Source organism: Corynebacterium sp. NML 150383, from assembly GCF_002285085.1.
In the GTDB taxonomy this organism is placed as follows: Bacteria; Actinomycetota; Actinomycetes; order Mycobacteriales; family Mycobacteriaceae; genus Corynebacterium; species Corynebacterium gottingense.
This window is the reverse complement of sequence record NZ_NSGK01000005.1, coordinates 111833-169503: the sequence shown is the minus strand read 5'-3', so window position 1 is coordinate 169503 and position 57671 is coordinate 111833. Positions and strand designations below refer to the sequence as shown.

47 protein-coding genes (2 of these 47 running past the window's edge) are annotated in these 57671 nt (G+C 66.1%); 17 read left to right on the top strand and 30 right to left on the bottom strand.

Annotated elements, in window-relative coordinates:
* The 7 genes from CKJ85_RS06995 to CKJ85_RS06965 form a co-directional block, all read right to left on the bottom strand.
* On the bottom strand, positions 1–880 hold the 5' portion of the coding sequence (locus tag CKJ85_RS06995; RefSeq protein ID WP_095553866.1) for an N-acetylmuramoyl-L-alanine amidase. Its footprint begins 302 nt before the window's first position; only the first 880 of its 1182 coding nucleotides appear in the window; it begins with the start codon at positions 878–880; its stop codon lies beyond the left edge, outside the window.
* A gap of 102 nt (positions 881–982) precedes the next feature.
* The gene (trxA, locus tag CKJ85_RS06990; RefSeq protein ID WP_095535540.1) at positions 983–1306 is read right to left on the bottom strand and encodes a thioredoxin; all 324 of its coding nucleotides are present in this window, start codon (positions 1304–1306) and stop codon (positions 983–985) included.
* A gap of 145 nt (positions 1307–1451) precedes the next feature.
* The gene (gene trxB, locus CKJ85_RS06985) at positions 1452–2480 is read right to left on the bottom strand and encodes a thioredoxin-disulfide reductase (RefSeq protein ID WP_095553865.1); all 1029 of its coding nucleotides are present in this window, start codon (positions 2478–2480) and stop codon (positions 1452–1454) included.
* 111 nt (positions 2481–2591) lie between these two features.
* Complete coding sequence (locus CKJ85_RS06980) at positions 2592–3146, bottom strand: RNA polymerase sigma factor (RefSeq protein WP_095535542.1); 555 nt, start codon at positions 3144–3146, stop codon at positions 2592–2594.
* A gap of 124 nt (positions 3147–3270) precedes the next feature.
* Positions 3271–6978, bottom strand: a complete 3708-nt coding sequence (locus tag CKJ85_RS06975; protein ID WP_095553864.1) for a murein biosynthesis integral membrane protein MurJ — start codon at positions 6976–6978, stop codon at positions 3271–3273.
* A gap of 13 nt (positions 6979–6991) precedes the next feature.
* Positions 6992–9637, bottom strand: coding sequence for a hypothetical protein (locus tag CKJ85_RS06970; RefSeq protein WP_095553863.1), 2646 nt, complete (start codon positions 9635–9637; stop codon positions 6992–6994).
* Positions 9634–10599 carry an NUDIX hydrolase gene (locus CKJ85_RS06965; protein ID WP_095553862.1) on the bottom strand — a complete coding sequence of 322 codons (966 nt, stop codon included), beginning with the start codon at positions 10597–10599 and terminating at the stop codon, positions 9634–9636. Before CKJ85_RS06965 ends, CKJ85_RS06970 begins: the two co-directional genes overlap by 4 nt.
* A gap of 155 nt (positions 10600–10754) precedes the next feature.
* Between CKJ85_RS06965 and CKJ85_RS06960 the strand changes: the two genes are divergently transcribed.
* From CKJ85_RS06960 to CKJ85_RS06935, 6 genes are all read left to right on the top strand, one after another.
* On the top strand, positions 10755–12179 hold the full coding sequence (locus CKJ85_RS06960) for a CCA tRNA nucleotidyltransferase (protein ID WP_369825031.1): 1425 nt from the start codon (positions 10755–10757) through the stop codon (positions 12177–12179).
* Between the two features lie 39 nt (positions 12180–12218).
* Entirely contained in the window at positions 12219–12935 is a 717-nt protein-coding gene (locus tag CKJ85_RS06955) for an AzlC family ABC transporter permease (RefSeq protein WP_233126990.1), read from the top strand.
* The gene (locus tag CKJ85_RS06950) at positions 12935–13273 is read left to right on the top strand and encodes a branched-chain amino acid transporter permease (protein WP_095535545.1); all 339 of its coding nucleotides are present in this window, start codon (positions 12935–12937) and stop codon (positions 13271–13273) included. The genes CKJ85_RS06955 and CKJ85_RS06950 overlap by 1 nt, the downstream gene beginning before the upstream one ends.
* A 239-nt stretch (positions 13274–13512) precedes the next feature.
* Positions 13513–13932 carry a hypothetical protein gene (locus CKJ85_RS06945; protein WP_095553861.1) on the top strand — a complete coding sequence of 140 codons (420 nt, stop codon included), beginning with the start codon at positions 13513–13515 and terminating at the stop codon, positions 13930–13932.
* A 319-nt stretch (positions 13933–14251) separates the two neighbouring features.
* Entirely contained in the window at positions 14252–14692 is a 441-nt protein-coding gene (locus tag CKJ85_RS06940; protein WP_095553860.1) for a hypothetical protein, read from the top strand.
* Between the two features lie 336 nt (positions 14693–15028).
* Positions 15029–16399: an AIPR family protein gene (locus CKJ85_RS06935; protein ID WP_095553859.1), complete on the top strand. Its 1371-nt coding sequence runs from the start codon at positions 15029–15031 to the stop codon at positions 16397–16399.
* 5 nt (positions 16400–16404) lie between these two features.
* On the opposite strand, the gene CKJ85_RS06930 is transcribed toward CKJ85_RS06935, so the two are convergent.
* Both CKJ85_RS06930 and CKJ85_RS06925 read right to left on the bottom strand, forming a co-directional pair.
* Positions 16405–16725, bottom strand: coding sequence for a hypothetical protein (locus CKJ85_RS06930; protein WP_095553858.1), 321 nt, complete (start codon positions 16723–16725; stop codon positions 16405–16407).
* Between the two features lie 6 nt (positions 16726–16731).
* Positions 16732–17706, bottom strand: coding sequence for a bile acid:sodium symporter family protein (locus CKJ85_RS06925; protein WP_095553857.1), 975 nt, complete (start codon positions 17704–17706; stop codon positions 16732–16734).
* Between the two features lie 23 nt (positions 17707–17729).
* Here CKJ85_RS06925 and CKJ85_RS06920 point away from each other — a divergent pair, with 23 nt between their 5' ends.
* A complete protein-coding gene (locus CKJ85_RS06920) occupies positions 17730–18830 on the top strand; it encodes an NADH:flavin oxidoreductase/NADH oxidase (RefSeq protein ID WP_095553886.1) in 1101 nt (366 codons plus the stop codon).
* A gap of 79 nt (positions 18831–18909) precedes the next feature.
* On the opposite strand, the gene CKJ85_RS06915 is transcribed toward CKJ85_RS06920, so the two are convergent.
* The 8 genes from CKJ85_RS06915 to CKJ85_RS06880 form a co-directional block, all read right to left on the bottom strand.
* Positions 18910–19284, bottom strand: coding sequence for a Rieske 2Fe-2S domain-containing protein (locus CKJ85_RS06915; RefSeq protein WP_095553856.1), 375 nt, complete (start codon positions 19282–19284; stop codon positions 18910–18912).
* A complete protein-coding gene (gene trpA, locus CKJ85_RS06910) occupies positions 19281–20138 on the bottom strand; it encodes a tryptophan synthase subunit alpha (RefSeq protein ID WP_095553855.1) in 858 nt (285 codons plus the stop codon). Before trpA ends, CKJ85_RS06915 begins: the two co-directional genes overlap by 4 nt.
* 1 nt (position 20139) lies before the next feature.
* The gene (gene trpB, locus CKJ85_RS06905; protein ID WP_095553854.1) at positions 20140–21387 is read right to left on the bottom strand and encodes a tryptophan synthase subunit beta; all 1248 of its coding nucleotides are present in this window, start codon (positions 21385–21387) and stop codon (positions 20140–20142) included.
* On the bottom strand, positions 21380–22819 hold the full coding sequence (gene trpCF / locus CKJ85_RS06900; protein WP_233126989.1) for a bifunctional indole-3-glycerol-phosphate synthase TrpC/phosphoribosylanthranilate isomerase TrpF: 1440 nt from the start codon (positions 22817–22819) through the stop codon (positions 21380–21382). Before trpCF ends, trpB begins: the two co-directional genes overlap by 8 nt.
* Positions 22812–23840 carry an anthranilate phosphoribosyltransferase gene (gene trpD, locus CKJ85_RS06895; RefSeq protein ID WP_095553853.1) on the bottom strand — a complete coding sequence of 343 codons (1029 nt, stop codon included), beginning with the start codon at positions 23838–23840 and terminating at the stop codon, positions 22812–22814. The genes trpCF and trpD overlap by 8 nt, the downstream gene beginning before the upstream one ends.
* Positions 23827–24453: a gamma-glutamyl-gamma-aminobutyrate hydrolase family protein gene (locus tag CKJ85_RS06890; RefSeq protein ID WP_095553852.1), complete on the bottom strand. Its 627-nt coding sequence runs from the start codon at positions 24451–24453 to the stop codon at positions 23827–23829. The genes trpD and CKJ85_RS06890 overlap by 14 nt, the downstream gene beginning before the upstream one ends.
* Entirely contained in the window at positions 24450–26036 is a 1587-nt protein-coding gene (locus tag CKJ85_RS06885; protein WP_095553851.1) for an anthranilate synthase component 1, read from the bottom strand. Before CKJ85_RS06885 ends, CKJ85_RS06890 begins: the two co-directional genes overlap by 4 nt.
* Positions 26037–26349: 313 nt before the next feature.
* Positions 26350–26811: an SdpI family protein gene (locus tag CKJ85_RS06880; protein ID WP_233126988.1), complete on the bottom strand. Its 462-nt coding sequence runs from the start codon at positions 26809–26811 to the stop codon at positions 26350–26352.
* Positions 26812–27044: 233 nt separating this feature from the next.
* Here CKJ85_RS06880 and CKJ85_RS06875 point away from each other — a divergent pair, with 233 nt between their 5' ends.
* Complete coding sequence (locus tag CKJ85_RS06875) at positions 27045–28271, top strand: dicarboxylate/amino acid:cation symporter (protein ID WP_095553850.1); 1227 nt, start codon at positions 27045–27047, stop codon at positions 28269–28271.
* Positions 28272–28292: 21 nt separating this feature from the next.
* Here the strand turns inward: CKJ85_RS06875 and CKJ85_RS06870 are convergent, their stop codons facing one another.
* From CKJ85_RS06870 to CKJ85_RS06830, 9 genes are all read right to left on the bottom strand, one after another.
* On the bottom strand, positions 28293–29051 hold the full coding sequence (locus CKJ85_RS06870; RefSeq protein ID WP_095553849.1) for a hypothetical protein: 759 nt from the start codon (positions 29049–29051) through the stop codon (positions 28293–28295).
* A gap of 64 nt (positions 29052–29115) precedes the next feature.
* Positions 29116–29310 carry a hypothetical protein gene (locus CKJ85_RS06865; protein ID WP_095553848.1) on the bottom strand — a complete coding sequence of 65 codons (195 nt, stop codon included), beginning with the start codon at positions 29308–29310 and terminating at the stop codon, positions 29116–29118.
* 980 nt (positions 29311–30290) lie between these two features.
* Positions 30291–30920, bottom strand: a complete 630-nt coding sequence (locus CKJ85_RS06860; RefSeq protein WP_095548015.1) for a DUF624 domain-containing protein — start codon at positions 30918–30920, stop codon at positions 30291–30293.
* Positions 30921–31266: 346 nt separating this feature from the next.
* The gene (locus tag CKJ85_RS06855; protein WP_095553847.1) at positions 31267–32166 is read right to left on the bottom strand and encodes a carbohydrate ABC transporter permease; all 900 of its coding nucleotides are present in this window, start codon (positions 32164–32166) and stop codon (positions 31267–31269) included.
* A gap of 4 nt (positions 32167–32170) precedes the next feature.
* A complete protein-coding gene (locus CKJ85_RS06850) occupies positions 32171–33016 on the bottom strand; it encodes a carbohydrate ABC transporter permease (RefSeq protein WP_095278628.1) in 846 nt (281 codons plus the stop codon).
* 18 nt (positions 33017–33034) lie between these two features.
* Entirely contained in the window at positions 33035–34390 is a 1356-nt protein-coding gene (locus tag CKJ85_RS06845) for an ABC transporter substrate-binding protein (RefSeq protein ID WP_095553846.1), read from the bottom strand.
* A 100-nt stretch (positions 34391–34490) separates the two neighbouring features.
* Positions 34491–35765, bottom strand: coding sequence for a DUF4032 domain-containing protein (locus CKJ85_RS06840; RefSeq protein WP_095553845.1), 1275 nt, complete (start codon positions 35763–35765; stop codon positions 34491–34493).
* Positions 35766–35774: 9 nt separating this feature from the next.
* On the bottom strand, positions 35775–36893 hold the full coding sequence (locus CKJ85_RS06835; RefSeq protein ID WP_095553883.1) for an ABC transporter ATP-binding protein: 1119 nt from the start codon (positions 36891–36893) through the stop codon (positions 35775–35777).
* Between the two features lie 143 nt (positions 36894–37036).
* Positions 37037–38104 carry an LLM class flavin-dependent oxidoreductase gene (locus CKJ85_RS06830; protein ID WP_095553844.1) on the bottom strand — a complete coding sequence of 356 codons (1068 nt, stop codon included), beginning with the start codon at positions 38102–38104 and terminating at the stop codon, positions 37037–37039.
* Between the two features lie 101 nt (positions 38105–38205).
* Between CKJ85_RS06830 and CKJ85_RS06825 the strand changes: the two genes are divergently transcribed.
* From CKJ85_RS06825 to CKJ85_RS06815, 3 genes are all read left to right on the top strand, one after another.
* The gene (locus CKJ85_RS06825) at positions 38206–39684 is read left to right on the top strand and encodes a DUF5129 domain-containing protein (RefSeq protein WP_233126987.1); all 1479 of its coding nucleotides are present in this window, start codon (positions 38206–38208) and stop codon (positions 39682–39684) included.
* A 133-nt stretch (positions 39685–39817) separates the two neighbouring features.
* On the top strand, positions 39818–41113 hold the full coding sequence (locus tag CKJ85_RS06820) for an inorganic phosphate transporter (protein ID WP_095553843.1): 1296 nt from the start codon (positions 39818–39820) through the stop codon (positions 41111–41113).
* Between the two features lie 24 nt (positions 41114–41137).
* Positions 41138–41392 carry a hypothetical protein gene (locus tag CKJ85_RS06815; protein ID WP_095535566.1) on the top strand — a complete coding sequence of 85 codons (255 nt, stop codon included), beginning with the start codon at positions 41138–41140 and terminating at the stop codon, positions 41390–41392.
* Between the two features lie 421 nt (positions 41393–41813).
* Here CKJ85_RS06815 and CKJ85_RS06810 read toward each other — a convergent pair whose 3' ends face one another.
* Positions 41814–42755, bottom strand: a complete 942-nt coding sequence (locus tag CKJ85_RS06810; protein ID WP_095553842.1) for an acryloyl-CoA reductase — start codon at positions 42753–42755, stop codon at positions 41814–41816.
* Positions 42756–43389: 634 nt separating this feature from the next.
* On the bottom strand, positions 43390–44310 hold the full coding sequence (locus tag CKJ85_RS06805; RefSeq protein WP_095553841.1) for an endonuclease domain-containing protein: 921 nt from the start codon (positions 44308–44310) through the stop codon (positions 43390–43392).
* A gap of 119 nt (positions 44311–44429) precedes the next feature.
* On the opposite strand from CKJ85_RS06805, the gene CKJ85_RS06800 reads away from it, so the two are divergent.
* A complete protein-coding gene (locus tag CKJ85_RS06800) occupies positions 44430–45821 on the top strand; it encodes an aromatic amino acid transport family protein (RefSeq protein WP_143340172.1) in 1392 nt (463 codons plus the stop codon).
* Here the strand turns inward: CKJ85_RS06800 and CKJ85_RS06790 are convergent.
* Positions 45818–46822 (bottom strand): GIY-YIG nuclease family protein, encoded by a 1005-nt coding sequence (locus CKJ85_RS06790; protein ID WP_095278619.1) that lies wholly within the window; start codon positions 46820–46822, stop codon positions 45818–45820. The genes CKJ85_RS06800 and CKJ85_RS06790 overlap by 4 nt on opposite strands.
* A gap of 160 nt (positions 46823–46982) precedes the next feature.
* On the opposite strand from CKJ85_RS06790, the gene CKJ85_RS06785 reads away from it, so the two are divergent.
* The 4 genes from CKJ85_RS06785 (at position 46983) to CKJ85_RS06770 (ending at position 54811) form a co-directional block, all read left to right on the top strand.
* Entirely contained in the window at positions 46983–49379 is a 2397-nt protein-coding gene (locus tag CKJ85_RS06785) for a LamG-like jellyroll fold domain-containing protein (RefSeq protein WP_143340171.1), read from the top strand.
* A gap of 695 nt (positions 49380–50074) precedes the next feature.
* Positions 50075–51589 carry a DUF5129 domain-containing protein gene (locus CKJ85_RS06780; protein ID WP_095553840.1) on the top strand — a complete coding sequence of 505 codons (1515 nt, stop codon included), beginning with the start codon at positions 50075–50077 and terminating at the stop codon, positions 51587–51589.
* Between the two features lie 102 nt (positions 51590–51691).
* Positions 51692–52435, top strand: coding sequence for an Abi family protein (locus tag CKJ85_RS06775; RefSeq protein ID WP_095553839.1), 744 nt, complete (start codon positions 51692–51694; stop codon positions 52433–52435).
* Between the two features lie 366 nt (positions 52436–52801).
* Positions 52802–54811: a hypothetical protein gene (locus tag CKJ85_RS06770; protein WP_095553838.1), complete on the top strand. Its 2010-nt coding sequence runs from the start codon at positions 52802–52804 to the stop codon at positions 54809–54811.
* 55 nt (positions 54812–54866) lie between these two features.
* Here CKJ85_RS06770 and CKJ85_RS06765 read toward each other — a convergent pair whose 3' ends face one another.
* Positions 54867–56651 carry an RNA-binding domain-containing protein gene (locus CKJ85_RS06765; RefSeq protein ID WP_233126986.1) on the bottom strand — a complete coding sequence of 595 codons (1785 nt, stop codon included), beginning with the start codon at positions 56649–56651 and terminating at the stop codon, positions 54867–54869.
* 227 nt (positions 56652–56878) lie between these two features.
* Here CKJ85_RS06765 and CKJ85_RS06760 point away from each other — a divergent pair, with 227 nt between their 5' ends.
* Positions 56879–57671: the 5' portion of a DEAD/DEAH box helicase gene (locus tag CKJ85_RS06760; RefSeq protein ID WP_095553881.1), read on the top strand. It continues 2084 nt past the right edge of the window; only the first 793 of its 2877 coding nucleotides appear in the window; the start codon lies at positions 56879–56881; its stop codon lies beyond the right edge, outside the window.

Sequence of the window (57671 nt, the reverse complement as noted above, 5' to 3'; positions counted from 1 at the left end):
TCATGGAGGAGCTGCCGATCTCGGACCCGAAGTAGAAGGTGGCCACGCCGTTGGCCTTCTCGTTCGGGTAGTGGTCTAGCTGCAGCGAGATCACCAGGTCGGCCTTGAACCCGTTGGCCAGGTCGGCGCGCGCCTTCGCCGACGGGTTGTCGCCGCGGGTGCGGGAGATGATGGTCTCCACGCCCGCGGCGATCATGCGGCCCTCGACGCGCTGCGCCAGGTCCCACACGATCTCTTCTTCGGTGATGGGGCCGTACGGGCCCTGGACGGTCACGCCTGTGTCGGTGCCGCCTAGGGCGGGGTCAATGACCACGCGCTTGCCGGTCAGGTGTGGGCCGGCCTGGCGGACGTGCTCGCGCTCGCGGATGGCGTTGGCGGAGCCGCCGGTGATGCGCCGGCCCAGCAGGCTGAGCGCGTGGAGGGTTTCGGGGCCGCAGAGCCCGTCGTCCTCGAGGCCGGAGTTGAGCTGGTAGGTCATCACCGCTTCGTGGGTGCGGCGGCCGAAGCGGCCGTCGATGCGGTGCGCGTAAAAGCCCAGTTCGTGGAGTTGGGTCTGCAGTTGCGCGACGTCATCGCCGACGAGCTCCTGGCTCGGCTGGTAGCTCAGGACGCGGTTGCCCAGCTTGTACGACGCCTGGCGGAGCTCGCGGAGAGTCAGGTCATCGATGTCGCCGGTGGGCATGATGCCGCGCGACTGCTGGAAGGCTTTGATGGTGTCGGCCAGCGTGGCGTCGAAAAGCATCTCTTCCTGCGAAAACTGGCGGGAGTTCCACTCATCGATGGAGCCCTCGTAGCCGCTGAGCAACCCTAGACGCGCGAGTGTTGAGCGAACCTCAGCAACCCGGGCACTGGAGTCGCCGACGCGAAGAGTTGCACGCACTGGGGGCCTTTCTGACGAAGCGGTTGACACGTATACCTATTACATCCTACGTGGGTGAGGCGGCCGCGCGCGAAGCAGCACGTCGGCACGCCGCGGACCCAGCTAGAGCAGCGGCTCGATGCGGGAAAGGATCTCCTGTTTGGGCCGGTAGTTGGTGAACTCGTCGACCTTTTCACCGTCCTTGTACAGCAAGACGGTGGGGATGCTGAACACCTGGAACATGGCGGTCAGGGTGCGCTCGGTGTCCGCGTCGATCTTGACCACCTTGAGCTTGCCGTCGTACTCGGCGGCGATCTCGTCCAGCACCGGGGCGAGCCGCTGGCAGGGCTGGCACCACTCGGCAGAAAAGTCCACGAGGACGGGCAGCTCCGACTCGATGACCTCGGACTTAAAGGTGTCCTGGGTGACGTCCACTGGTGCGCTCACGGTGCAACTCCTTCACGTGTTCTCGGTTCCGGCTCCCCTAGTCTAGTCGCGCCCGCTAAATCCCCGGCTCGCGCGCCCGCCCAGCGAAGTAACAGAACCATTACATCTTGCTGGGCCACGCTTCACGACGCCCACGCGCCTCGACCTACAGCGTGTTGAGGTAGTGCTGCGCGTCGATCGCGGCACGGCAGCCGGAGCCGGCGGCGGTGATGGCCTGGCGGTAGATGTGGTCGACCACGTCGCCCGCGGCGAAGACGCCCGGGACGCTGGTTTTGGTCGTCGGGTCCTCCACCTGGATGTAGCCGCCCTCGTCAGTAGCGACCTGGCCCTCCAGGCAGGCGGAGCGCGGGTCGTGGCCGATTGCCACGAAGAGCGCGGTGGCGTCCAGGACGGACTCCTCGCCGGTCTGGGTATTGCGGACCTTCAGGCCGCTGACCTTGCCGTCTGCCTCCTGCACCTCGTCGACGACGGTGTTGGTGATGAACTCGATCTTCTCGTTGTCGCGGGCGCGGTCCAGCATGATCTGGGAGGCGCGGAAGTTCTCCGAGCGGTGGATGATGGAAACTTTGGAGCCGAAGGTGGTGAGGAAGGTGGCCTCCTCCATCGCGGAATCGCCGCCGCCGACCACGGCGATGTGGTGGTCCTTAAAGAAGAAGCCGTCGCAGGTCGCGCAGGTGGACACGCCGCGGCCGGTGAGCTCCTCCTCGCCCGGGATGCCCAGGTGGCGCGGTGCGGCGCCGGTAGCGAGGATGATTGCGCGGGCCTTGAACTCCTCGCCGTCGACGTAGACCTTCTTCACGTCGCCGGAGAAGTCGACGCGCTCGACCAGCTCGGGGCGCAGCTCCGCGCCGAACTTCTCGGCCTGGGCGCGCATGCTGGACATGAGCTCGGGACCCATGATGCCGTCCTCAAAGCCGGGGAAGTTTTCGACCTCGGTGGTGTTCATGAGCTCGCCGCCGAACTCGTAGCCCTCAAACACCAGCGGGGACAGCTCTGCGCGGGCCGCGTAGAGGGCGGCGGTGTAGCCGGACGGGCCGGAGCCGACGATGATCACGTCGTGCACCTTCTCATCGCCGCTGCCCTTCGCCGGTGCGGCCTCCGGCTCGCCCTTCTTCTCGGCGGGCGTATCGCCCAGCACGTTCATAGAAAGCAGGTTGAAATCTGGCTTTGTCATGCGTCCTCCGCCTCATCATCGCGATTGTGGTTGTAGCCGTAATCTCGCAACAGTCTACTGCCCCACTCAACGCGCCACGCCCGCGGGAGATTCCCGCAGTTCAGCGCTACGTTAGCCGCGCGCCAGGAGTTGGTCCGCCACTGCGGAGCGGGCGCGGGAGCGGCGGGACTTCACCGTCCCGGGCTTGACGCCCAGTTCCTTGGCGGCGTGTTCGACGGAGAGCCCGTGGACGTCGATAAGCAAGAGGGCCCCTCGCTGCGCGCGAGGCAGCGCGGCGACAGCGTTGCGCACGGTCATGTAGGAATCGAGCGCGCGCAACGGGTCGTGGGCGAGGCTGGCGTTGCGGTCCCGGTCGACGGCCTCCTCGTTGTCAATACTCACCTCGAAGTCCTTGCGCGACGTGCGGCGCAGGTGGTCGATCGCGGCGTTGACCGTCATGCGGTGCAGCCACGTCCCCAGCTTGGATTCGCCGCGGTAGCGGTGCAAGTTGCGGTAGGCCTTCAACAGCGCCTCCTGCACGATGTCCTGCGCGTCCTGGTCATTGTGCGTGTGCGTACGCGCCACGCGGTAGAGCTGCGGGCCGTGCTTGCGCACAATATCCGTAAACGCAGCCGGGTCGCCGGTTGCGTGCGCGCGGACGAGCTCGCGGTCAGTCCGATATGACATGTTTCCCCCAAAATTCCCCCGAATGATGTGTTCCCGCGCACAATTATGCCCGATCCGCCCCCGTTGCGGGGAGGGACCGGGCAATAATATTCAGCGCTTGGGCTCAACGCTTATCGACGCCACGTCACCGCAGCTCCGTGTAGCCAATCACCGAAACCTCTTTGACCTCCACACTGTTCGACTTCTCAAACGCCGGCAGCTGGAGGATGACGCCGCGCAGCTTCACGTCGTCGGTGACGTCGACGCTGTTCTGCCCCGGGTGGAACTTGCCCTCCGCGAGCTTGGGCAGCGACTGCACGTCCAGCGCGCCCTCCTGCTCTGCGGGGAAGTCCGCGGGCACGCCGTAGATCTCGTAGGGGCCGCCGTCGGAGGTGGTGTCAATGAGCATCTGCTCCACGTTGACGGCGCCGGCGGACTCCGGCGGGGCGAGCTTGACGCCTTCACCGCGGGTGACGGTGGCGCTGGTCGCGCGGTCGCCGTCGACCACCGGCGAGAGGTCGGTGCCTTGCGCTGCGTCCTGCGCCGCGCCGATCGCCGTGGCCTCGAGCGGCCCGATGATCACGGGCAGCCCTGCGGACTCTGTGGCCTCCTGCGCTTCCCGCTCCAGGTTTTCCGCGCCCTGCTCCACCGAGTTTTGCGTGACCGGAGAGTTGATGTCGTTGCCGGAGAACAGTCCGACCAGCGAGGTGGTGAGGATCGCGATGAGGACCACGGCGCCGACCGCGATGGCCGTCAGCAGCGTGACCGTGATCGTGCCGTAGCGGCGCGAACCGAAGCCACCGGGGACCTCGTCCGGGTCGTGGGTGGTCTCTGCGATCGGCTCGACAAGCTCGTCCTCGGTGGCAGTCTCTTCGGACGCCTCGTTGGCGGACGCCGCGGCGGTGGCGACGACGGTCGAGCCGCCCCGGTTGGCGGAGGTGGGCTCCTCCCCCGGTGCCGGCAGGTTCGCCTCGCGGCGCAGCGCGTCCTCGAGGTCGTGGAAGTCGCTGTTTTCGATCGCGTCGGCGTCGACAAGCGCCCTGGTGCGCTGCGTGATGCCGTCGAGCGCGTCGGAGTTGACGTTGGTGGTGAGGAGCTGGAGCGCGGACGCGAAGGCCTCGGCGTCGGCGGGGCCGGACGCATCCGGAAGGACGGCGGGGAACGCGAGGCGGACGTGGCCGTCGGTGTCCACGCGCAGGCGCTGGCGGTTGTCCAGGCCGAGCGGGATGCCCTGCTCGTGGGCGGTGGCAAGCGCCCCGGCGAGCGGCGCGAGCGCGTTGGCCACGGCCTCGGTGTGCAGGGTCTGGCCGCTCTCGGCGACCGCCTTTACCGAGGAGCCCTCGATCCAGTCCGCCACGATGAGGGCGCCGGAGCGGTAGGACAGGATCTCAATGTTGTCGGCGATCGCGGGGTGGCCCAGGCGCGCGAGCTTGCGGGTGCGGCGGGCAACGCCGGCGGCCTGCAGGGCGGCCTCGCGCGGGGTGACGGGCGCCATCGGTGCGGCGCCGGTGGTGTCCACGAAGGTGAGCGCCACGGGTGCGCCGGTGGACAGCTCGCGCGCCTGCCAGAAGCGGGCGCCGGTGGTGGCGCCGTGGTCGCGGATGAGGCGGAAGCGGCCGTCGGACACGTTCGCGCCCGGGACGAGGCGCGGGCCGCGGACCACGCCGGCGGACATCGGCGGCGGGACCGGGCTGGCGTTGAAGGTGTCGGCAACGAGGAACTGGGTGGACACGTCGCGCGGGTCCACCTCGCCGACCTCGATGGCGGCGGTGTCGTCCGGCCGGATGAAGCGGCCCAGGCCCGGGATGCGGGTGAGCGCGCGGCCCAGGTTCTGCACCTCAGGCAGCTTCGAGCGCGAGAGCACCAGGCCGGTGACGATGAGGAAGAGGACGCCCAGGATGGCCACCTCGATGAGGAATCCCAGCGAGGGCAGGCCGATCAGCGAGCCCAGCGCGCGCGGGACGTTGATGCCGGCGACGTCGCGGACCAGCCAGCGGATGAGGAACGTCACGGCGATGCCGACCACGCCCGCGCCGGCGGCCCACAACGAGGTGCGCATGACGGTGCCGGCCTCTAGCGTGCCGAGCTTGCGGCGCAGCAGGAACGCGCCGATGAGCGCGCCGGCGATGAAGCCGAAGCCGTTGGCCGCGCCGAGCAGCACCACCACGGACTGGGTGGAGTCGGCGACCATGGGCGCGAGGTAGCTCAGCACGATCTTCGTGGCGGTGATGCCGGCGATGATCATGGTGGGCGTCCACGCCTCCTCGCGCGCGTAGAACACGCGCAGGTGCAGCATGACGAGCGCGTACGGGATGAGTGTGAACGCGGAGAAGCTAATCGTCAGGCCGAGGGTGCGGGCGGTGTCGCCGTCGAAGTTGCCGTAGGCGAATAGGGCGTGCCCGATGTCCGGGCCCAGCGCCGTCATGAAGACGATGATGGGGATCAGCGCGATGAAGGTCAGCTTGGTGCCCAGCGTGAGGTCGCGCACGACGGCCTCGTCGTCGCCGTCGGCGGCGTTGCGCGACAGGCGCGGCATGATCGCGGTGAGCAGCGTGACGCCGATGATGCCGTACGGCACCTGCAGCAGCATCCAGTGCTGCTGGTAGATGATCGGCGCGGCCTCGCTCGCCGTCGAGGCGATGCGCGTGGTCACGATGTAGCCCGCCTGGCTGATGGCCACGTACGTAATGATGGCCAGCGCCATGCCGCCGAACTGCTTGAGGCGATCGTCGATGCCCCACAGCGGCCGCAGGTCAATCCGCAGCTTCCGCAGCGCGGGCATCATGATGAGGCACTGCACCACCACGCCGAGCGTCGTGCCCAGGCCCAGCAGCGCGACGTGCGGATTGCTTATCGACGCCGGCGCCGCCGGATTCAAACTCCCCGGCAGCAACATATAGAGCAGGAGCACCGCGATGGAGACCACGTTGTTTGCCACCGGCGCCCAGGCACCGGGCCGGAAGTGCTCCTTCGTGTTCAGGATCGCCATGAACAGTGAGAAGAGCCCGTAGAAGAAGATCTGCGGCAGCACCAGGAAGGCGAACGAGGTCGCCTGGACCACGTTGACCTTGCCCTCGTCGTCCAGGAAGAGCCGCGTCAGCAGTGGCGCGCACGCGACGGCGAGCACGGTGACCACCGTCATGAGCGTGACGGTGAGGGTGAACAACTGCCGGATGAAGCGGGCGCCGTGGTCCTCGTCTTCCTTTTCGGCGCGCACCAGCACCGGCACCACCAGGGCGGTGAGGACGGAGCCCAGCACGATCTCGGTGATGATGTTGGGCAGGGTGTTGGCCGTGTTGAAGGCGGAGGCGACCGCGGGGCCGAGCGCCGCGCCGATGAGCACGGTGCGGATGAAGCCGGTGACGCGGGAGATGAGGGTGGCCACCGCCATGGAGCCGGTGGCGCGCACGACCGAGGTGTTGCTGGTGCCCTCCTCGCCGTCGCCGGTGTCCGCGGCGCTGGTGCCGCTGTCCTTGTCGGTTTTGGTTGGGGCCTCGAGCGTTGCGGTCGCCGCTGCGGCGCCTGCTCCGGCCCCCACTGCCCCGGCGGGTGCGTCCAGGTCCTCGTCGTCGATGTCGACGACGTGGATCGTGTCCGTGGAGGCTGCGTCCTTGCTCTCCTTGTGGTCCCTGTTGTCCCTAGCGTTGCCTCCGGGCTGCCCGGACTGCGCGGCTTCGGACTCGCTGCTTTCGCCCTTGGGGCTGGTGGTCAGCATCGATTTGTCGGGCTGGTTCGGGTCCTCTTCCGGGCCCTGAACCTTGGCCGGTGGTTGCGGCACCGGGGCGGGCGGCGCCGGGGTGACGATGCGCCGGCGTAAGCCAGCGGTGCGCTCGGCGTCATCCTGTTGTGTCACGGATGTTCTCCAATCACGGGTTTGGTGGTTCGTCCGGGTTGTGCGGCTGCCTGTTTGGCGGCTGGGCTGGTGGCGCGAGTGGCGGCGGGTCGTTCCCGGTCGCCGCCGGCGCGTGCTCGCCCGAGTTGGGGGCCCGCGAGCGTCGCTTCCGCCCGACCGTGAGCGCGAGCAGCACCGTCACGACGGCGCCGAGCGCGGCGACGAACACCCACCCGCGGACGGCGATCGCCGCGGTGCGCACGGTGATGTCCACGGGCTGCGACATCGGCGCGCCCTTCGGCCCCGCGAGGAACAGCTGCAGGTCGGTCCCCCGCTTCGCCTCCGGCAGGTCCGCCGTCATCTGCACGGTCACGGAGCCCCGCGCGGGTATCCGCATCTCGCGCGGCACGTTGAGCGTCGCGCCCTCGGGCCCGCGGTACTGAATCGATGTTTGCACGGGCAGCGGCATGCCGTTTTGGGCGACGATGAGCAAGGGGCTGCTTGGCGACGTCCGCGTGTACACATTCCCCGGCGGAATCAGCGCAACCGAACTCCGCAGCTCGGTCAGCGTGTCCCTGGAGCCGGCGAGTCGGCCGCTCGTCGCGGCGGCGGCGTCGGAGTATTCGTGCACGCTGCGCCGCTCGTCCGTGCTCAGCGCGGTGATGAGGTCGCGGCGCAGCGGGAGCGTGTACCCGTAGCGGGTCAGTGCGATGGAGGAGTCCGGCGCAAGCAGCTCGGTGAGGTCGTTGGTAAACCGCGCCTGCTGCGTGGTGGCCATGATCTCGGAGTCGGTGAACGCACCCGGGTCGGAGTACGGGGTGCCCACGTTCGCGGCGGCCGGAACCTCTGCGGGCGCCTCCAGGTAGGCGTTGAGCGAGACGGGCTGCGCCCCGCCGTTGGTCACCAGGTCCGCCACTGTGCCCAGCAGCACCGACGCGGTGTCCGCGTCCCACGTCGCGGGCGGGTTCACCAGCACCGGCTCCGTCGCCGGTTCGCCCTCCCACGTCCACGCCTGCTGCGCAGCGAGGCGGATGGCCGATGCAGCGTTGACGGCGCGCGAGTGGTCGGAGTCCATGGTGTAGTCGAAGCGGGTGACCTCGGGGGCGTAGGACACGGTGGTCGGTGCGGGACCGACGGTGGCGAGCACCGATGCCAAGTCGTCCTGGTACCCCACCGCGAGAACGTTCGGCGCGGCCCACGCGAACCGCTGCGCCGCGGGGCCGTCCCCTTCCGATGTTTCACGTGAAACATCGCCGGCGGGTGACCCGGACTCGATTGTGTTGCCGGGGAGCAGCACGCGCACGGTCTGCACGGGCTTGGGCGCCGCGGCGGAGCTCGCGGAGCCGGGCGTGTTCGCCTCCAGGGCGTCGACGCCAGGGTGCTCGGCGGCCGCCTGCGCCGCGAGCGCCTCGGTGCGCTCCCACGCGGCCTGCATCCCCTCCTCGGCGACGGTGGACCGGGAGTGGTCCGCCCACCCGAGGGCCGGGATGCTCTCCCCCTCCAGCGCCGTATTGCCGGGCACGACCGTATTGAGCATCCCCGCGTTGCCCAGGATGCGCTCCAGGACGGTCGGGCCGCGCTCGATCGCCTCGCGCATGAGCCACGGGTCCCCAGTGCGCGCGACGGCGTCGAGGTCGGCGTTCGCCCACGGCAGGGCCACGGTGCAGCTTTGCGCAGAGACCTGCCGGAGTTTTTCCAGGAACGCGGACGCGTCTTCCTGACCCGGCCCGGGGGTCGCCGACCAATCGTTGTCGTGGGAGCCCCAGGAGTCGCGGAGTCGCTGCGGCTCCTTCACCACCGGCTGGCGCTCCTGCGCGATGACGTAGCCGCGGCTCATCCGGTCGACGGTGTCGACGAGCGCCGGGTCGATGGCGGCACACGTGGCCTCGCGGACCGCGGGCGTCTGCGTCGCGGCGAGGTAGCCGTCCACGAGCTGGTCCAGCCTTCCGCCGGGCGCGATCTCGGTGGCCAGGGCGTCGGAGGCGAGGACCAGCTGTGGCTCCTCGGGCGCGTCGCCGGTCTCCCCGGGGACGATGTCCACCGGCGCGGCAATTGGGTACAGGGCGGTCATGCCGCCGGGGGCGGCGCCGTCGGCGAGCCCGCGCACCGTGAGGTGGAAGCGCTCGGAGTCGAGCGGGGCGCCGTTGGCGTCGACAAGCACCAGGCTCACGGGGTACGTGCCGAGCGCGCTGAGGCCGAGGGAATCGCTGTGCAGGTCGACGTCGATCTCGGCGGACTCGCCCGCGGCGATACGCTTATCGACGCTCACGCGCTCCCCCGCCACGCCGTACTCGCCAGTCGCCGCGATCGTGGCCATGCGCTGGTCCGCGACGGAGCCGGTCAGCGGGCCGCGGCGGGGAACGATGCTCAGGCCCTCGAGCGTGCGCTCGGACGTATTGGTGACGCGAAGTTTCACGTGAAACGGATCGTGCGCCTGGAGCGAGTCCGGTGCCTCGATCGCGGCGAGCCTGGCCAGCGCGCCCTCCCCCTCGCGGACGTTGGGGTTGACCCACTGGTCCGTCACCGACGGGTCGGCCGGGTCGGTGGGCACGGGGAGCGTCGCCGGGATGCCCGCGGCGGACAGGCCCGGTGCGCCGACGACGAAGAGGGCCGCCGCGCCGAGCGCGCCGACCGCCCGCGCGTGCATGGGTCTGGTGCTCTCGCCGTGGCCGTGGGTCATCGCGGGGTGACCCTTCCGGCCTCAAACTCGGCACGCGCCAGGTCCGGGAGACGGTCGTACGCCACGCGGGCCAGTTTGCGCTCGTCCGCGTAGGCGAGCCGCTCGATGAGCTCGCTCAGCGGCACCCAGGCCACCTCGGTGACTTCGGGGTCCTCGTCGTTGAGGATGCCGTCGACGTAGCGGAGCAGGTTGTGGTGCACCGTCTTGTGGATGCGCACCCCCTCGGAGACGAACCAGTAATCGATCGTGCCGAGGGTGTCGAAGGCCTCGCCGACGATGCCGGTCTCCTCCCACACCTCGCGCTCCGCGGTGCGCCACTGGTGCTCGCCGTCCTCCACGTGGCCCTTGGGCATGGACCAGAGGAGTCGCCGGCGGCGGTCGAGGCGCCCGATCAGCGCCACGTACAGCTGCGACATGTCCACCTTCTTGGTGTCCGGGTTCACCGCCTCAGCGAGCCCGGATACGACGAGGCCGCCCGCCGACGTCTCGTCGCGCGTGACCATCCCCGAGTTCTCGTGGTGGCTGTAGTGCGATTGCCGACGATTCCCGCCCCGGCCCCGCTTCCGCCGCGCAGCATTCTTGCCGCCCTTGGGGTGCTTGCCCTTGCCGCCCTTGGCGTTGTCCTTTCCGTTGGACTGGTTCTTCGGCTGGTTTTTGGTCTGGCTTCCGCCGCGCCCGCGGTGGCGGCGGCGCCGACTTCCACGGCCCCGGTTGCTGTTGCCGCCACCGTTCTCGCTGTGCTTGGCCTGGCCGCCCTGCTGGTTGCCCTGGCCCTGGGCGCTCTGCCCACCCTGGCCGCCCTGGCCGCGCGAGCGACGCCGGCGGCGCCGGCGCCTCGGCCGTCCGCCGTTGGAATCCGCTCCCCTGGCGCCGCCGGCGCCACCGCTACCGCCGGCGCCGTTGGGACGGGCGTCGGTGCGGTTGGGTGCGGAGCCCTGGGAGGGCCGTGTGTTCTCGTTCATCCGCCTTATCGTATCGGTCAGCGGGCCGTTTGTGGTATTTAACAGGCCCTTACGGTCCACGGGAACGGGCAGGTATCGTGTGACGGGTGACTACGCCGAAGACTTACCCTCCCCTGTTCGACCTCCCCGACGCTGACGACCCCAACGCGGCGGCGGTGTTGTTGGCGCGTGCGCAGGGGAGCGTCGATAAGCTTTCCCCATTCTTGACGCCGCTGGCCGCTCGTTTCGCGGAGCGCGGCGAGACCTTATATATGGTCGGCGGGCCAGTGCGCGATGCGATGCTGGGCAAGCTCGGGCACGACCTCGACTTCACCACTTCCGCGCGGCCGGAGGTGACGCAGGAGATCCTTAGCGAGTGGGGCGAAAACACGTGGGACGCGGGCATCGAGTTTGGCACCGTCGCCGCGGTGAAGCACGGCAATCAGGTCGAGATCACGACGTTCCGCGCCGATCTGTACGACGGCGTGACGCGCAACCCCGAGGTCACCTTCGGCGACACGCTCGAGGGCGACCTGGTCAGGCGCGACTTTGCCTGCAATGCGATGGCGATCGAGCTTTCGCTTGTCGACGCCACCCTCACCCCCACCTTCCACGATCCCGTCGGCGGACTCGACGATCTGCTCGCGCGCCGGCTCGACACGCCCCAGGCGCCGGAGATCTCGTTCCGGGACGATCCCCTGCGCATGCTGCGCGCCGCCCGCTTCGTCTCCCAGCTCGGTTTCGAGGTCGCGCCGCGCGTGTTCGACGCGATGCGCGCAATGGCCGGCGAGATCGGCCGCATCACCGTCGAGCGCGTGCAAGCGGAGCTGGACAAGCTCATGCTCGGTGCGCGCCCTTGGGAGGGCATCGATCTGCTCGTGCAGACAGGTCTTGCCGACGAGGTGCTGCCGGAGATTCCAGCGCTGCAGCTGGAGCAGGACGAACACATGCAGCACAAAGATGTGTACCGCCACTCGCTGACGGTGCTGCGTCAGGCGACCGAGCTGGAGGACGAGGGCCCGGACCTGAAGCTGCGGTGGGCGGCGCTCATGCACGACATTGGCAAGCCGGATACCCGCGCGGCCAAGGAGGGCGGTGGCGTGAGCTTCCACCACCACGAGGTGGTCGGGGCGAAGATGACGCGCAAGCGCATGCGGAAGCTGAAGTACCCGAAGCACGTGATTGAGGATGTGGGTCAGCTCGTGTTTCTGCACATGCGCTTCCACGGCTTCGGCGAGGGCCAGTGGACGGATTCCGCGGTGCGCCGCTACGTCACCGACGCCGGCGACCTCCTCCCCCGGCTGCACAAGCTGGTGCGCGCCGACTGCACCACGAGAAATCCAAAGAAGGCACGCCGCCTGCAGCGCACTTATGATCATTTGGAAGAGCGCATCGCGGACATCGCGGCCAAGGAGGACCTCGCCCGCGTGCGCCCCGACCTTGACGGCAACGAGATCATGCAGATTCTCGGGCTCGAGCCAGGCCCCCAGGTGGGCAAGGCGTGGAAGTACATGAAGGAACTGCGACTCGAGCGCGGCGAGCTCGACCACGACGAGGCGGTCGCGGAACTCAAGGCGTGGTGGGCGTCGCAAAGCGAATAGCGGGCTGACCCGGCCCGCGGGAGGGTAAGTGGAGCAACATTGCATGTTTCACGTGAAACATTGGATGAAGTCCGCGCGGGCATCAAGGACACGTGGCTCGTCGGGCTGGGGTTGATCCCGCTCGGCCTCGCGTTCGGCCTCCTTATGACCCAATCCGGCTTCGCCTGGTGGTGGACGCCGATCTTTTCAGTGGTCATCTACGCAGGGTCGATGGAGTTCCTGGCCATCAATATGGTCGCGTCCGGGATCGGGCCGCTGTCTGCCGCCGTCACTGGCGTCATGGTGAACTTCCGCCACATCTTCTACGGGCTCACCTACCCGCGCCACCTCATCCGCTCGTGGTGGGGCCGCCGCTACTCCGCGTACGCGCTTACCGACGAGACCTACGCCATCGTCTCCGCCCGCGGCCCCAACGCCCCGGTGAGCGGTCCCCGGCTACTAACCATCCAGGTGGTGTGCCAGCTGCGGTGGGTCATCCCCGGCATCGTCGGGGCGCTCGCCGGCCAAATCATCCCGCCCGACGTGCAAGGCATGGAGTTCGCGCTCAACGCGCTGTTCATCGTCCTGGCGTACGAGGCCCTGCAGTCTTCCCGGGACTTCGGGGCCGTCGTGCTTGCAATGGGGATGGGCATTCTGGCGATGGTGCTGGTGCCCTCCTCGATGCTCATGGTGTCACTGATTGCGTACTTCCTCCTCTTGCTCGTGCGTTACTGGGTTCCGGCGTTGGACAAGAAACTCACGTGGAGGGTGCGCTAATGGGACTGCCTGTTGGGATTACCGCGTCGATGGTGTGGGCGGTCCTCATCCCAGTCTGTTTCGTCACAGTAGCGTTAAGGGCCCTGCCCTTCTCCTTCCTCAAACTGCTCAAGGGCAGCCCGTTCATTGAGTTCCTCGGGCTCTACATGCCCGTCGGCGTGATGACGGTCCTCGTGGTGTACACGATTGGCGGCGCATCCTATGCCCCGGGCGGGGTTGGCGCTGCCCTGATCGCGAGCGTCGCTACGCTTGCGCTCCACGCTTGGCGACGCTCCCCCGGCCTCTCAATCTTCGCCGGCACACTTTTGTACATGGCCTTGGTGAACCTGGTGTTCTAGGTTCGGCGGTGTGTTGGGGCCGGGGGCCGGTAAATACCGATAGTAAGGCCCCGACAACGCGCTCCTGGGCGGCGAGAACGGTATCCTCATATCGGTATCTGAGCGTGCCACGGGCGTAGCGCCGACACAATCCTCCCCCGATGTCCATAGAACTCTGGACAAATACAGAAACGTAGCGGTACCCTTGCCCGCAATGCCGACCAAAGGCATGGAATGTGAACCGACACAAGGAGTATCTGATGAAGCGCACCATTGCTGCGGGACTCGCTACCGCTACCGCCCTCTCCCTCACCGCTGTTCCGGCGCAGGCTGCGGAAGATTCGAACGAATTCATCGAGGGTGTGCGCGAAGCCGTCGAAGGACCGAAGGGCGTTGTGGAGGATACTCTTCAGGGCGCTGAAGAGGGTGCTCGACAGGGTGTTCAAAAGCGCAAGCTCGACAAGAAGCTCGAGGATGAGGGTTACGGCGCTGCCCCGAAGACCGACGGTGCGAAGGACATGATCGTCGGATCCGTAGAGCAGGGCTCCAGTGCCGATCAGGCGTACCAGGCTACGCAGGCGGGCTGGATCCTCACTTGGGTCGCTGTCGCAGCCGCTGGCCTTGGTGCCATCGGCTTCGTTGCCAACCAGGCGGGTCTGCTGCCGAACATGCCGTTCTAGTCGCAGCTTTGCCCTAATTTCCGGGCAGCTCATTCGCACCCCCAGCTAGAGGCTCGTTGAAGTCTCGGTGGCTGGGGGTTTTGCGTGGGTCGGTGTCATCTGTGGGCACGAGGCAGTACCCCCGAAGTAACGAAAAGTATTTATGAAAATAGAGACAAACGGGGTAACGCTTCGCGCAACCGCTTCGATACGTCAAATAGTAAGCAGCTGCCAAAGGTTTTTCTGGCAAATGCTTGCGCACCTTGAACAGAACGTTCTCGGTTTAACCCTCATCGAGGTGCGACCCCGCCCCTCGACCCCTACGAGAGAGGAACTTCCCATGAAGCGCTCCGCATCCGCTGCACTCGCAGCAGTAACCGCACTGTCCCTCGCCGTCGCTCCGGCGTACGCGCAGGATGACGCCAACGGCCCGAAGGAGGATCAGGGAGCCTCTTCTTCCCAGGCTGAGGGCAAAGATGGGGAGAAGACCGGCTCCTCCGACATCACCGATGAGGCCGCAAAGAACTACTTCGAGGCCAACAAGGACAAGGCCACCGGCATCGTCAAGGCGTCTACCGAAGGCAAGGAGGGCGAATTCAAGGATTTGAACGACGCATTCCTGTCCTCCATCAAGAGCGACGCGTCCAACGATTGGGCACCTGGCAAGACCGCCAACATCCTGCTCGGCACCGGCATCGGCGCGCTCGTGCTCGGCATCCTGGCTGCCGTCGCTGCAAGCGGCGCAGTTCCGGGCCTGGGCAACATAAAGCTCCCGTTCTAAGCTCGAGCGCCTCGTACCGAGGTAGCTTTACGCCCCCGGGCCAACTGTGTGTGCAGTCGGTCTCGGGGGCGTTGTTGTGTCAGTGCCACCGGAACAAAAGCAGCTGTCTCTAATGTGCGACGTATATCACTAAATAGAAGGTTGCGTTCCTAACCCGGAGCACTTATGCTCGGTACCAGTGGTTGATACAAGGTCGCCACGTCGACAACGTGAACTGCCCTGGACAGGGCGGTGGGCTGAACTTGGCCGGACGGCCAGGTGGATTCCGGAACCTCTGGGGTCGGTGCATACGCATCCAGTCGTGTGTCGAACACCCCAACAGGAAAGGAATCCACCATGTCCGTACCCATGCAAGACAAAACCGTCACCTTCAAGGTCGAGCTGCGCAATGACGCCAACGTCGGCCCGCTCTACCGCATCAGCGGCGCGGTGAAGATCAAGAATCTGGTCGACCTCATCAGCATCGAGGATCTGACGGCAAACCCCCGTCGTCCGAAGCGCACGACGATCACTGAGGACATCATGCAGACGATCCAGACCGCGCCGGAGATGCTCCCCTTCTACTCCAAAGGCATCCTGATCGGATCCTCGGACGTGGTCGAGCGCGATCGCGACCGCTTCCAGCTCCACTTCGCCGACCCGGACCGCGAAGGCGTCCTCGACGGCGGCCACAACCTGATGGCTATCGCGCTGGTACTCCTCGGCGAGGTCGGCGTGAGCGAGAAGGCGCTGCGGAAGGTGAAGTTCTGGGACCAGCTCAAGGAAGCCTGGGCTGAGAACACGACTGCGCTCAAGGCGCTGCGCCAGGACACCTCCCCCACCCTCGACGCGCTCGTCCCGCTCGAGATCATCGCTCCCCTCGCGGGCCCGGAGGCCGGCGACGGCCTCGCCGAGTTCAACAACCTCATCATGGGCATCTGCGCGAACCGCAACCAGAACGCGCAGTTGGCCGCCGACGCGATCGCGAACAAGAGCGGCGTCTTCGACTTCCTCAAGGAGTCCATGCCCGCCGAGCTGGCCGACCAGGTCACGTGGAGCACCAACGACAACAAGCGGATTGACCCCCGCATGCTCGTCTCGCTGCTGTGGGTGTCGCTGGGCAAGGTGCCGACGCTTGGCAACTACGGCATCAAACCCATCACGCCAACCTCCGCGTACTCCAGCAAGGCGGCCTCGCTGCAGCGATTCACCGACCTGGTCGAGGCGGACGGTGCGGCCGAGAAGACAGACGACGGGAAGAGCTACGTGGTGCTCGATGGCTACATCGCGTCGGCCTTCGAGATGATCGTTGACATCCTCAATTGCTACGACTACATCTACACCGGCTTCAAGGACGCCTATAACGAGAACGGTGGGTCTTTCGGTCGCATCGGCGCGGTGAAGAAGACGTCGAAGGGCGCGAACCGCACCTTGGTCACCAACCAGCTTGTCGAGCACGAGGTGCCGCCGGCCGGCTACCTCATCCCGCTCCTGTTCAGCATTCAGGCGCTGATCAAAGACGACGCCGAGGCCGGACGCCTCACCTGGCACAAGCCGCCGCTGGAGTTCCTGCAGGCGCCGGGCAACCTGACCAAGCTCGTCGGCGCGCTGAAGCCGATCATTGAAATGGCGAATTGGAACCCGCAGACCGTCGGCAAGAACTCAGCCTCATACGAGGTCACCTACGCCAAGCTCAGGGAGCTGCTTTTCGACGACCTGCTCGGGTAGCTCCCCTACCCGATCTCCGGGAACTTCACCTTCGCCTCGCCCCAGAGCCCCTCGAACTCCATCCGGGTCAGGCGGGTGGAGGTGATGCCCTCCAGCGCGTCGTAGGAGTCGGGGTGCGGGACCGCGCCCATCGGCTCGTTGGCCTGGCCGATGACGCACCCCTCCGTGTACACACCGGTGATGGTCTCGTTCGGGTCCAGCTCGATCATGCGGACCATGGTGCAGCGGTCGCTCGAGATCTCCTCCAGCTCCGCAATGTTGAGCAGCTCTCCCCCGAGCTCCGGCACCTGGTAGTGGATGCGCACGTAATGTTTCACGTGAAACATCTCCTTCTAGTGTTGCGATTCGTCTGCACCAGCGTAACGCGAGACGTACGAGGAGCAGATCACCAGCTGCGTCATGTGGTAGATCATGAGCGGAATAATGAGGGTGCCCAGGGTCGCCCCGCCAAACATCACCGAGGCCATGGGCAGACCCGTGGCCAACGACTTCTGTGTCCCGCACTGCTGGATAGCCACGGTGTCCGCGCGGCTGAAGCCGAGCTTGCCCGGCACCCAGCCCGTCACCCGCAGCATCGCCACGACGAGTGCGGCCGCAAACACGATGAGAAACAGAATCTGCCACAGCGGCAACTGCGTCCACACTCCGGCGACGACGCCCTGGGAAAACGCCGAGTAGACAACCATCCAGATCGACCCGCGGTCCACGATCTTGGTCGCCTTGGACGCGGCGATCTCGCGGACCCGGGGCAGAAAGTTGTGGGCCAGCTGGCCGAGGAGGAACGGGAGGAGGAGTTGGATGGAGATGTCGAGGAAGACGGAGGCGTCGATAAGCACTCCCCCGCTCGAGCGCATGAGCAGCATGGCGAGGAGCGGGGTGGCGACCACGCCGACGAGCGATGAGAGGCTCGCGGCGACGACCGCGCCGCTGACGTTGCCGCGCGCGATGCCGGTGAGCGCGACGGAGGATTGGACTGTCGACGGCACGAGCGTGAGGAAGAGGATGCCCTGGTAGAGCTCCGGCGAGACGACCGCGGAGAGCGGGCGAAGGAGGATGCCGATGAGCGGGTACACGACGAACGTGCACGCGAGGATGGCGGCGTGGAGCCTCCAGTGGGTCAGACCGTTGAGGGCCTCGCGGGTGGAGAGGCGCGCGCCGTAGAGGAAGAAGAGGAGCGCGATCGCGAGCTTGACCGCGACGCTGAATCCGTCGGCGAAAGCGCCCCGCGCGGGCAGGACGAACGCGATGAGGGCCGAGACGATGATGCCGGCGACCAGGGGGTCGATGCGGGTGAGGAAGTTTGGCATGGTTGAAGTCTATGCTTGGGCGCATGCGATTGAGCGACACATTGACTCTCCGCGACCTGGAAATCCGCAACCGCATCTGGCTGCCGCCGATGTGTCAATACCAGGCGAGCGGGCGCGACGGCATCCCGCGGTCCTGGCACATGGTCCACTACGGGGCGCGCGCCGCAGGCGGCTTCGGGCTCATCATCGCGGAAGCCTCCGGCGTCGTGCCCGAGGGACGCATTTCCCCGTTCTGCGCGGGTATATGGTCCGACGAGCACGCGAAGGCGTGGGCGCCGATCGTGGATTTCGCGCACGAGATGGGTGCGAAGATGGGGATCCAGCTGGGCCACGCGGGCCGGAAGGCGTCGACCTACCCCATGCTGCCCGACAACAAGGGTCGCGGGACGGTGCCGCCGGAGGAGGGTGGCTGGGAAACGCTCGGCCCGAGCGCGATCGCAGCGGACGGGCAGGCCGTCCCCCGCGCGATGACGCTGGAGGAGGTTCGCGCCGTGCCCGGCCAGTTCGCCCAGGCCGCGAAGCACGCTGTCGACGCCGGGTTCGACCTCGTGGAGATCCACGGCGCGCACGGTTACCTGCTGCACCAGTTCCTCTCCCCGATGTCCAACGAGCGCGACGACGAGTACGGCGGCGACTTCGACGGCCGCACCCGCCTCCTGCGGGAGGTCGTCGACGCCGTCCGCGCGGCCATCCCCGAGGGCATGCCGCTGCTCGTGCGCCTCTCCGCCACCGACTGGGTCGAGCCCGACGGCTGGCGCGCGGAGGACTCGGAGCGCCTCGCTCCCCTGCTCGCCGAGGCAGGCGTGGACCTCATCGACGTCTCCACCGGCGGCAACGTCCCGGCCGACATCCCCGCTGCGCCCGGGTACCAGGTCGACTTCGCCCGCCGCGTCCGCGAGGCCGCCGGTCTCCCCACCGCCGCGGTGGGCATGCTTGTCGACGCCACCCAGACCCAAGCCATCCTCGACCGCGAAGAAGCCGACGCCGTCCTCATCGGTCGCGCGGCGCTCCGCAACGCCGAGTGGGCTATCGACGCGCTGCGGGAACTCGGGGTCGCACCGGCGAAACTGCCGTACCCCGATTCGTACTTCCGCGGATGGGACCGGGCGGCACTGCAGTGCTAAGCCGGTCGAGATAGTTGTGACCCCCAACGATTGGAATGCCAACCATTGGGGGTCGCCGTAATGGAGTATCTGGGTGAAGCTAGACCTGGCCGTCGGTCGCGACGAGGTTTTCCCCCTGATCCTCCAAAGGTACTTCCCGCAGTCCCGCCACGGAGGGGCCGGACACCTTGTCACCCGTCGCGGTATTGAACACGGAGCCGTGCGCGGTGCACTTCACGTTCTCGCCCTCGACGACGGTGATCTTCTGCTGCTGGTGCGGGCATACCGAGGAGTAGGCGACGTACTCGCCGGCGGTCGGCTGGGCGATGATGAAGTGGTCGAGGATGACCGAGCTGCCCACGGGGACCGCGGTCTTGGCTACCTCCTCGCTCGGGGGCTCGCCGCAGGCGGCGAGGAACGCGCCGGCGAAGGTGGTGGCAGTGCCGAGGAGGAAGAGGCGTCGTGAACAAGTCATGCCTTTATCGTAGCCTCTTTCATCTGTGCGACGTAGGCGGACAGTTCCCTGGTGAGCGCGTCCATGTCCGTAATCCGCGCCGGCTCGGGGTGCGTGTGCGCTGTGTACTTGGCCACGATGTTGGCGATGGCGGAGCCGGTAATCGCGCCTGCCGCCCCGGCCGCGATCGCGTCGGCGACGTGCTGCGGGGTTGAGATGCCGAAGCCAAGCAGCACCGGCGCCCCGCCGTCCGACTGCACGTTGTCCACCACCTCGCGCAGACCCTCCACCGACGCGGCCTTGTCGGCCCCCGTCACGCCGTCGCGGGAGATGGCGTAGATGTAGCCGCGGGACTGCGCCGCCACCCCCTCGAGCGTCTGCGCGCTCGCTTTTACGGGTGCGATGTAGATCGGGCAGATGCCCGCCGCCTCCGCCGCCGCGCTGAACGCTGCCGACTCGCGCACGGGCACGTCGGGCAGTAGCACGCTGTCTGCGCCCGCCTCGCGGAACGCCGCGTAGAACTCGTCCAGCCCCCGCACGTAGGCGACGTTGGCGTAGATGAGCATGCCGATGGGGAGATCCGGGTAGCGCTCACGGATGGTCCGCACCTGCGCGAGAGCTTTATCGACGCTCGCGCCTCCGTCCAGCGCACGAACGTGGGCTGCCTGGATCGCGGGACCGTCCGCAACAGGGTCGGAGAACGGAACACCGAGTTCGAGGGCGTCGGCTCCGGCGGTCACGACGGCGTCGATAATGCGCAGCGCGTCCTCGGGGGTGGGGTCGGACAGCATGACGAAGGGGACGAATGCCCCCTCGCCTTTTGCCTCCAGTGCCGCGAACGTTGAATCGTAACGTGACGTAGTAGGGGTGGACATCTTAGTTGGTCTCCTTCCGTGCAATCACCCAATCCGGGTGGCTTTCCAGGGTCGCGCGGACGTGCGCGACGTCCTTGTCGCCGCGGCCCGAGAGCGACACGAGGATGGTCAGGGGCTCTGCATCGCGCGGGTGCGAGGCTGCGCGGTCGAGCGCGTACGCGAGCGCGTGCGAGGACTCGAGGGCCGGAATGATGCCCTCGTACCGAGACAGCATCTGGAACGCGCGCAGCGCCGCCTCATCGGTGACGGGGGCGTACCGAGCGCGCCCGGACTTGGCCAGGTGCGCGTGCTCGGGGCCGACGGCCGGGTAGTCAAGCCCGGCGGAGATGGAGTAGGACTCCTCCACTTGCCCGTCGGCGTCGCGCATGAGGTAGGAGCGCGTGCCGTGGAGGATGCCCACGGTACCGGCTGCGATCGCGGCCCCGTGCTTGCCCACGCCGACACCCTCTCCCCCGGGCTCCACGCCGACGAGCTCGACGGCGGACTCCTCGATGAAGTCGGCAAACATGCCGATCGCGTTCGAGCCGCCGCCGACGCAGGCGCACACCACATCCGGCAACGCGCCCACGCGGTCCTGCATCTGCGCCTTCGCCTCGGCGGAGATGACGCGGTGGAGCTCCTTCACCATTTTGGGGAACGGGTGCGGACCCGCCGCCGTGCCGAGCAGGTAGTGGGACTCGTGGAAGGTGGCGGTCCAGTCGCGGAGCGCCTCGTTCACCGCGTCCTTGAGCGTGCCGGCGCCCGAGTCCACGCCGACGACTTCCGCGCCCATGAGACGCATCCTGTAGACGTTGGGCTCCTGGCGGGCCATGTCGACCTTTCCCATGTAGATCACGCAGTCCAGGCCCAGGAGCGCGCACGCGAGCGCCGTCGCGGTGCCGTGCTGGCCGGCGCCGGTCTCCGCGATGATGCGGGTCTTGCCCATCTTCTTGGCCAGGAGCGCCTGGCCGATCACCTGGTTTGTCTTGTGCGCGCCGCCGTGGACGAGGTCCTCGCGCTTGAGAAAGATCCGCGCGTTGGCGCCATCGAGCGGCAGGTTCCGGCACTCGGTGAGCGGCGTGGGGCGGCCGAGGTAGTCGCGGAGCAGGCCTCGGTATTCGGCCATGAACTCTTCGTCCTCCCACGCGTCGACGAAGGCGCGCTCGAGCTGGTCAAGCGCGGGGAGGAGCGACTCCGGCACGTACTGGCCGCCGAACTCGCCGTAGTAGGCTGGCAGGATCGTGCTGCCGCCGTGGGTGTAATCACTCATTGTTCGTCCTTGGGTAGTGGTAATTGCCAATGATGTTGAATGCGCGCCGCAGCGCCGCTGCGTCCTTCCGCCCGGCCCACGCGCCGGCGCCCGCCGGGTACTCCACCCCGGAGTTCAGGTCCACGCCCGTGCAGCCGACGCTGAGCGCATCCTCGAGGTTGCCGGGGTGGAGTCCGCCGGCGAGCAGCGCGTGGCCGCGTACCTGGGCCGGAATGTCGGCCCAGCGGAAGGTCTCGCCAGAGCCCCCGTCGCGCGCGTCGAGCACAAGCTTGTCCGCGCTCCCCTGCAGCCCCAGCGCGACCCCGCCCCCATCACCGGCGCTCATGGAAACCGCGCGCCACACCTCGATGCCGGCGCCGACCTCCCCGCGGACGCGGCCGACGAGGTCGAGCTCCGCCTCGATCGACCCTTGGTAGGGCGCATGGACCTGGACGGCGGCGATGCCGGGCTGGATGAGGTCGCCGTACCCGGAGGTCCGCCGGGAAACCGCGACGTACTTGAGGCCCGGCTCGTGCGCGATAATGTCAGCCGATGTTTCACGTGAAACATTGCGGGGGCTCGCCTGCTCGAAGATGAGGCCGCCGTAGACGGCGCCCGCCGCCTTGGCCGCCTGCGCCGCCGGCCAGGAGGTGAGGCCGCAGACCTTGTTCGGCCCGTACACCAGCTCGCGGGCTGCGAGGTCGACGTCCGGCTGGCCGGTGAGCTGCGAGCCGACGAGGAAGCCGTCGGCGTGGGCGCCGAGCTGGCGCACGGTCTCGGCGTCGCGGATGCCCGACTCGGCAACCACCGCTGCCCCCTCGGGCGCGAGCGTGGCCAGCCGGGCCGAGCGCGTGAGGTCGATGGATAGGTCGTGGAGGTTCCTGTGGTTGACGCCGAAGATGCGCGCCCCGAGCCGGGTGGCGCGCGCCGCTTCCTCCTCGTCGATCACCTCGGTGAGGACGTCCATCCCAAGCGAGTCCGCGAGCGCGGACAATCGGGCATAGGTGGCGTCGTCCAACACTGACAGCATGAGGAGGATGACGTCCGCGCCGTAGTAGCGGGCGGCGTAGACCTGGACGTCGTCGATGATGAAGTCCTTGCACAACACCGGCAGGTGGGTGCTTGACGCCACCGTCGACAGGTGGTCGTAGTCCCCGCCGAAGCGGTCCGGCTCGCACAGCACCGAGATGCCGGCGGCGTACCGGGAGTAGATGCGCGCGATAGCGCCTGGCTCGTAGTGGTCGCGGATCAGGCCCAGCGAGGGTGAGGAGGACTTGCACTCCATGATGAAGCTCGTCCCCTCCCGCTTGAGGTTGTCGTAGAGGGAGCGCTCCGATTTGGGTAACGTGTCGAAATTGACGTGGGCGACACGCTGCCGGATTTCGGTAAGGTGACCCTTTCGCCCCTCGACAGTGTCCTCCAGCACCGTGGGCAGTTCGGCGGGCTTAGGCACTGTAGTCAGCCTCCTCGTGGCGGCGCAACCAGGTGTGCACGGTGGCGTCGGCAAGCAATGCGAGCGCGTGCTGCACGCCGTCGGCGATGGTGTCGGTGGTGCCGTAGAGGTAGAACATGGCGCCGGCGGTGGCGGCGACAGCGTCGCGGTGCGCCTGCGGGCCTTCGCCGGCGAAGGTGGCGCGCATCGCCGCAGCGTTCGCTTCCCCGTCACCACCGCGCAGGTCCTCCAACGGGTGCCGCGCGAGGCCGAGCTCCTCCGGGGTGACGGTGGAGTGGGTGATCGCGCCGTCGCGGTCGAGCTCCCAGATCTGCGACTCGCCGTGGACCGCGAGTTCGTCGGTGCCTGCCCCGTGGACGACCATGGCGCGGCCGCGCCCGAGCTCGCGCATGGTCTCCGCGATGAGCTGGCCTTGCGCCGGGTTGGCAATGCCCATGATTTGGAACTCGGGGCGCGCCGGCGACAGCAGCGGGCCCATCGTATTGAAGAGCGTGGACACGCCGAGCGCCTTGCGCACCGGCTGCACGTGCGCGATCGCCGGGTTGTACGCCGGCGCGAACAGGAACGTGAAGTTGGAGGATTCGAACTGGCGCACGGCGCGCTCCGGGTCCAGGTCCAGCGGGATGTTCAGCGCTTCGAGCACGTCGGCCGATCCGGACTTGGACGATACTGAGCGGTTGCCGCACTTAATCATCTTCACCCCGCCCGCGGCCGCGACCAGTGAGGCGGCCGTGGTGATGTTGATGGTGTTCGCGCCGTCGCCGCCGGTGCCCGCGGTGTCCATGAGCCCCTCCCCCGTCACGGGGAACGGTCGGCCGGCCGCGAGGAACGCGCGCGCCGCGCCCGCCACGTCCGCGAATGTCTCGCCGCGGGTGCGGATGGTGGCGAGCAGCGCGGCGATGTGGACGTCGTCGTAATCGCCCACCGTGAGCGGGGTGAACGCCTCGACCGCCTCCTCCAGCGAGGGTGCACGGTTGTCCAGGAAGCGCTTGAGGATTGCCAGGGATTTATCGGTTGCCATTGTTCGTTCCTTTCTTCAGCAGCAGGTCCACGCTGCGCCGCAGCATCGTCGGCCCTGCCGGGGTGAGGATGGATTCGGGGTGAAACTGCAGGCCGAGGGACATGCCGTCGTCGCTCGCCGCGGCCATGACCGCGGCGCCAATGTCGGTGGCGGTGTGCGCGAGCGCGTGCATCCCCGCCGGCACCGCGGTGGCGCCCAGCGAGTGGTAGCGCGCCACCGGCACGAGTCGCCCGCGCTGCCCCGGGATGTCGTCCACGGTCATGCCCGCAAACAGCGGCGAGTCCTGTCCGGCGTCCGTGAGGGCCATGCTTATCGACGCCCCATGCACCGGCCCGCACGGCCGCACCGCTCCCCCGAAGTGCTCGACCAGGGCCTGGTACCCCAGGCAGATCCCGAGGATTGGGATCCGCCCTTGCGCCCGGTCGATGAGCTTGGCCATGCACCCGGCGTCCGCGGGGTACCCGGGCCCGGGCGACAGCACTATTAAGTCCGGCTCAGTAGCGAGCACGGCGTCGGCGCTCACGGTGTTGCGGAACACTGTTGAGTCGTACTCAGCGAGCGCGTCGACCAAGTTGTACACAAACGAGTCCTGGTTATCCAGCAAGGCGATCATTTCTCCACCTCCAGTTCGGCACCGGCCGCCAGCGCGATCGCGTTGAGCACCGCGTAGGCCTTGTGCAGCGTCTCGTCGGCCTCGGACTGCGGGTTGGAATCGCGCACCACACCGGCCCCGGCCTGCACCACGGCGGTGCCGCCGGTGACGTACGCGGAACGGATCACGATGCAGGTATCCATGTCGCCGCTACCCTGCAGGTACCCGACCGCACCGCCGTAGGAACCGCGCCGGTGCCCCTCCAGCTCGCGCAGCAACTCAGTCGCACGCAGCTTCGGTGCGCCGGTGAGCGTGCCCATGTTCATGCAGGCGCGGTAGGCGTCGAGGGCGTCGAGGTCCCCGGCCAGCTCGGCCGTGACCCGCGAGACCAGGTGCATCACCCGTGAGTACCGGTCCACCTGCAGCAGATCGACCACCCTGCGGGTGCCCGGGGTGGCCACGCGGGCGACGTCGTTACGCGCCAGGTCCACCAGCATGGTGTGCTCCGCGACCTCTTTGGCGTCGGTGCGCAGCTGCAGCTCCATGCGCGTATCCAGCTCGTGGTCGATCGAGCCGTCCTCGGCCAGGCCGCGCGGGCGGGTGCCGGCAATCGGGTAGAGTTGGACCTCGCGGTTGGCCTGGGTGTACTTCAGGTTGGACTCCGGCGAGGCGCCGAAGAGCTCGTACGCCTCCCCGCGCGTGTCCACGCCCCGGAGGTAGAACATGTACGGCGACGGGTTGGTCGCGCGCAGCTGCAGGTAGGCGGCGAAGGCGTCGGCGCACTCGGTGATAAAGCTGCGCGCCGGCACCACCTGGTAGATGTCGCCGTTGGCAATGTTGCCTTTGAGCTTATCGACGTCAGCGCAGAACCGTTCGTCCGAGATGTCGGTACGCACGCGCAAGGTGCCGGCCGCGCTCGGGGTCGGCTGGTACGCGTCGGCGGTGCCGGGCTCGGCGGCGTCGATACGCGCGGCGAGGTCGTCGAGGTCGATGCCGTCGCCGGCCGCGTCCACGCCTGCGAGGTACGCGGTCTGGGACTGGTGGTCGATGCGCAGCAGGACCTCCGCGAGCACGTACTGGTAGTCGGGGTACGTGTTCGCGCCGTCGGCAACCCGTGGCAGGTCCTCGAAGGTCTCGAGGTAGTCGTAGGCGAAGCCGCCGGCGAGCAGCGGGAAGTCCTCGTCGCCGTACCCGGCGCCGGTGGTCAGCGCGCGCAGGACCTCCACCGTGGAGGTGGCGGTGAGGCGTTCGCGCTCGTCCGCGGCGTCGGAGGCGGGGAACGCGTAGACGTCGGCCCGGGCGCCCGGGGTGAGGTACTCCCCCAGCTGCTCGCGGAGCCGCGCGGCGAGCACTCGGCCGGACTCGGTGAGCGGGAGTACGGTGACGCGGTCGCCCTGGCAGGTCACGCGCAGCGAGGCGCGCAGCACCGCGACGGACTGGAGCCCGGAGCGGGTGGTGATGTCGGCCGACTCAAGCAGCACGGAGTCGGGCGTGGTGGTGCCGCCGAGGTGGGCGAACAGGCTTGCGGCGTCCGCGTGGTAGCGCACGTCGCGGCGCGTTACCTGGGGCGCGGCGCCCGGCGGAGTATTCGGGGGGTTGCTCATTGTCGTCCTTCGTGTGTGCTGACACCGAGGGCTCTGGAGCGGAAAGGCCCGCGGTGCTTGAGTTGGTCCAAGCTGGCGGGCCGTGAAATGGGGAACCTACAATCGGTGGCACGCCGTCTACGCGCGCCACCACCAGTTGGTCAGAGTCATGTAAGTCACAAGAGCTACGGTAGCGGGTCGGCGCGCGATCCGCAGCAGTTTGGTAAAAGTCCTGCGTGGGTGTGAAAGTAATTCCAGTGCGCGCCGCCGTGCCCGGGCAAAACAAAAACCGCAATGTTTCACGTGAAACATTGCGGTGCGGTGGTGCGGGGCGCTACTCCTCGCCGTCGGCCTTTCCGGCCGCGCGGCGCAGCGCATCCAGGTTCACCTGGGGCGCCGGCACCTCTTCGGCGGGTTCGTCGGGCTCGTGCAGTGCGGCGTCGGCAAGCTTGGCTGCCTTCGTGCCGTAGTTGCCGCCGACGGCGAACGCGGCCACCGCGGCGATGAGGGCGACGGCCGGCGCGACCCAGACCCAGCCCTCCGCGATGAAGGCGAACGCCGCGCCGATCGCCATCGCGACGCCGGCCAGCAGGGCGAACGGCCCGACGACGCGGTGGGCGGTGACCCACGTGCTCTCGTTCTTGCGCACCTCCGGGAGGCGGAGGCCGATGACGTTGTTGCCGGGAAGCTTGCCGGCGGTGGCCATCGCGCCCGGGATGAGGAAGAGGAGCGCGCCAATGATGAACAGGATGCCAAGGACGATGTTCAGCGTGGTCATGGTTGCAAACGGGGACATAGGGATAGGATAAACCGGTCCGGCTGTGGGGCCGAATTCTTGTGGCGGCTGGGTGGGGCGTGGGGGCGTCGATAAGCGACTGCCCGCTGCCGGCCGAAAAGATTTTGCGAAAGTTCGCAATTCGGGCCGTGAATAAGGAACAATAACATTCAACGGACAGGCACAACGCCCTGTCCGTTCCCTGTACATCTTCGGGTCCGTCCACGGTCCCGTGACTGCAAAAGGTTCCAACCATGAAATCGAACGTTTTGAAGTCATTGCTGTTTTGGGTTGTCGTGGCCATCATCCTCGGCTTCCTGTGCAGCTTTGTCTTTCCCGACTGGCTGGCACGCGTTTTTGTCACGTTCAACGGCCTGTTTTCCAACTTCCTCGGGTTCTTCGTCCCCGTCCTGATCTTCGCGCTGATCGCGCCCGCCATCGCGGGTCTCGGCCACGGCGCGGGGAAGTGGCTCGGCATTACCGCCGGGGTGGCGTACAGCTCCACCATCATTTCCGGCCTGATTGCGTGGGGCACGGCCACCGTGGTCTATCCGCACCTGCTCAAGGGATCCGAGCTGATTACCAACGTGGACGACCCGGAGGCCGGCGGGCTGAGCCCCTACTTCGAGGTGGAAATGCCGGCGCCGTTCGAGGTCATGTCGGCGCTGCTGCTCGCGTTCTTCATCGGCATCGCCATGACGCAGGTGAAATCCACCGCCATGTACGAGGTACTTGACGAGCTCAACGGCGTCATCATGAAGATTGTGAAGAGCTTCGTCGTGCCGCTGCTGCCGCTCTTCATCTTCGGCACCTTCCTCAACCTGGGAATGAACGAGAACTTCGGCTCCACCATGGCGGCGTTCGGCAGCGTCCTCGTCCTCTCCATCCTGATGACGCTGATCATCCTCACGCTGCAGTACCTGGCCGCCGGCGCGATCGCGGGCCGCAACCCCTTCGTGGCGATGAAGAACATGATGCCCGCCTACTTCACCGCGCTGGGCACCTCCTCGTCGGCCGCGACGATCCCGGTGACCTACAACTCGACGCTGAAGAACAAGGTCGACGAGGACGTCGCCGGCTTCATCGTCCCCCTCTGCGCCACGATCCACCTGTCCGGCTCGATGATGAAGATCATGCTCTACGCCCTGGCGGTCGTGTTCATGGGTGGTCTCGACGTCTCCCCCGGCCAGGTCATCGGCTTCATCTTCCTGCTCGGCATCATGATGATCGCCGCGCCAGGCGTCCCGGGCGGCGCAATCATGGCCGCCGTCGGCCTCCTGCAGGCCAACCTCGGCTTCGATGAATCGATGGTCTCGCTGATGATCGCCGCGTACATCGTCGTCGACTCCTTCGGCACCGCCGCCAACGTCACCGGCGACGGCGCGATCGCCATGGTGATCAACAAGTTCGCCCAAGGCAAGATCAAGGGGCAATCGATTGACGACGCCACCGCGACCCCCTCCCCCGCCGCAAACTCCTAGCCGCTGGGGCTGGGGGCGGGCTTACAGCGCGCTGGGGTGGGCGAACGCGGTGCGCTGGCCCTTCGTCCCCGCCACGTTCTCGGACAGCGAGGAGTTCACCCCAATAAAGCCCTTGCCGGGGATCCACGCCGGGCCGCCGGAGTCACCCGGACGCAGGCCGCGGTGGAAGGCGTAGGTGGTGTCGCCGTTGACCTTGTCCACCGAGCCGCAGTACACCTGCTGGCTCTTCGCACCGACGGCGCACACCTGGTCGCCCGGCTGCACCTCCCAGATCGGCGCGACACGATCGCCCGTAAACGAGTTCGCCCCCGGGACGACTCCGGGGATGAAGCGGATGCGGGCGACGTCGGCAAGCGGCCCCTTCGAGGCGAACTGTAGCGCCGCAGGGAAGAACTGCGCCAGGTAGCTGAGCGGGATGTCCAGCGCCGGCAGCAGGTGGTGCGAGTTCTCGTAATAGCCAATGACCTGGTTGTTCGCGTTCAGCACGGGTTCGCCGGCGAAGCCGCAGTGCCCGGCCGTGTAGCCGACCCCCGCGCCCCGATCGACGTACCCGAGCGTGCAGTCGTCCAGCCACAGGCCGTGGAAAACGCTGATCAGGTCCCCCTGGTTCACCACGGTGCCCGCGGGCGCGTTGAAACCGAGCGCCCCGCTCGCCGCGGATGAACCCATCGTGCTGTTCGGCGGCAGCGCCGCGGCGTTCGCAGTTGTGGTGGTCGCTCCGGTGCCCGCGTCAACGAGCGCGAGACCCGCTGCGATCAGGCTGGCTATTTTCTTCTTCATTGCCCCAACTTTATCCGGTGCGCTGGAAGAACGCTCGGTTGCGTGTGTGGTTGCGGCTGCGTTCCTACAGCGCCTGCGGGTGCGCGAACGCCTCCCGGTACCCCTCGGTGCCGGCGATGTTGCTGGACCCGCCGCTGTTCACGCCGACGAACCCCTTCCCCGGGATCCACGCGGGACCGCCCGAGTCGCCCGGGATCAAACCGTGCTGGAACGCGTAGGTGGTGTCGCCGTTGACCTTGTCCACCGAGCCGCAGACCACGCGCTACGACCCTGGGGTTGAATCTGATCCGCGCGACATCGGCAAGCATGCCCCGAGACACCTGCGGCATGAGCGACGGCACGACGTCCGTTGCGTACGCCAACGGGATGTTCAGGTTCATGGAGACCGTTCGATGCCTCGAAGTAGCCAATGATCTGGTAGTTCGCGTTGAGCACCGGCTCGCCGGGGAGCCCGCAATGCCCGGCCGTGTAGCCGACGCCCGCGTGCGGATCGACGTATCCAAGCGTGCAGTTGAAATCCCACAGGAGCCGTTGCACTCGGATACGGTCGCCTTGCTTCACGACGGTCCCCTGCGTCGCATTCGCCCCGAGCATCCCACTGATCGTGGACGAACCCGCGGTGGCGCCCGGCGGCAACGAGGAAGCGTCCGCGGTTCCTGCGCTGGCGCCGGCGCCGGCTGTGGCTACGGCGAGCATGAGCGCTGCCGCGGCGATGCTGGCTGTGTGCTTCTTCATGACAGCCTCCGTTTTTAAGGCTCATTCTGTTCTGGGGCGGCGCTGCTGCGATACGTTTTCGTCGCCAGGTGTGAGGTGTTGGCGGGGCGCGGCCTCACTCATGTTTTCACTACCGTCACTCATCTCCTCACTCACGTCACTCATGTCCTCACTACTGTCAGTGTGGTTCTCACTATCGTCACTCATGTTCATTGAGAGAGCGCTGGACCGAGAATGTGCACGTAAAAACCTTGCCAAGCGGTCGTTTTCAAATCCTCACTACTGTCACTCACTCCGTCACTCATGTCAGTGAGGCTGCTCGAAAGATTGCACATCGTGAACGGCGACAACGTTCCAATTTCGAGCCCCCTTTCTCTAAGGACCATTCCTTCCACTCCCTCTTGTCCTTGACGCATTCGCCGCAATGCTCCGACGAAGATGGCGCGTCCTCTGCCGCGAAAGCAGAGGCGACGGTCATCGTCAGGGCGGTACAGGCCGTTGAACCTGCAAGCACCAAGATTCCCGCTACTCCCCCAGCGTTTGCCCGAGCGGCCGCGCGAGCACCAGTCGGATGACGTACACGCACAGGGCGGGCACGGCGAAGAACACAGCGGGTACGGCAACGACGAGGGGTAGGAACCGCACGAGCGAGACCCCCATCCACAGCACGGCGAGGGCACCGAGCGTGTGTATGAGGTGCTTGAAGGTCATTACGACCGCGAGTGAGAAGGGGGATGCGGTGGCGTCGATAGGCGAAGGCAACGATTCGAGTGCGAAAAACCACACGGAGATCCCGGCGAGCACCATCGCGCCGGACAGCGCGAGCGCCTGGAGCGCGAAGAGCGCGGCGCCGTCGATGCCGGCCTGGAAGAGGACCCACTGCTCGTAGACGAGGACGACGGCGGCGGCGAGCAGCACCAGCCACCACAGCGTGGCGGGGCGCGTTTGTGTGCGGAACTCCCTCAGGTATTGCAACGCATACCGCGAACCGAGGCCCTGGATCATGTCGCCGACGACGACGTTTGCGGCGCGGAGCGCGGCGCCGCCGGTGACGATGGGCAGGCTCGACAGAATCATGAGCATGTTGAGAATGACAATGTCCGCCATCAGCGTGAAGGCGGACATGAAACGCGAGTCCGGGTTAAACATGTTCACCCGGACCAGCGTAGTTGGTGGCGGCGGACCAGTCAGGCGCGGATGGCCGCGGAGCGGTGCCGCGGGCGGTCTAGATGGAGCTAGCTCCGTTTGGACCCGACCGCCACTTAAATCTCCTGGTCGCGGATCGCGGTCTACTGCAGATGGAGCTAGCTCCGTTTGGCCCGGACGGTCACTTAAAACGCCTGGTCGCGAACCGCGGTCTACCGCAAACGGAGCTAGCTCCATCTGGACCCGCCCCGCGCGAGAACCCCCTCCAACAGCAAAGGCGCCGGGACCGAAACCGATCCCGACGCCAACAACCAGCCAAGCCAGCCAACAACCAGCCAAGCCAGCCGAACCCGACCTACCCCTTCACCGCACCGGCGGCGACGCCTTCGACGATGTGCTTCTGCGCGGCCATGTAGAAGATGATGATCGGCAGGATCGCCAGCACGAGCATGGCCATCATGGCGCCGAGGTCGCGGTCGCCCTGGGAGCCGATGAACTGCTGGATCACGACCGGGATCGTGCGGTACGGCGTGGACAGGCCGACGACCAGGTACGGCAGGAGGTAGTCGTTCCAGATCCACATGGCGTTGAGGATCGCCACGGTGATCGCGGTCGGCTTGAGCATCGGCATGACGACGCGGAAGAAGGTGGAGATCGGCGAGCAACCGTCGATGGTCGCTGCTTCCTCAATTTCCAGCGGGATCGACTTGATGAAGCCGGAGAACATGAACACGGACAGTCCGGCGCCGAAGCCCATGTACAGCACGACCATGCCCAGCGGGTTGGCCAGGCCGAGGCGGTCGGCGATGACCACGGTGGGGAACATGACCATCTGGAACGGGATGACCATGGAGAACACGAACAGGTAGTACAGCGCGCTGGTCCACCACGTCTTCACGCGCGTGATGTAGTACGCGGTCATGGAGGAGAAGAACACGATGGCCACGACGGACAGGATCGTGATCACGAAGGACCACACGATCGCCCAGCCGAAGCCTTCGCCTTGCACGCCGGTGATGTAGTTGCTCAGGCCCGCCCACAGCTCGCCAACCGGCAGCGCGAAGGGGTTGGTGGAGATGGCGAAGCGGTCCTTGAAGGAGTTGAGCAGGATGAACAGGATGGGCCCGAGGAACACGATGGTGAGGAAGATCAGCACCGCGTAGATCAGCGCTTTCGCCCCGCCGGAGACCTTGGCCTCGCTGGCGGCTTTTTGCTTATCGACGCCCCGCTGTCCCTTACTTACTTTCGTTGTCATTGTCCTATGCCTCCACTTCCCTGCTGCGGGTGGCGCGCAGCTGGAACATTGCGATCACAACCACGACGACGACGAAGATCACGGCCTTCGCCTGGCCGACGCCCTCGGCCCCGACGCGGTTGAACATGGTGTTGACGATGTTGAGGGCGACCATTTCGGTCTCTTGCCCGGGCGCTCCGTCGGTAAGCGCGAGGTTCTGGTCGAACAGCTTGAACGTGTTCGACAGCGTGAGGAACAGGCAGATGGTGATGGACGGCATCATCATCGGGATGGTGACGTGCCGCAGCATCTCCCACTTGCTCACGCCGTCCAGCTCGGCGGCCTCGATGAGCTCCGGCGGCACGTTCTGCAGGCCGGCGATGTAGATGATCATCATGTAGCCGATGAGCTGCCAGTTCATCAGGATGACCAGGCCGGCGTAACCGAACTTGCTGTCGGCGGCGATGGTGGTGTCGTAGTGGGCCAGCACCGCGTTGATCATGGACTGCCACGTGTAGCCGAGCACGATGCCGCCGATCAGGTTCGGCATGAAGAACACCGTGCGGAAGAAGTTGGTGCCCTTGAGTTTGCGTGTCAGCGTCCACGCGATGGCGAACGCGATCACGTTGACGGTGATGATGGACACGATCGCCACGGCTATGGTGAAGCCGAAGGCGTGGACGAATCCTTCGCGTTCCTCGAAGACGCGGCCGTAGTTCTCCAGGCCGACCCAGTGGGCGTCGGTAATCGTGGTGAACTTGGTAAACGAGAGGAAGAAGCCGATCACAAACGGGACCAGGAACGCGATGGCGAAGGCCAGCAGGGTCGGCAGGACGAAGACGGGGAAATACTTTTTCAGTGATGCTTGCATGGTGGTGTGCTCCTCTCCCTAGTCCAGCAGGGCAATCTGGTTGGCCATCTCGTACTCCCAGTCCTCTTTGAGCTTGGCCACCACGTCGTCCCAGCTCATGTTGCCAATCGCGTACTGGGCCAGGTTCTGGCCGTACAGGTCACGGAACTGCTGGTTGGGGCTGAACTGGAAGTCCCACGGGATGGTCTCGGAGTCCTCGTCCGTCAGCGCCGCCTGCACCTGGTGCGCCAGCGGGTCGTCCGGCACGTCCTCGGGGCCGTAGTTCTTAAACGGGGCGATGAAGGAGAGATCGTTGACCACGTGCTGCTTGCCCTGATCAGAGAGGAACAGCCAGTTGAGGAAGTCGCGCGTGGCCTGCTGGTCTTCCTCGCTGGCCTTGTTGTTCACGGCCATGTAGGCCTCCGTACCAATGTTCAGGCCCACGTTCTCCTCGTCGGGCAGACCCATGTAGATGGGCATGAACTTGATCTTGTCCTCTTTGACATCGGTCGAGCCTTCGCCGCCGATCTGGCTCCAGGCCCAGCTGCCGTTTTGCACCATGGCGGCCTTCCCGGTGGCGAATTCCGCCATGGAGTCGCTGGTGGAGCGCGACGCGGCCAGCGCGGGCTTGGTGGTCGAGTTGTTCAGGTACAGGTCCAGCATTTGCTTGTACTGGTCGCCGTAGATGAAGTCGATGGTGGGCATCTCGGTGAATTCGGTGATGCCGCGGTCCTGGATCTCGTAGTGGTACGGGCCGTTCATCAGGTGGTTGGTCCAGCGCCACTCCTCGCCGGCGATGAGGCTGGTCACCGCGAACGCGCCGTCGATACCCAGCTCCTCCTTCTTGGCCTGCATGTCCTCGGCGACCGCCTTGAGCGCGCCGAAGTTGTTGACCTCTGCCATCGAGCCGACGGCGGGGTTGGGCAGGGCGAAGTACTGGTCGAAGATCTCCTCGTTGTAGAGGATGCCGAACCCTTCCAGGGCGTAGGGGACGGCGCGGACGGCGCCGTCTTTGTCGGTGATCGGCTGCGCGTCGTCGTTAAGCTCTTGCACGACCTCGTAATCGGAGAGGTCGGCCAGGTAGTCCTTCCAAATGCCGTAGCCCTCCTGGCCGTTGACCTGGAACAGGGTCGGCGCGTTGCTCTTCGCCATCTCGGCCTTGAGCGTTTGCATGTAGGAGCCGGAGGCGGCGGTGACCACCTTGACCGGAATGCCGGTTTCCTCCGTATACTCCGCGGCGATCGTCTTGAATTGCTCGGCCTGCTCGGGCTTGAAGTTGAGGTAGTACACACTCGGCCCATTGTCAGTTCCGCACGCAACCAAGCTTATCGACGCCACCATCACCGTCGCCACGGTCGCCAGCACTCGGCGAGCCGCGCGGGTTGTCGTACTCATCGGCGGTCCTTCGCTTTTAGGTTGTTCCGTACCCTCTCAAGGTTAGGATCGCCTGGCAGGACCAACAATGTCTTCCATACATAACACCTATACGGTGGTCTTAGCTGGTGTTATCATCCTCACCCTCCGCGGGCTGGGGGTAAACCGGGGGTAAACTTGGGCGTTGCCGGTACACCATCGCCTCGTCCCGGTGCCCCGGAAGGACCCCCTGGAAGTAGGACTCTGCGGCCTGCATGAGCGGGACGAACCGGTGCTCGTTCTGGCTGAGGAACCAGCGGTGGTCCAGGATCTCGTGGAAGATCTGCGCGGGCTCCAGCTTCTCCCGCAACGGCTCGGGGGTGAGCGCCACCACCGGCTCGTACTCGCGCACCATCCACCGGTGCGCCACCGCCTCCAGCGGCAGCTTCCCGCCGTAGCGCACGGCGCGGTACACCTCCATCTCCCCCAGCAGGCGCTGCGCCTGCCGATCCTGCACGTCCAGCCCGGTGAGGCGGAGCAGCTTCTTCTGGTAGAAGCCGGTGGAGAACACCGCGGGCTCGATGATGATGCGGTAGGTATCGCCGTCGTTTTCAATCTCCATCTCGCCCACGTCGAACCCGAGCTCGTTGACGGCGGCGACGCGCTTCGCAATCGCGTCGAACGCGTCGCCCTCCACCACGAGCTCCCCGGTGACCAGGTCCCACAGCTCCAAGTAGACCGCTTCGATGGCGTTGCCGAGTGCGATCACGTCGGCGTCCGGGTCGATCAGCTCTGCGGCCTGGAGGTCCATGAGTTCGCCGATGATGTTGACGCGGGCCACGTCGACGTCGTAAAGCCTGCGGCCCTTTGAGAGCGGCTCGTGGAACTCTCCGGTCTCCGCGTCGACCAGGTAGGCCGAAAACTGGTCCGCGTCGCGGCGAAACAGCGTGTTGGACAGCGAGACGTCGCCCCAGTAGAAGCCGAGCAGGTGCAGGCGCACCAGCAGCACCGCCAGGGCGCGGACCAGTTTGGACACCACCTCTGCCGCCGGCGTGCGCGAGAAGACGTCACGGTACGGCAGCGAGAAGCGGAGGTGCTGCGTGACCAGGCAGGGGGTCAGTTCTTCGCCGTCGGCGTCCCGGCGGTGGGTGATGACCGCGACCGGCACGACGCACGGAGCGCCGAGTTCTTGCAGGCGGCGCAGGTTTCTGTACTCGTGGTAGGCCACGTGCTCGCCAATCTCCTTGACCGCGAAGGTCAGCCCGTCCGCCTCAATGAGGCGCACCGTGTGGCGCGAGATGCCACGCGGCAGGGCAGCGAGAAGGTCCGTGCTCCACCCTTCAAGCGGGGTGGACCACGGCATCTTCAGCAGTGTGGGCGCGAAGGTTGGCGAGAGAACGCTGAGTTTCTCTTGCACGCGTGGGCCTTAAATGCGCTGGCCGGTGGCCTTGGAGAAGGCGTGCAGGCCGCCCTCCGCAATCTGCGCGTGGACCACGTCGCCCTCGCGCACGCCGGACAGCGGTGCCGTGCGCACCACGATCTGGCCCGAAGTTTCCTCCTGCAGGCCCTCTTCCTTCCAGCCGCCGCCGGCGAGGTGGCCGTAGAGGAAGGAGTCGGAGCCCAGCTCCTCCACAAAGTCGATCTCTACCGGGATGGAGTGCTCCGCGTTCTCCACCAGCGTCAGCGCCTCGGGGCGGAAGCCGAGGATGATCTGGCCGCCGTCCGCCTCGGTGACGGCGGAGCTGACCTCCTGCGGCAGCGGAATGGACGCCTGGCCCAGGCGGGCGACGCCCTGCGCGTCCACATCAAAGGTGGACAGGTTCATCGCCGGGGAGCCGATGAAGCCGGCAACGAATACGTTGTTCGGGCGGTCGTACAGCTCGCGCGGAGTGCCCACCTGCTGCAGTACGCCGAAGTTCAGCACCGCGATCCGGTCGCCCATGGTGAGGGCCTCGGTCTGGTCGTGGGTGACGTACAGAGTGGTCACCTTCATGCGGCGCTGCAGGTTGGCAATCTGCGTACGGGTCTGCACGCGGAGCTTCGCGTCCAGGTTGGACAGCGGCTCATCCATGAGGAACACCTGCGGCTCGCGCACGATGGCGCGGCCCATGGCCACGCGCTGGCGCTGGCCGCCCGACAGCGCTTTCGGCTTGCGGTCCAGGTACTGGGTGAGGTCCAGTGTCTTCGCCGCCTCTTCCACGCGGCGGTTGATTTCGTCCTTGTCCTGACCAGCGATCTTCAGCGCAAAGCCCATGTTCTCGCGCACAGTCATGTGCGGGTACAGCGCGTAGTTCTGGAACACCATCGCAATGTCGCGCTCCTTCGGGCTGACGTTGGTGACGTCGCGGTCCCCGATCAGGATGCGCCCGTCGTTCGTGTCCTCCAGCCCGGCGAGCATGCGCAGGGCGGTCGACTTGCCCGAGCCGGACGGGCCGACAAGAACGAGGAACTCGCCGTCGGCGATCTCCAGGTCGAGCTTGTCCACGCTGGGTTTGTCCGCGCCGGGGTAGATGCGGGTTGCCTTGTCATAGGTCACTGAAGCCATGGTGTCCTCCATCGGCAGGTACGTGCCGAACGATCCGTAGTGGGGAAAATTGGTCGCCCACAAGGTTACCCCCGAAACGGACGGGGGTGGGGCATGGTTACCCGCGCGGGTGTGGGATCAGCTGGCTTCTTGCGCGCAGGGGGTTAGTCGATGGGGTAGCCGGTGACCGGGCCTTGCGCGTTCGGCTGCCAGCCGAGCGCTGGGGCGACGTGGGTGGCAAAGTTCTGCAGAATCTTCACGTTCACGTCCACCCCCATCCCGGTGGGGATGGTGAGCAGCAGGGTGTCGGCAGCCATGACGGCCGGGTCGGCCTTGAGCTGCTCAATGAGTGTGTCTGGCTCTGCGGCGTAGGTGCGGCCGAAGGTTGTCGTGCCCACGTCCGGCAGCGCGCCCACCTGGTCGGTGCCGGAGGCCTGCATTCCGAACCGCTGCATGTCCGCGCCATCGACGATGGGGAAGATCGAGCGGGAGACGGACACGCGGGGTGTCCAGTCGTGGCCCGCTTCCTTCCACGCGGCGCGGTAGCGGCTGATCTGGTCGGCCTGGATTTCTCCCAGGGTGTGCGCGGTGGTCTCTGAAACCAGGGTGGAAGACATGAGGTTCAGCCCGTCCTTCGCGGTCTGCTCCGCGGACGTATGCGTGCCCGAGCCGTAAAAGATGTGCTTGCGCAGCTCCGGCGCCGTGGGGAAGACGGGCAGGGCGGAGCCGGGCTGGAACATGTTGGGGTACTGCTTGTCCAGCGGTGCGGCGGTGGCGAAGCCCTTGCCGTCCACCGCGGCCATAAACGCCTCGAGGTGGCGGCGCGCCACATCCGCGCCGTTTGGTGCGTCGCCTTTGTAACCGAGTGTTTCCCAGCCGCGCTCGGCGACTTCGGGGGCGCCGCGGGAGACGCCGAGGGCCACGCGCCCACCGGAGAGCTGGTACAGGGAAGCGGCCTCTTCGGCGAGGTAGAGCGGGTTTTCGTAGCGCATGTCAATCACGCCCGTGCCCACCTCGATGCGCTTGGTGGTGGCCGCGACGGCCCCGAGCAGCGGCATCGGCGCCGAGGCCTGCGGTACGAAGTGGTGCACGCGGAAGGAGGCGTTGTTCACCCCGATGTCGTCCGCCGCCTGGGCGACCTCCAGGTGAATCTGCGCGATCTTCTCTGCGGATGGGCCGCGCTGGCCGCCGAAGGCGTAGTGCCCGAAGCTTAGGAAGCCGAATGCTTTCATGGTTCACACTCCTCCGTGGTGACGTATCAACAAAACATGATAGCGGTCCGTCCCCGCCTGTGCTCATGTCCGTGCCCCAACGGCTCGCTATGCTTTGGTCTATGGCTACGAACCCCCACGCACGTAACACTCCCGAGAACATCGTGCCCGCGAAGGGCTCCGGCGTGAAGGATTGGGCGGTCGTGCTCGGCGCGACGGCCTTGCTTGGGGTGGGCGGCGGCGTGGCCAGCTTCGCCACGGCCGACGTCCCCGACGCTGCCGAGTTCGCCGTGTCCACCCAAACCAACGCTGCGAACCTGGTGGTCTCGGACCCGCAGGACATCGTGAGTGCTGACGACGAGGCCCAGATGCAGCGCGACGCGGAGCGCCTTCCCCACCCCGACACGGTGCAGACGGTCCACTACATCTACCTCTCCGAGGGCCGCGACAACGTCAACGATTCGGTGGAGAACTTCCTGCGAGACAACTTCCCTGACGAGATTGGCAACGACACCTTCGCCGACGGCGTACTCATACTCGGCGCGGACATGGAGTCGCGCAACCACTTCGTCTTCGCAGGCGGAGACGTCGCCGACCAGCTGAAGCTGCGCAAAGGCCAGCGCCTCGAATCAGTGCTGGAGGAGATGAAGCCGGGGCTGCGCGACAACAACCTGCCCGCGGCCGTGTTCGCCGGCGCGAACCTGGCCATGGACGGGGAAAAGGCCGAGCAGTGGGGCGTCAATGATGCAGAGGGTGGCCGCGTCGGCCGGACGGTCGCGGGGGCCGGCATCCCGGCGGGCGCGAGCCTGCTGGGCGGGACGATCGTGGCGGAGCGGAGGCGGAAGCGTCGAAAAGCGATCAACCAGGCGCGGGAAGACCACGCGCTGCTGGCGACTGAATACACGGGTCTGAGCCAGCGGCTGGACGAGCTGGACGTCCGCGCGAACTCGGTGTCCTCGGCCTTCGCCAACGCCGAGATGCGCGACGAGTGGGTCGAGGTGCGCGACCGCTTCCTCGCGCTGCACGACGTGACGCAGCGCAACAGCGTGGCCACCGACGAGCAGGCCTACGACAGCGCGAAGAACCTGCGCGAGGCGGCGCAGACCTTCGAGGACGCCGGCCACGCCGAGGACAACATCAACCGGCTCTTCGAGGTGGAGCGCGGCGACGGCCCGGCCCGCCGCAACCTGCTCACGGACATCCGCGAGGACATCGTCCGCGCCCGCTACGAGGTCAAGGACGAGACGCTGCGCGGCGACCTCGCCCGGCTGCAGGAACGCGTCGACGCCCTCGACGCCGCCCCGGAGGCGCCCGACTTCCTCGACCTCTTCGTCCGGCTGCTCAGCGATTACCGCTTGCTTCTCGACGAAGTCAAGCGCCGCGAGTTCAGCGACGTGAAGGAATACAAGGAGCTCGAGCGCCCGACGCTGACGGACCCGGGCTACGTCTACTCCGGCTACGTGCCGTACGTGGCGATGTCCTCGTGGCACCACGACAACGTGCAGGCGGCGCAGGACGCGGAGTCGAGCAGCTCCGGCGGCGGGGTCAACACGGGCTTCAGTTCCGGGTTCTCCGGTGCGGGCGGGTCGAGCTCGTTCTAGGGCCGGCCAAGTTGTGGTCGGGGCCACAACTCGGCGGTGTATGGCAAACGTCGGGAAACGGATAGTTTACCTTTACATGAATTCTCGCTTTTAGTATCGACAGCGTTACATAAGAGGCGCATACTTTCTTCCCGTGAGTATTACGATCCTGCTTGTCCTCATCATCGTCGTTGCTCTGTTCTTCGACTTCACCAACGGCTTCCACGACACTGCAAACGCGATGGCAACGTCCATCGCTACCGGCGCGCTGACACCCAAGGTGGCTGTTGCACTCGCCGGTATCCTCAACCTCGTCGGCGCGTTCCTCTCGGTCGCGGTGGCGAAGACGGTTGCGGGCGGCATCGTGGAGCTCGACGTGTTCGACCTGAGCAACCCAATTGACTCTGAAAGGCTCCTCCTTGTCGTCTTCGCCGGTCTCGGCGGCGGCATCATGTGGAACCTGTTCACCTGGCTCTTCGGCATCCCGTCCTCCTCCTCGCACGCCCTGTTCGGCGGCCTGATCGGCGCGGCCATCGCCGCCATCGGCTTCGACGGCGTCGTCTGGGTCGGTGTGCTGAACAAGATCATCATCCCGGCGCTCGCCGCGCCGTTCGTCGCTGGCCTGGTTGCCCTGATTGGTACCTGGCTGGTCTACCGCATTACCAAGCACTCCGAGAAGGAGCACCGCGACCGCTACTTCCGCTGGGGCCAGATCGGCTCCGCTTCCCTGGTCGCGCTCGCGCACGGTACCTCCGACGCGCAGAAGACCATGGGCGTGATCTTCCTCGCCATGGTCGCCGCCGGCCAGTTCGACTCCGACCACCCGATGCCGTTCTGGATTCAGCTGGCGTGTGCGCTGGCCATCGCGATCGGCACCTACTCCGGCGGCTTCCGCGTCATCCGCACCCTGGGCAAGGGCCTCGTTGAGATCCACCCGCCGCAGGGCATGGCCGCTGAGACCTCCTCCGCCGCCATCATCCTCACCTCCTCCCACCTGGGCATGGCGCTGTCCACCACCCACGTGGCCACCGGCTCCATCATGGGCTCCGGCCTGACCGGCCCGAAGGGCGAGGTCCGCTGGTCCGTCGCCGGCCGCATGGCCCTGGCCTGGATCACCACCCTGCCGGTCGCGGCGTTCGTCTCTTTTGTCATCTGGTGGATCGGCAACGGCGCCGCTTCCGCGGGCAGCGACCTGGTGTGGGGCGGCGTCGCCATCGCCCTCATCATTGCCCTGGGCGGCGGCTACATGTTCTACCGCGCCTCCAAGGCTCCGGTGCACAAGGACAACGTCAACGAGGACTGGGACGAGGACGGCGGCGCCCTCGGCACCTCCGCCGACAAGGCTGACAAGAAGGTCTACGGCGAGCCGGCCGACTTCGTTGACACCAGCGCTGGCCTGGCGGGCGCAACCGCAACCCGCACCGCTGTCAACAACAAGCACCGCAAGTAAGCGCGACCAGAAAGGATTATCACCATGGAACTCATCAAATCCCTCTTCCTGGTCACCGCAGTTGGCATCCTGCTCGGTGCCGGCCTGCCGACCCTCTTCTCCCTGAGCATCCACTTCCTCTCCCCCACCGACGACGGCACCCCGGTGTCCGGCGGCAAGAAGGCTATCGCCTGGTTCTTCATGGCGCTGGTGCTCATCGCCGTGGTGGCGGCGCTCCTGCTCATCGCCCGCGAGCGCATCGAGTACATCTCGGGCTGGGACCCCTACCCGTTCCTCTAACGCTCCCTCTCACGCGCTGAGCGAAACCGCGCCGGGCCTTTTTGGTCCGGCGCTTTTTCGCTCCTACGCTGCGGGTTTATCGGTTATGGTGGGTGCGCGTAGATGGTGGGTGTTGACAAACCATTTACCGGAACCTAGTGTTTCTCGAATATGAACGGAAGGTAAACACGCCTTCCGCCGAGAGGAAAGGAGGTGAACCCGTATGAAGTTCCTGAAACGCTTCCGCGCGTGGTTCCGTGACGAGGAGCGGGGCATCCCCCCGCACACCGAAGTCTCCCCCATCGACGTCCTGGTACCCGGGCGCACCGACGCCTAAAGGCCGTTTCATATCGGGGGATGAGAAAGCCGCCGGTCCAGCGCAGTGCTGGTCCCGGCGGCTTTCGCCATGTGCGGCGCCAGAGCACGGCGCTGCGGTCCGGTGCTAGAGCTCGACGACCGTGCGGCCGCTGTGCTCGCCGGCGAGGACGCGGCGGCCCATCTCGGCGACGTCGTCCAGCCCGATCGTCTCGGTGCGGATCGTGGCGAGGTCAAGGGATTCGTCGAGGAGCTGCCATGCGGCGTCGCGAAGCGAATTCGGCGTATCCACCGAGTTGATGCCCACGAGCTGCACGCCGCGCAGGATGAACGGCAGCACGCTGGCGGGCAGGTCGTTACCGGCGGCCATGCCGCACGCAGTGGCCACGCCGCCCCAGCGCAGCTGCGCGAGCGCGTTGGCCAGGATCGTCGAGCCGACCGTGTCCACCACGCCGCCGAGGCGCGCCTTCTGCAGCGGCTTGCCCGCGTCGGCGAACTCGGCGCGGTCCAGCACCTCGCTCGCGCCCAGCTCGCGAAGCCAGTCGCCATGCTTATCGACGCGCCCCGTCAACGCCCACACCTCGTGACCCCGAGCGGCCAGCAGCTGCACCGCGATGGAGCCCACGCCACCGGTCGCGCCCGTGACCAGCACCGGACCCTCGGCGGTGTCCTCGTACAGCGCCCGCTCGAACCCCGCCACCGACAGCGCCGCCGTGTAGCCGGCGGTGCCGATCGCGGCCGCGTCCGCCGCGCTGAAGCGCTTCGGCACGCGGACCACGTGGGTGGAGTCGATGCGCAGCTGCGGCGTGTACCCGCCGTGGCGGCGCTCGCCGATGCCGCGGCCGTTGACGGTTACCAGCGTGCCGTCGTTAAGCGTGCCCACTGCGTCAATGCCCGGCACGGTGGGCAGGTGGCGCAGGACGCCGCGGTTGCCGCTCAGTGCCATCGCGTCCTTGTAGTTGATGGACGAGTGGCTGACGTGAATCAGCGTGTCGCCTTCGCCCGCGAACTCGTCGCGCGTCTCGACGATCTCCGGCCCTTGCTCTGTAACAATCAGCGTGCGTGTCATGCGGGCAAGTATACGGAGGTTTGACGCCTCGCCGCCTAAGTTGATGGGAGCGCGCAGATAGTGGGTGTTGACAAACGATTCCCGGTAACTTAAAGTTACCCCCGCATGAACGGAAGGTTAACAGCCTTTCGCTGACACGGAAGGAGGTGAGCTTGTGAAGGCTCTCATTGACGGACTGCACAAGTGGTTCCGCTCGGAAGATCGTGGCATTGCCACGCTTTTCGACGCCACCCCCATCGCCGTCCTACCGCGCGCCTAGGTTGCGCGGCGTTCGCGCTGGTGCTTGCGCTGGTGCGAATCCGGCCGCGAAAACCGGCCCCGCGGGCACGGCGATCGTGCAGAATGTAACTCAGTAAGTGCGGCGGGCCCGCCCTGGAACGGAAGCCAGGGCGGGCCCGCTTTCGCGTGCGCGGGGGCGCCGGTGCCGCGTTTCGCCGCCCAACCGCCCTCAAAACAGCCCCGACCCGCCCCGACCCGCCCCAAAACCACAGATACCGATAGTAAGACCCCGTTTTCGCCCCTCCTGGAGCGCATTATCGGGGTCTTACTATCGGTATTTAGCTGGGCGGCGGCCGCCCGGCACCCGCAAAGGCCCGGACGCCAGCCCCAACCGCAACGCCAAACCGCGGCCCGCCTACCGCCGCCAGTGCTCCCCGTGGCCGGGCCGCCACTGCGTCGCCGGCACCCGCGGCGGCCCGAGCTGCTCCGAGCGCGCCTTGAGGTCGAGGATGTGGCGGATGCACCAGTCCTCGTCGCGCAGGATCTGCCGCGGCGTGAGCCTGACCACCTCGTAGCCCTGCACCCGGATCCAGTTCTCCCGCTGCACCTGCTCCAAGGCGGCGGTCTGCCCGTCCTCGGCAAACTTCACGTCGCCGTCGACCTCGATGACCAGTTGGTCCCACAGTAGGTCAGGCCGCACGTACGGCCCGATCCACAGCTGCTCCTGCGCCTCGATGCCGCGCTCGCGGAGGATGACGCGCAGGAGCGACTCGTACGGCGACTGCGACAGGGACGAGCTCCAGGCCAACGCCGTCCGCGCGTGCGCGATGCCCTTTTTCCTGGCCAGGCGGCGCACCGCCTCCTCGAGCTCCGCCCGCGCGCCAGGGCCGAACTGGTGGAGGAACGAGTCCATCGCGACGACGCCGTGGCGCACCCCGTGGAGCCGGGCGACGTCGACGGCGGTGCGGGCGGGGGTGGTGAGGAGGACGGTGTCGCCGTCGAGAAGCGAGATGGAAGCCCGGTCAACCTCTGGGATCCGCATCTCCCGGTACTGCACCCCCTCGGGCCACTGCTTCTTCGGCGGCGGCGAGTGGCGCGGGTTGGCCAGCATTACCGGCGAGTGCTTCGCGGGCAGCGTCCATAGGCCCATGATGACGGCGGCCGAGCGGCCCACCACCACCGCCTTTTGTGCGCCGACCCCGATCGCGTACGCGCGCAGAAACTCCTGTTCGTAGGCCTTGAGGCCGCGCCAGACCTGCTCGGCCACGTACCGCGTCGCGGACAGCTTCCGGCACGCGAGCGCGTCGCTCTCCCCCGGCCGGATCAGGTGCGTCACTAGCGCATTTCTTTCCATGTCCCCTCCCCGGGCATCAGCGTACCAACTCGGTTTGGCGTCGAAAGTGGGTACGACCCCCGTGCTACCCTTGTGAGCTACGACATTGAAAGCGTGGAACTATGACCACTTCACATAAGCAAGACACCACCCATCCCGTCCCATACGCCGACCTCCCCGAACAGTACAGCGACGAGCACCTCGAGCTCGGCCGCGCGCAGTTCGACGCCGACCACCTCACCGAGGCGGACAAAGAGCAGATCCGCGAGCAGCGGCGCTCCAAGGCCCCGGACGGCAACTTCTTCTCCTGGGTGATCGCCCTGTTCGGCACCGGCGTCGGCGCCGGCATCCTGTTCCTGCCCATCAACGCGGGCAGCTTCGGGTTCTGGCCGCTGGTGATCGCCACGCTGATCATCGGGCCGATGGTGTTCCTCTCGCACCGCGCGTACGCCCGGATCGTGGCAGCGTCGCCGTCGAAAGGCCTGGACGTGCTCCAGGTCGTCACCGCGCTGACCGGCCGCAAGCGGGGCCTGGTTAGCGCGCTCATGTACTGGCTGGGCATCTATCCGGTGGTGCTCATCTATGCCATTTCGATCACGAATACGGTTGACAGCTTCGTCGTTAATCAGCTCCATGGCCCCGAAATCAACCGCTGGCTCCTGGCCACCGTATGCGTCGGCGTGCTCACGGGCGCCTACGCGCTGGGCATGAAGGTGACCCTGTGGCTGGCAAATGCGCTGGTCTACCCGCTGATTTTCGCGCTCGCGGCGGTGTCGATCTACCTGATTCCGCGGTGGGATGTCGCCAGCTTCCGCGCCTACGAGTCGCAGACGCCGATGTGGCAGGCGGTGCTGCTGATCATGCCGGTGCTGGTGTTCTCATTTAGCCACATCGCGGCGGTGTCGCAGTTCGCGCTGGACATGCAGAAGCGCACGGGTGGCGACGTCGCCGCGACCGAGCGCGCCGTCTCCAAGATCGAGCTGGTCACGGCCGCGATGCTCGTCCTCTTCACCATGTTCTTCGTCTGGTCGTGCGCGCTCGCGCTCGGCGCCGACGGCATGGACGCCGCGAACGAGCAAAACGTCCCGGTCCTGTCCTACCTGGCCAACGAGACGCACACGCCGTTCCTCGCGTGGGTGAGCCCGCTCATCGCCATCTGCGCGATCATCACGTCCTACTTCGGCCACCTCCTCGGCACCGAGGAAGGCACCGGCTACCTTATCCGCGTCGCGGCCCCGCGCACGGCGGCCACACTCACCCCGCGCTCGATCCGCCGCGTGGTCAACGTCTTCGTCTTCGTCACGGCCGTCCTCGTCGCGGTGCTCAACCCGTCGGTCCTGGACATGATCTCCGTCGTCGGCGGCGTCTTCGTCGCGTTCCTCCTCTACATCCTGCCCGCGCTCCTCGCGTTCAAAGCCACCGCGTTCAGGCACTACGCCCGCCGCCCGGACACCATCTTCCTCCTGGTCATGGGCTCGCTCATCCTCGCCGTGTCCATTTGGGGCATGTTCTAGCCGCTTATCGACGCCCCTCCGTCCCCCATCCCTTCCGCCTCCACCTCATCAGTCTCGCGGTCCTCCCAGTCCGCGAGGCTGACGTTTGCGTTCTCCGCCAGGTGCCAGGCGGTGCGCCCGTTGGTGGCCGCGCCGCGCACAAAGCTGGCGGCCGAGCTTGGGCTGGAGAACTCCACGTCCTTGGTCAGGCGGAAGTTGTCCATGCTGTCCGCGTACCGCTCGCGGTTGGCGGTGATGGCCTTCGGGGCGCTCGCCGTGAGGTCCTCGCGCAGCTTGGCTCCGCTGAACACCACGAACCCGCCCGGCGTGCGCTGCCCGAGCGCGTGGATGGAGCGGTCGTAGCTGGCCAGCTCGAACACGGGCTCGTCGTCAGCACTGCTCGGCGCGTGCTCCTGCGGCACCGCCGCCTGCCCGCGCCGGGTTGCCTCCGAGGCGACGGGCTGGAACGCTGTGATGCCGAGGGCGCTGATGATCAGGTTGGTGTTCTCGATGAACTCGTCGAGCACCGCCTGCACCTCCTCGGTCACGTTGCCCGGCGACGGCGTATTCCCGTTCGCCACCTCGTACCGGCCCGCGCTGACGGCGCGCTGGTGGAAGGCGTTTTCCAGGAACGTGATCTCGGTCGGTCCCCACGAGTTGTCCACCACCACGAGGTAGATGATGCGGTTGAAGAAGTCCTTGTCGTCGCTGCGGGTGTGCTCGGCGGCGCGCGCGAACGCCATGCCGTTCTGCCTGCGCGTGGCCTGCCCGATGTAGATCTTCGGCTGATCCGTGTCCGGGTTCGTGCCCACCAGGAAGTACACCGCGGGCTGGTTGAGGTCCGGCCGCTGCTTCAGCTTCGCCGAATTGATCTCCGTGCGCGGGATCGAGTAGACGCGGCCCACCCAATTCGCAATCGACGCCTTAATCGGCCCGTCCGGCGTCCCGTCCATCATGAACATTTGCAGCGTCTTCGGTGTGGGCATGCGGTCCTCCTGCTGGGCTCGGTTGTGCGGGTCCACTGTATCCCCTATTCCGCCCGCCCCCGCACATTGGACCTCCCTCTCCAACTCCCAGCCTTCACCTCAATTTCACCGTAACGCAACCTGGCAGCGCTACGTTTGAGTGTGGATTTCACCCACCAAAGCAATCCCGTCAGTCACACACCGCAAAGGATCCCCCATGCACACTCACATCGCGGCCGTCACCGCGCTTGCCCTGCTCACCCCGATGACGCAGCTCCCGCTCCCCACTGCGAATGCCGCCGAAGCCGGCGCCGACCTCGCTTCCCGCTTCACCCTCGGCGTGCTTCCGGACACCCAGTTCTACGCCCGCTACGGCGACAAGGACGCCGGCGACATCTTTGGCACCCGCTACGGCTCGAACCCGTTCGACGTGCAGACCGAGTTCCTGGCAAAGCACCACGAGGACCTGAACACCCAGTTCGTGGCGCATCTTGGTGATGTCGTCGACCAGGCCAACGTCCGCAACTCCTGGGACATCAGCTCGGAGGCGATGAAACCGCTGGAGGACGCGCACCTCAACTACTCCATCCTGCCGGGCAACCACGACTACTTCATGTTCGACGGCGAGGACGGTCCGTCCGCGTTCGAGGAGTACTTCCCGGAGGAGCGCGCGAAGCAGAACGCCACCTTCCAGGCCCGCCACCAGTCCACGGGCATCCACGACGGCGGCGACGGCTACGGCTTCCCGGGCCAGAAGACGGATTCCGAGTACCACATCTTCGAGGCCGAGGGACAGCAGTACCTCCTGCTCGCGCTGGGTTTCCGCGCGCCTGACGACACCCTCGACTGGGCCCAGCAGGTCATCGACGAGCACCCGAACCTCCCCGTCATCCTCACCGCTCACGAGATTTCCGGTATCAACGGCGACGGCTCCACCTACTTCACCAAGGAGTACGGCGAGCACCTCTGGGACAAGCTGATCCGCAAGAATGACCAGATCTTCCTCACCATCGCGGGCCACCACCACGGCGCGGGCTACCACGTGGAGAAGAACGACGCCGGCCACGACGTCATCAACATCCTGCAGGACTACCAGATGGCCTACCTGGGCGGCAACGGCCTGATGGGCCAGCTCCAGTTCGACCTGACCAACAACACGCTCGACATGACGGCCTACTCGCCGTGGGTCAAGGACAAGGACCACGCGAAGCTCACCAGCTTCGACCACCTCCTCCCCGAGGGCGAGGGCGACTCCTACTCCATCGACCTCAACTTCGCCGAGCGCTTCAAGTCCTTCGCCCCCGACTTCACCAAGGGCGATGAGAACGACCCCGACTACGCCGAGCTCCTCCGCACCACCGTCGCCGACGGCTTCCAGCCCTACGAGGTCACCGAGCAGGACAAGCCCCGCAACGACCAGGATTACGTCCACGTCGATGGCACTGCCGTCCACTGGCGCCCCGGCCAGACCACGTTCGAGGGCAAGATGCTTAACGACGCCTCCCCTGCCCCCAAGGGTGCCGTCATCCCCGATGTGGCCAACGGCAACGACATGACCCGCGTCCGCTACCGCGTCGGCGCCCGCGAGGACGCCGTGACCTTCTCGGAAGACACGCACCCCCTCTCCTCGGACCGCGGCTCCCTGCGCTGGAAGGACCCCAAGTTCAAGCACTCCACCGCCTGGTTTGAGACCGCCACCGGCGCCGACATCAACGACATGCAGTTTGAGAACGGCTACACCATGGAGGCCTTCCTCAAGCTCGACGAGGACTGGAACGCCGACAACAACAAGTGGTCCAACGCCCTCATCCGCGACGAGTCCGGCACCGTCGCCCACCCCGACAGCGAGGACGGCGACCCGATCCAGATGCTGGGCGTGTCCAGCCTCCGCGAGCTGCGCTGGTACGCCTGGGGCCAGAACGGCGAGGGCTTCTCCAACTGGACCCACGAGGTCCCGAAGGGCGAGTGGATGCACGTGGCCGTGGTCAATGACCCGAAGGACAAGTCGGTCACCATGTATGTCGACGGCTCCCCCATTCTTCGCGACGGCTACGGCCCCCTCGGCATGGGCGGCGAAGGCGCCCAGTGGCTCCTCGGCACCTCCGCCTGGGAGAACGACAAGGTCGACGGCTGGTTCGGCAACATCGGCGAGGTCCGCATCGTGGACCACCCGATCGGCCCGGACCAGTGGCTGACCGCCCGCGCGGCCGACGCCCCGACCCCGTCGCCCACGACCACGGCTCCTTCGGCGACCACCTCTGCGGCTGCCACCTCTGCGGCTGCCACCTCTTCGCCGGCGGCACCGGCGGCTACAGAGACCACCACCGTCACCACTACGGTGACCGCCCCGAACACCGAGCCGACCACTGCGGCGACCACTGCACCGACCACTGCGGCCCCGGCCCCGGCGACGGCAACGGCGACTGCAACCGAAACCGTCACGGTCACCGAAACCGCCTCCCCCAGCGAGGGCTCCTCCACCGCCGAGTCCGCCGGCCTCTTCGCGAGCGGCATCCTCATCGGCCTGCTCACGCTGTTCGGCGCCCTGGTCTTCGACCTCGGCGGCGTGATCAACTCGATCGTCGACCAGATCCGCTCCGCCCTCAACATCTAAACGGTCCGTTAAACGCCGGCGAGTCATCTCAACTCGCCGGCGTTTCCGCGTTCCGGTCCCATTTATATTCCGAGTTTGTGCCGCAATACCCGCCCCCTTGACGTGAATTACGTCACACGTCACACGCTCGGCTCAGCTTCTCCTGTCGTTACAATTAGGAATCCCCTTGAGCCGTTTTCGCGTCCTGGTTTATATGCACTATCTATGCAATTTTTGAAACATGCCATCTACCTGGAACTACAACCATGTTGTGCACGTTTGTCCAGGTTATCGGTAGTGCCAGGGAACTTCCCTTGCTGGTGAAGCTCTTTAAGAAAATGAGAATTATGCACCGAATCAAATGTTTGAAACGGGTATGCAACGCCCTTCGTGTTTTGTAAGCTAAGGGCCGGAGAATTTCGAAGCAGGGCCCGACGTTTTGAACACGGACGCCGGGCCTTTCTCGTGCCGCCAAAAGCTCCGCCCCGCGCGCCCCACGGGCCCCACGCGTGCTGCCCCGGCTATAGATACCGATACTAAGACCCCGACAATGCGCTCTGGGAGCGCGAAAACGGTGTCTTAGTAACGGTATCTGCGGGCAAAGCGCGGGCAGACCACGCCAACACCCGCCAACACCCGCCAACACCCACCAAACCCCCCCACCAAACCCCACCAAACCCCCAGCGCACCGCCCCAATCCGTGTGATAATCCCCGTATGGTGAGCCGAGAGTACGAGTCTGTCCCCGGCGGCAAGTGGTGGCAGCTGCAGGAGACTGCGGAGAGTAAGCGTCGGAACGCGGAGTGGGACGAGGAGCGCAAGTTCAGTCGTCAGTTCAGGGCGAAGGGTGCGCGTCGATTAGCGGTGCTGGTCGCGGTGGTGATCGGCCTGCTCCCGGCGATCCTCATGTTCGCCCTGTGGCGCGCGCCCGAGGAGCCGGACCCGGTGGAGACGGTCGCGGAGGCGCCGCCCGCCTTCGTGGACGACCCGGCCGACCTGCTCTCCCCGGACGAGGAGCTGCGGCTGCTCGACGGCGCCGATGACCTCCCGCACCCATCGACGGTGCAGCAGCTGCGCTTCATCGTGTTCGACGATTCGCTGGACAACGTGAACGATTCGGTGGAGAACTTCATGCGCGACACCTACCCGGACGAGATCGGCGACGACACGTTCGCGGACGGCGTCATCCTCGTCGGCGCGGCGATGAAGACGCGCCACCAGTTCATTTTCGCTGGTAAAGACGTCGCTAGCCAGCTCGCGCTCCGCAGCGGCAGCCACCTCGACCGCTCGCTCGCGGCGATGAAAGACGGCCTGGCCTCCGGCGACATCCCGCGCGGCCTCCTGGACGGCGCGCGCGTCGCGATGGACCCGGAAGAGGTCGCCAGCCGGAACGACTCCAGCTTCCTCGGCTACCTCACCGCCATCCCCACCGGCTTCGGCTTGTTCGCCGCGGCCCTCGCGGTCGGCTTCGTGCCGGTGAAGCGCATTGAGCGTCGCAAGCAGCGGATCGCCGAGGCCCGCCTCGATCGCCAGAAGCTTATCGACGCCCACTCGTCCCTCGCCCTCCGCCTCTCCGAACTCGACCTGCGCGCCCACTCCCTGTCCTCCCGCTTCGCCAACGGCGAGCTGCGCCAGGAGTGGGAGGAGGTCCGCGACCGGTTCCTCGCCATCGACGACGCGGTCGCGCACCTCCCCGTCGACACCGACAGCGACGCTCTGGCCAACTGGGAGCAGCTTCACGACGCCGCCGCCACCGTCAAGGACGTGGAGCGCGCAGAGGAGAACATCAACCTCCTGTTCCGCATGGAGCAGGGCGACGTCGACGTGCGCGCCGAGCGCCTGAGCACCCTGCGCGCCGACGCCGTCGACGCCGGCAAGAAGGCGAAGGACTCCCACCTGAAGGCGGGGCTGCAGGACATCGTGAACCGTCTCGACGCGATAGCCACAGATCCGGAGAACCCCGCGTTCATGGACGCGTTCGTGCGCCTGCTTGCGGACTACCGCATCCTCATGGACGTCATGCAGAAGCAGCAGTTCGCCGCGCGCAAGGGTGTGAAGGATCCGCGCGCGCCGCGCCTGTGGGAGCGGGACTACGCGTACCCGGGCGTGTACACCTACGCCACCCTCTCCCTGTGGGACAGCACGACCAACCGCCCGAGCTCCAGTTCCGGTGGGACGAACTCGGGGTTCAGCTCCGGCTTCTCCGGCTCGGGCGGCTCCAGCTCCTTCTAGGGGGGAGCCCTCCCTCAGCACACAAAAAGCCCCGCTAAAGCGGGGCTTCTTGGAAAAGATGCATGTGCGCTTGGCGCATGCTCGCTGCTGTAGGATTTTAGCGTGATAAGGTTCCCTCTGCAAACGGCGCAATTGTTTTTCAGCGCTCCCCGTCTTCAGGCTTACCTCGATGAAGCCCAAGACTACGACCAAGCCCTGGACTTGTACATGTGGGGATCGGAAGTTGCGGGAGCGTTTCACGCGACGCTTTCTTTCTTGGAGATCGCGCTACGTAACGCGGTTGACCACCAGCTTAAGGAATGGAACGGGAAAGAGTCTTCCCAAGTGTGGACCACACGCGGGGACACGCGAGACGAACTACGTGCTGTAGCGGGTAAGGCGATTGGTGCTGCGAGGAAACACGCAAAGAAGGAGCTGGAGCGGAAAGGGCAATCACCTGACGTTCAGCCCACCCACGACCAAATCCTCGCGCAGTTTACGTTCGGTAATCTGTCCTATTTATTCATCGACCCTGGGTATCAGGATGGGGTATCGAAAAAGGCGGATCGTGACACGTTGTGGGATGAAGCGCTGAAGCTTGCGTTTCCTGATGAAGGCCAACCGATTGGTAAGCGGGTTTGCAACTATCAGAACGGACGAATGAGGATTGGGCGTCAGCTCGAACATCTGCGGCAGCTTCGAAATAGGGTTGCCCACCACGACAACTTGCTTCACGTGGATATTAGGAAAGAAATACACACGATTAACTCGGTACTGAGCAAGATGAACACGGAACTTCCGGCCGTGGCAATGTCCAAGAGTCAGCTGCGTAGGTTGCGGCGGGAAGATCCTCGAGTCCAACCATAGAAATGCTCCGTGCGCGATCCGCAGATTGTCCAACAGACAAACCCCCACCGATCCCCCCTATGGCAACGCAGAACCCCCTCGCACACTCGCGTTCTAAATGGGGGGGTGTTGAACGCTCTTCCGGCTTCGGGGGGGGTGAGCCGTGGGCGAAGGGGCCTGCTCATTGCAGTATGGCACGGATTGCCCAATACGTCTACCCCGGCAGCGCCTCACACGCACCAAATCAAGAAAAACCCAGCTCAGAGCAACGAAATTCGCACTACCCCCACCCGTTTCACCCGGCGCATCCCCCACGCCTGGCGTACTATGTCAGCGCACGGACAGTCCGCACGCACCTCATCCCCAGCCCCGAAATCCGAAGGCGCCATGACCCGCTCTACGCACGACACGCCCACACAAAAGCAGCGCGACCAGCACACGTCCTCCCGCCGCGCCGAGGACCTCACGCCCGATGAGGCCAACGACGTCCAGATAAACCTGGCCTACGACTTGCAGGGCGCCAAGTTTGACCTGCCCGCGGACTTCGAGGCCACGAAGGACGAGCTCCCGGAGTGGCGCCTCGCGCACTTCGCGGTGATTGTCCCGCTTCCGGTGGGGGCCTTCGACGACGCCGATTTCACCCGCTGGGCGCCGGGCCGTTTCCGCGGCATCAAGTCGATCCAGGTCCCCGCGTTCGACGAGGCGCGCAACACCTACCGCAACCCGGAGACCATGGAGCGGGAGCGGAAGCTGGATCAGCCGGCCTGGAGGTATTCGCCGCGCGTCTTCCACCGCGGCGCGAACGTGCATTTCCGCCGCCCGCTCAATGAGTCGATGGGCGCGGATGCGCTGGACGCGAAGGGCGGGGCGTCGGAATTCGCACCCTCGCGCAATCGCCACGGCATGAGCGTCTCGGCCCGCCGCTTCCTGTTCCAGCCGGACATCACCCCAGAAAACGGCAAGGAGCCGCCAGCGGATCCGCGTCAGGCTCCCGTGGACTCGAGCTTTTCGCTTATCGACGCCACAAATCCCCTCGCTTCCGTCACCCTCACCTGCGCCGAGCTCCTGGACTACCAAGGCCCGGAGCTCAAGTACGCCGATACTGCCAACCAACTCGACACGCCGGACACACCGGACACACTAGACACAGACGCGCGGGAGTTCCGCAACCAGTTCCTGGTGCTCCACGTGGTTGCGGAGCACTGCTCGGGCGACGCGCTCGAGGCGGTGTCGAAGTCGTTGCACCGCCCGCGCAGCAAGGTCAAGGTGGGGCGTCCCGGCGAGGAGCCGCAGAAGACCAACCTCCTCGAGGTGTGTTTCGAGATGGTCAACGAGGTCCTCGGCGGCGCACAGCTGCAGGTCAGCCGCGGCGGCACCGCCTACGTGAAGGGGGATCGTCGGCGCCCGCTGGCAACGCGCCCGTACACCACGATCACGGCGATCCCGGCCTGCGACGAGCCCGAGTTGCCCCGCCGCATGCGCAGCTCTCTCCGCGAGGGCTTAGGCACCTGGACGCGCCACGACGCGTGGGCGTGGTTTTTGGCCACACGCGCGGATGACTACAGCCCGGAGCTCACGGCGATGGATCAGGTCTCGCTGGACGCGTCGCGGGTGCAGCTGTTTCAGGATTGGACGGTGCATTCTGATGAGAACGGGCTGGCGGTGGTGCGCCGCTCGCCGATTGAGAATCGCAACAACAACTTCTGGATGCTCACCGGCACCCGCCTCGTCGACCTGGCCATCCTGGTCCGCCGGGCGGACAACTACCTGTCCGTGATGGCGAAGCAGATGCGTCGCATGTCCTTCGGCTCCGAGGAGTTGGAAGCGGTCCGCCGGAAGCCGGAGTGGGACGACGAGGACGTGGAGTTGGCGTCGAAAATCTTGCGCTCCAGCTTGCGCGACTTCGAGGACATTCAGACGGAGTTTGTCATCTTCCGTGATTACCTCTGGTACGAGTCGGTGAGCGGCCGGCCTGTGGATACGGCCGTGCTGCATCACATGCTCAAGGAGACCGGTACGCGCGACGATTTCCACGAGGTCGCGTCCGAGCTGGAGCTGCGCAAGGACATTTACAAGACGCAGGGCGATGCGATCCGCGTGGCGCTGGATAACGTGAAGCGCAGGCGCGCGGAGCAGGCGCAGGATCGCCGCGAGCAGTTCAACATCAACCTCGCGATCGTCGGTACCGCCCTGGCCATCCCGGGCCTGATCGATCTGTGGCCGCGCGACGATTCCTCGTACGGCGCCTTCGTCATCTCGATGATTCTGGTGCTCATCATCACCGCATTCCTGCTCAGCCCGAAGCTGCGCGGCGTCTTCCGCCCAAACCAGAACTCAAAGTATAACTCACACGCAAACCATAAAGCAGCAGCTCACGGCGATAAACACCAATCCTGAATGCGACTTTGAGTTATGGTTCGGGGCATGACCCGCGCCAGCTAGCTTGAGCCTGCTAGCTTGAGCCCGAAGTTGGCCAGTGTGGGAGTGCGTACCGCTGATTCTTCGCGTTCCAGTACTTCTCGGTAAACGTAATCTCACCAATTTCGGCCATTCGTTTGAGCGCCGGAGTCATTTGGCCATAGCTCATGCCAGTCTGCTCACCAATCTCCCGCTTGGTCAGTGGGTGACCCGCATTCTCCAGGACGTGCTGAATGAGTTGGATCTTCTCTTCCAGGCGGAGATATTTCCGATTTGGAACGTCAGGGTCCGAATCTTCCCGCCGCGTGGTGGCGCTGCCGTCCGCGTGGTTGCGTGCAAGGTCGTCTTCCGCGTCGTGCCGGAAGGAATATACGGTGCCTCCGGCTTGTCCTCGAGTAGTGGCGAGGCCGTACTCCACGAGCTGTTGTAGCTCTGTCCGCGCCCGAGTCGAGTCCATGGGGAACTCCTCGCGGTACGTTGCGTTGGTGAGCTCTTCGCCGTTGCGCATCCGTATCAGCGCGTGGCGTTGCGCAGTGGAGAACCTCTCCCCGCCTGGTAGGCGCGATGCCCACGCGACGTCATCTTCGGAGAGCATCGTTGAGGATGTCAAGATCGCCTGGAAATCGATGACGCGGTCCTTGAAGTAGGGGGCGGGCAGGAAGGCGTCGTGAAGCGCCTCACGTACAGCGGGAATACCTGTTGCGCTTGCCTCAATGACGCGGTTGCCCCTCGACGTCTTCACCGCGGTGCACATGCGGTACAAAACGGGGTTTCTGGCGCGGGGGCCGGTGTTGCCCAACTCGCGCTCGGTCAGCCCCCACAGCCCACCAGGGTTCACCACGATGAGTTTGTCCTGCTGCTTCACCACCTGGGTGTACGCGAGCAAGCTGGCGGGGGAGAGGTCGCGGTGGACGAGCGCGTTGGCAACGATCTCGCGGATGGCCAAGATGGGTATCTCCGGAACGTCTTTGCCGTGGCCGTCCGAGAACGTGATACTGGTTTGCAGGTGATCGGTCACCCAATCCACTACTGCGTCCAGCAGATCAGGGACGGGACCCGTGAACTCTTCCTTATCGCGCATGCGGACCGATTTGGGGTCGGACGGATTGCGTGTGACATGCGCTTTCACCGTGAGCGGCAAGAATTGCTGTGGGTGGATGCCCAGTGCGTAGACCGCTGCAACGGTTGGCTCACCCGTTTCCGGCGCGACGACATTGGTTTTGATGAGCTGCTCTTGCCTCGGCAAACGGGCGAGTCGCTTCGATTGGGAGAGTTCTCGTTCCAGATACTGTTCGAGAAGTTCTGGGTCCAGGTCACGTTCAACGCTTGCACCTTCGACCGGGGCGCGGTCGTGCTTGGGCACGCCCCGCTGCGAGACGAGGAAGAGTTCTTCGTTTGAGTCAAGCTCGTAATCGCCGTCGCCGCTACGGATGTAGGCCGGGCCCCCTCTACCGACTCGAAATGGCTTCCGGTCCGACGGTTGGGGCGGCACGACGCACTGGAGTACCGTTTTGCCTTCGATAGTCGCGGTTTCTATCGCTCCGAGTTGGAGGGGAGGCACGATTTTTTGCCGTGCCTTGTTTGCCAATTGGCTCTCCATGGTTTTGGGGTCAGCAATGCCGGTCACCGGGAAGGTGCCACCGTCCTCGGCCACGCCAAGCAGGATCACCCCGCCCTCCGGCATGTTCCCGAAAGCGGAGAGTGTCTCAGTAATGCTCTCTGGAAGACCGCCGGAGGCATCCTTGGCTTCGATCCGGTAGGTATCGTTGCCAATGTCTCGCAGCTTTTCGACGTATTCGCGAACGGTATTCTGACTCACCTTGCAAAGTATAACTCAAACCCGAACTCAAAGTATAACTCAAACGAAAACCATAAAGCAGCAGCTCACGGCGATAAAGGCCAATCCTGAATGCGATTTTGAGTTATGGTTTGAGTGCGATTGTTGGAAATCGAACTCAGAGTTCGCGCCCGCTTATCGACGCCCCGTCGCCCCACCCCAACACCACCCACACAGCACACCCCTCACAGCCAACTACCATGATCGGCATGACTCCCGCCGACGCCAGCACCGCAGCCAGCGCCACCTCAACCCCCGTCTACGCCCCCGGCCTCACGGTCCGGGTCCGCGACGAGCTGTGGCTGATCACCAAGGTCACGCAGGCGGTGGACGGCTTCCTGCTCACGGTGCGCGGCCTGTCGGACTTCGTGCGCGACTCCACCGCCAGCTTCTACACCGCCATCGACCACGTGGAGGTGGTGGACCCGGCGCGGGTCCGCGTCGTCCCAGACGACTCCCCCGGCTACCGCACGTCGCGCTTGTGGCTGGAGACCACGCTGCGCCAGACCCCGGTCCCGCTGTACCAAGACGAGCTGTCGGTGGCGGAGGACATGCTCATGGACCCGCTGGACTACCAGCTCTCGGCGGTGAAGAAGGCGCTGTCGGATGAGAACCTGCGTCCCCGCATCCTCATCGCGGACGCCGTCGGCCTGGGCAAGACGCTGGAAATCGGCATGATCCTGGCGGAGTTGATCCGGCGCGGCCGCGGCGAGCGCATCCTGGTGGTCACGCCGAAGCACATCATGGAGCAGTTCCAGCAGGAGATGTGGACGCGCTTTGCCATCCCGCTGGTGCGCCTGGATTCCGCGGGTATCCAGCAGATCAAGCAGAAGCTGCCGGGCAGCCGCAACCCGTTCACGTACTTCTCCCGCGTGATCGTCTCGCTGGACACGCTCAAGGCAGAAAAGCATCTGATCAACCTGGAGAAGGTGCGCTGGGACGTGGTGGTGATGGATGAGATCCACAACGCCACCAACGCCGGGACGAACAACAATAAGCTGG

Bases quoted from the DNA above. Each gene is read 5' to 3' on its own strand.
- trxB (WP_095553865.1), bottom strand. From the start codon at position 2,480: ATGACAAAGCCAGATTTCAACCTGCTTTCTATGAACGTGCTGGGCGAT.
- CKJ85_RS06980 (WP_095535542.1), bottom strand. From the start codon at position 3,146: ATGTCATATCGGACTGACCGCGAGCTCGTCCGCGCGCACGCAACCGGC.
- CKJ85_RS06970 (WP_095553863.1), bottom strand. From the start codon at position 9,637: ATGACCCACGGCCACGGCGAGAGCACCAGACCCATGCACGCGCGGGCG.
- CKJ85_RS06965 (WP_095553862.1), bottom strand. From the start codon at position 10,599: ATGAACGAGAACACACGGCCCTCCCAGGGCTCCGCACCCAACCGCACC.
- CKJ85_RS06950 (WP_095535545.1), top strand. From the start codon at position 12,935: ATGGGACTGCCTGTTGGGATTACCGCGTCGATGGTGTGGGCGGTCCTC.
- CKJ85_RS06945 (WP_095553861.1), top strand. From the start codon at position 13,513: ATGAAGCGCACCATTGCTGCGGGACTCGCTACCGCTACCGCCCTCTCC.
- CKJ85_RS06940 (WP_095553860.1), top strand. From the start codon at position 14,252: ATGAAGCGCTCCGCATCCGCTGCACTCGCAGCAGTAACCGCACTGTCC.
- CKJ85_RS06935 (WP_095553859.1), top strand. From the start codon at position 15,029: ATGTCCGTACCCATGCAAGACAAAACCGTCACCTTCAAGGTCGAGCTG.
- CKJ85_RS06930 (WP_095553858.1), bottom strand. From the start codon at position 16,725: ATGTTTCACGTGAAACATTACGTGCGCATCCACTACCAGGTGCCGGAG.
- CKJ85_RS06925 (WP_095553857.1), bottom strand. From the start codon at position 17,706: ATGCCAAACTTCCTCACCCGCATCGACCCCCTGGTCGCCGGCATCATC.
- CKJ85_RS06920 (WP_095553886.1), top strand. From the start codon at position 17,730: ATGCGATTGAGCGACACATTGACTCTCCGCGACCTGGAAATCCGCAAC.
- CKJ85_RS06915 (WP_095553856.1), bottom strand. From the start codon at position 19,284: ATGACTTGTTCACGACGCCTCTTCCTCCTCGGCACTGCCACCACCTTC.
- trpA (WP_095553855.1), bottom strand. From the start codon at position 20,138: ATGTCCACCCCTACTACGTCACGTTACGATTCAACGTTCGCGGCACTG.
- trpB (WP_095553854.1), bottom strand. From the start codon at position 21,387: ATGAGTGATTACACCCACGGCGGCAGCACGATCCTGCCAGCCTACTAC.
- trpD (WP_095553853.1), bottom strand. From the start codon at position 23,840: ATGGCAACCGATAAATCCCTGGCAATCCTCAAGCGCTTCCTGGACAAC.
- CKJ85_RS06890 (WP_095553852.1), bottom strand. From the start codon at position 24,453: ATGATCGCCTTGCTGGATAACCAGGACTCGTTTGTGTACAACTTGGTC.
- CKJ85_RS06885 (WP_095553851.1), bottom strand. From the start codon at position 26,036: ATGAGCAACCCCCCGAATACTCCGCCGGGCGCCGCGCCCCAGGTAACG.
- CKJ85_RS06880 (WP_233126988.1), bottom strand. From the start codon at position 26,811: ATGTCCCCGTTTGCAACCATGACCACGCTGAACATCGTCCTTGGCATC.
- CKJ85_RS06875 (WP_095553850.1), top strand. From the start codon at position 27,045: ATGAAATCGAACGTTTTGAAGTCATTGCTGTTTTGGGTTGTCGTGGCC.
- CKJ85_RS06870 (WP_095553849.1), bottom strand. From the start codon at position 29,051: ATGAAGAAGAAAATAGCCAGCCTGATCGCAGCGGGTCTCGCGCTCGTT.
- CKJ85_RS06855 (WP_095553847.1), bottom strand. From the start codon at position 32,166: ATGACAACGAAAGTAAGTAAGGGACAGCGGGGCGTCGATAAGCAAAAA.
- CKJ85_RS06850 (WP_095278628.1), bottom strand. From the start codon at position 33,016: ATGCAAGCATCACTGAAAAAGTATTTCCCCGTCTTCGTCCTGCCGACC.
- CKJ85_RS06845 (WP_095553846.1), bottom strand. From the start codon at position 34,390: ATGAGTACGACAACCCGCGCGGCTCGCCGAGTGCTGGCGACCGTGGCG.
- CKJ85_RS06835 (WP_095553883.1), bottom strand. From the start codon at position 36,893: ATGGCTTCAGTGACCTATGACAAGGCAACCCGCATCTACCCCGGCGCG.
- CKJ85_RS06830 (WP_095553844.1), bottom strand. From the start codon at position 38,104: ATGAAAGCATTCGGCTTCCTAAGCTTCGGGCACTACGCCTTCGGCGGC.
- CKJ85_RS06825 (WP_233126987.1), top strand. From the start codon at position 38,206: ATGGCTACGAACCCCCACGCACGTAACACTCCCGAGAACATCGTGCCC.
- CKJ85_RS06815 (WP_095535566.1), top strand. From the start codon at position 41,138: ATGGAACTCATCAAATCCCTCTTCCTGGTCACCGCAGTTGGCATCCTG.
- CKJ85_RS06810 (WP_095553842.1), bottom strand. From the start codon at position 42,755: ATGACACGCACGCTGATTGTTACAGAGCAAGGGCCGGAGATCGTCGAG.
- CKJ85_RS06800 (WP_143340172.1), top strand. From the start codon at position 44,430: ATGACCACTTCACATAAGCAAGACACCACCCATCCCGTCCCATACGCC.
- CKJ85_RS06785 (WP_143340171.1), top strand. From the start codon at position 46,983: ATGCACACTCACATCGCGGCCGTCACCGCGCTTGCCCTGCTCACCCCG.
- CKJ85_RS06780 (WP_095553840.1), top strand. From the start codon at position 50,075: ATGGTGAGCCGAGAGTACGAGTCTGTCCCCGGCGGCAAGTGGTGGCAG.
- CKJ85_RS06770 (WP_095553838.1), top strand. From the start codon at position 52,802: ATGACCCGCTCTACGCACGACACGCCCACACAAAAGCAGCGCGACCAG.